This is a genomic window from Brevibacillus daliensis (assembly GCF_021245735.1).
GTDB lineage: Bacteria > Bacillota > Bacilli > Brevibacillales > Brevibacillaceae > Brevibacillus_B > Brevibacillus_B daliensis.
Genome location: NZ_JAJISB010000006.1, coordinates 230686 through 286637 on the forward strand (window position 1 = coordinate 230686; position 55952 = coordinate 286637).

45 protein-coding genes (1 of these 45 running past the window's edge) are annotated in these 55952 nt (G+C 41.0%); 36 read left to right on the forward strand and 9 right to left on the reverse strand.

Annotated features, from left to right (window positions below; genetic code table 11):
• From recA to LM917_RS08825, 7 genes are all read left to right on the forward strand, one after another.
• Nucleotides 1–628, forward strand: the 3' portion of a protein-coding gene (gene recA, locus LM917_RS08795) for a recombinase RecA (RefSeq protein ID WP_232697124.1). 431 nt of this gene lie to the left of the window's left edge; 628 of the gene's 1059 nt are visible here — the last part of the coding sequence; its start codon lies off the left edge, out of view; its stop codon occupies nucleotides 626–628.
• Between the two features lie 66 nt (nucleotides 629–694).
• Nucleotides 695–1351, forward strand: a complete 657-nt coding sequence (locus LM917_RS08800) for a regulatory protein RecX (protein ID WP_255668029.1) — start codon at nucleotides 695–697, stop codon at nucleotides 1349–1351.
• Between the two features lie 321 nt (nucleotides 1352–1672).
• Entirely contained in the window at nucleotides 1673–3223 is a 1551-nt protein-coding gene (rny, locus tag LM917_RS08805; RefSeq protein ID WP_232697125.1) for a ribonuclease Y, read from the forward strand.
• A 286-nt stretch (nucleotides 3224–3509) separates the two neighbouring features.
• Nucleotides 3510–4304: a TIGR00282 family metallophosphoesterase gene (locus tag LM917_RS08810; RefSeq protein ID WP_232697126.1), complete on the forward strand. Its 795-nt coding sequence runs from the start codon at nucleotides 3510–3512 to the stop codon at nucleotides 4302–4304.
• Between the two features lie 115 nt (nucleotides 4305–4419).
• Nucleotides 4420–4680 (forward strand): stage V sporulation protein SpoVS, encoded by a 261-nt coding sequence (gene spoVS / locus LM917_RS08815; protein WP_232697127.1) that lies wholly within the window; start codon nucleotides 4420–4422, stop codon nucleotides 4678–4680.
• 492 nt (nucleotides 4681–5172) lie between these two features.
• Nucleotides 5173–6921: a 2-oxoacid:acceptor oxidoreductase subunit alpha gene (locus LM917_RS08820; RefSeq protein ID WP_232697128.1), complete on the forward strand. Its 1749-nt coding sequence runs from the start codon at nucleotides 5173–5175 to the stop codon at nucleotides 6919–6921.
• Nucleotide 6922: 1 nt separating this feature from the next.
• A complete protein-coding gene (locus LM917_RS08825) occupies nucleotides 6923–7789 on the forward strand; it encodes a 2-oxoacid:ferredoxin oxidoreductase subunit beta (RefSeq protein ID WP_232697129.1) in 867 nt (288 codons plus the stop codon).
• Nucleotides 7790–7908: 119 nt separating this feature from the next.
• Here the strand turns inward: LM917_RS08825 and LM917_RS08830 are convergent, their stop codons facing one another.
• Nucleotides 7909–8964, reverse strand: a complete 1056-nt coding sequence (locus tag LM917_RS08830; RefSeq protein WP_232697130.1) for a YkvI family membrane protein — start codon at nucleotides 8962–8964, stop codon at nucleotides 7909–7911.
• 51 nt (nucleotides 8965–9015) lie between these two features.
• Here LM917_RS08830 and LM917_RS08835 point away from each other — a divergent pair, with 51 nt between their 5' ends.
• From LM917_RS08835 to LM917_RS08850, 4 genes are all read left to right on the forward strand, one after another.
• The gene (locus tag LM917_RS08835) at nucleotides 9016–9768 is read left to right on the forward strand and encodes an MBL fold metallo-hydrolase (RefSeq protein WP_232697131.1); all 753 of its coding nucleotides are present in this window, start codon (nucleotides 9016–9018) and stop codon (nucleotides 9766–9768) included.
• 3 nt (nucleotides 9769–9771) lie between these two features.
• A complete protein-coding gene (mnmM, locus tag LM917_RS08840) occupies nucleotides 9772–10326 on the forward strand; it encodes a tRNA 5-(aminomethyl)-2-thiouridylate-methyltransferase MnmM (RefSeq protein ID WP_232697132.1) in 555 nt (184 codons plus the stop codon).
• 52 nt (nucleotides 10327–10378) lie between these two features.
• Nucleotides 10379–11500, forward strand: coding sequence for a YheC/YheD family endospore coat-associated protein (locus LM917_RS08845; protein WP_232697133.1), 1122 nt, complete (start codon nucleotides 10379–10381; stop codon nucleotides 11498–11500).
• Between the two features lie 145 nt (nucleotides 11501–11645).
• Nucleotides 11646–14825 carry an Ig-like domain-containing protein gene (locus LM917_RS08850; RefSeq protein WP_232697134.1) on the forward strand — a complete coding sequence of 1060 codons (3180 nt, stop codon included), beginning with the start codon at nucleotides 11646–11648 and terminating at the stop codon, nucleotides 14823–14825.
• Between the two features lie 104 nt (nucleotides 14826–14929).
• Here the strand turns inward: LM917_RS08850 and cbpB are convergent, their stop codons facing one another.
• From cbpB to LM917_RS08865, 3 genes are all read right to left on the reverse strand, one after another.
• Nucleotides 14930–15373, reverse strand: coding sequence for a cyclic-di-AMP-binding protein CbpB (gene cbpB / locus LM917_RS08855; protein ID WP_232697135.1), 444 nt, complete (start codon nucleotides 15371–15373; stop codon nucleotides 14930–14932).
• 243 nt (nucleotides 15374–15616) lie between these two features.
• A complete protein-coding gene (locus LM917_RS08860; RefSeq protein ID WP_232697136.1) occupies nucleotides 15617–16468 on the reverse strand; it encodes a lipoate--protein ligase family protein in 852 nt (283 codons plus the stop codon).
• A gap of 301 nt (nucleotides 16469–16769) precedes the next feature.
• Nucleotides 16770–18020, reverse strand: a complete 1251-nt coding sequence (locus LM917_RS08865; RefSeq protein ID WP_232697137.1) for an S-layer homology domain-containing protein — start codon at nucleotides 18018–18020, stop codon at nucleotides 16770–16772.
• 365 nt (nucleotides 18021–18385) lie between these two features.
• Between LM917_RS08865 and LM917_RS08870 the strand changes: the two genes are divergently transcribed.
• From LM917_RS08870 to LM917_RS08905, 8 genes are all read left to right on the forward strand, one after another.
• Nucleotides 18386–20488, forward strand: a complete 2103-nt coding sequence (locus LM917_RS08870; protein ID WP_232697138.1) for an AMP-binding protein — start codon at nucleotides 18386–18388, stop codon at nucleotides 20486–20488.
• A gap of 50 nt (nucleotides 20489–20538) precedes the next feature.
• On the forward strand, nucleotides 20539–21744 hold the full coding sequence (gene lplT / locus LM917_RS08875) for a lysophospholipid transporter LplT (RefSeq protein WP_232697139.1): 1206 nt from the start codon (nucleotides 20539–20541) through the stop codon (nucleotides 21742–21744).
• A 237-nt stretch (nucleotides 21745–21981) separates the two neighbouring features.
• Nucleotides 21982–24786 (forward strand): sigma-54-dependent transcriptional regulator, encoded by a 2805-nt coding sequence (locus LM917_RS08880; RefSeq protein ID WP_232697140.1) that lies wholly within the window; start codon nucleotides 21982–21984, stop codon nucleotides 24784–24786.
• Between the two features lie 174 nt (nucleotides 24787–24960).
• Nucleotides 24961–25263: a PTS sugar transporter subunit IIB gene (locus tag LM917_RS08885; protein WP_232697141.1), complete on the forward strand. Its 303-nt coding sequence runs from the start codon at nucleotides 24961–24963 to the stop codon at nucleotides 25261–25263.
• A 15-nt stretch (nucleotides 25264–25278) separates the two neighbouring features.
• On the forward strand, nucleotides 25279–26625 hold the full coding sequence (gene celB, locus LM917_RS08890; protein ID WP_232697142.1) for a PTS cellobiose transporter subunit IIC: 1347 nt from the start codon (nucleotides 25279–25281) through the stop codon (nucleotides 26623–26625).
• Nucleotides 26626–26701: 76 nt separating this feature from the next.
• Nucleotides 26702–27433, forward strand: coding sequence for a chitin disaccharide deacetylase (gene chbG / locus LM917_RS08895; protein WP_232697179.1), 732 nt, complete (start codon nucleotides 26702–26704; stop codon nucleotides 27431–27433).
• 29 nt (nucleotides 27434–27462) lie between these two features.
• On the forward strand, nucleotides 27463–27798 hold the full coding sequence (locus tag LM917_RS08900) for a PTS sugar transporter subunit IIA (protein WP_232697143.1): 336 nt from the start codon (nucleotides 27463–27465) through the stop codon (nucleotides 27796–27798).
• Entirely contained in the window at nucleotides 27785–29131 is a 1347-nt protein-coding gene (locus tag LM917_RS08905) for a 6-phospho-beta-glucosidase (protein ID WP_232697144.1), read from the forward strand. Before LM917_RS08900 ends, LM917_RS08905 begins: the two co-directional genes overlap by 14 nt.
• A gap of 119 nt (nucleotides 29132–29250) precedes the next feature.
• Here LM917_RS08905 and LM917_RS08910 read toward each other — a convergent pair whose 3' ends face one another.
• Nucleotides 29251–31362 carry a sigma-54 interaction domain-containing protein gene (locus tag LM917_RS08910; protein WP_232697145.1) on the reverse strand — a complete coding sequence of 704 codons (2112 nt, stop codon included), beginning with the start codon at nucleotides 31360–31362 and terminating at the stop codon, nucleotides 29251–29253.
• A 241-nt stretch (nucleotides 31363–31603) separates the two neighbouring features.
• Here LM917_RS08910 and LM917_RS08915 point away from each other — a divergent pair, with 241 nt between their 5' ends.
• Nucleotides 31604–32746 carry a M20 peptidase aminoacylase family protein gene (locus tag LM917_RS08915; RefSeq protein ID WP_232697146.1) on the forward strand — a complete coding sequence of 381 codons (1143 nt, stop codon included), beginning with the start codon at nucleotides 31604–31606 and terminating at the stop codon, nucleotides 32744–32746.
• A 26-nt stretch (nucleotides 32747–32772) separates the two neighbouring features.
• Nucleotides 32773–34203 (forward strand): YfcC family protein, encoded by a 1431-nt coding sequence (locus tag LM917_RS08920; protein ID WP_232697147.1) that lies wholly within the window; start codon nucleotides 32773–32775, stop codon nucleotides 34201–34203.
• A gap of 404 nt (nucleotides 34204–34607) precedes the next feature.
• Here LM917_RS08920 and LM917_RS08925 read toward each other — a convergent pair whose 3' ends face one another.
• From LM917_RS08925 to LM917_RS08935, 3 genes are read right to left on the reverse strand one after another with little or no spacing between them, the layout of a single operon-like run.
• Complete coding sequence (locus tag LM917_RS08925) at nucleotides 34608–34922, reverse strand: DMT family transporter (protein ID WP_232697148.1); 315 nt, start codon at nucleotides 34920–34922, stop codon at nucleotides 34608–34610.
• Entirely contained in the window at nucleotides 34922–35272 is a 351-nt protein-coding gene (locus LM917_RS08930) for a DMT family transporter (RefSeq protein ID WP_232697149.1), read from the reverse strand. The genes LM917_RS08925 and LM917_RS08930 overlap by 1 nt, the downstream gene beginning before the upstream one ends.
• Before the next feature lie 39 nt (nucleotides 35273–35311).
• Entirely contained in the window at nucleotides 35312–35890 is a 579-nt protein-coding gene (locus LM917_RS08935; protein WP_232697150.1) for a TetR/AcrR family transcriptional regulator, read from the reverse strand.
• A gap of 99 nt (nucleotides 35891–35989) precedes the next feature.
• On the opposite strand from LM917_RS08935, the gene LM917_RS08940 reads away from it, so the two are divergent.
• The 9 genes from LM917_RS08940 to LM917_RS08980 all read left to right on the forward strand — a co-directional run bounded on the left by LM917_RS08940 (nucleotide 35990) and on the right by LM917_RS08980 (nucleotide 46331).
• Nucleotides 35990–37273, forward strand: a complete 1284-nt coding sequence (locus tag LM917_RS08940; RefSeq protein WP_232697151.1) for an NAD(P)/FAD-dependent oxidoreductase — start codon at nucleotides 35990–35992, stop codon at nucleotides 37271–37273.
• Between the two features lie 162 nt (nucleotides 37274–37435).
• Nucleotides 37436–39052: an ATP-binding protein gene (locus LM917_RS08945; protein ID WP_232697152.1), complete on the forward strand. Its 1617-nt coding sequence runs from the start codon at nucleotides 37436–37438 to the stop codon at nucleotides 39050–39052.
• Nucleotides 39036–39734 carry a response regulator gene (locus tag LM917_RS08950; RefSeq protein ID WP_232697153.1) on the forward strand — a complete coding sequence of 233 codons (699 nt, stop codon included), beginning with the start codon at nucleotides 39036–39038 and terminating at the stop codon, nucleotides 39732–39734. Before LM917_RS08945 ends, LM917_RS08950 begins: the two co-directional genes overlap by 17 nt.
• Before the next feature lie 226 nt (nucleotides 39735–39960).
• On the forward strand, nucleotides 39961–40950 hold the full coding sequence (locus LM917_RS08955) for a tripartite tricarboxylate transporter substrate binding protein (RefSeq protein WP_232697180.1): 990 nt from the start codon (nucleotides 39961–39963) through the stop codon (nucleotides 40948–40950).
• A gap of 170 nt (nucleotides 40951–41120) precedes the next feature.
• A complete protein-coding gene (locus LM917_RS08960; protein ID WP_232697154.1) occupies nucleotides 41121–41591 on the forward strand; it encodes a tripartite tricarboxylate transporter TctB family protein in 471 nt (156 codons plus the stop codon).
• A gap of 19 nt (nucleotides 41592–41610) precedes the next feature.
• Nucleotides 41611–43137: a tripartite tricarboxylate transporter permease gene (locus LM917_RS08965; protein ID WP_232697155.1), complete on the forward strand. Its 1527-nt coding sequence runs from the start codon at nucleotides 41611–41613 to the stop codon at nucleotides 43135–43137.
• Nucleotides 43138–43432: 295 nt separating this feature from the next.
• On the forward strand, nucleotides 43433–44299 hold the full coding sequence (locus LM917_RS08970) for an AraC family transcriptional regulator (protein ID WP_232697156.1): 867 nt from the start codon (nucleotides 43433–43435) through the stop codon (nucleotides 44297–44299).
• A 165-nt stretch (nucleotides 44300–44464) separates the two neighbouring features.
• Nucleotides 44465–45604, forward strand: coding sequence for a trans-sulfuration enzyme family protein (locus LM917_RS08975; RefSeq protein ID WP_232697157.1), 1140 nt, complete (start codon nucleotides 44465–44467; stop codon nucleotides 45602–45604).
• A gap of 19 nt (nucleotides 45605–45623) precedes the next feature.
• The gene (locus LM917_RS08980) at nucleotides 45624–46331 is read left to right on the forward strand and encodes a helix-turn-helix transcriptional regulator (RefSeq protein WP_232697158.1); all 708 of its coding nucleotides are present in this window, start codon (nucleotides 45624–45626) and stop codon (nucleotides 46329–46331) included.
• A 110-nt stretch (nucleotides 46332–46441) separates the two neighbouring features.
• On the opposite strand, the gene LM917_RS08985 is transcribed toward LM917_RS08980, so the two are convergent.
• Nucleotides 46442–47155, reverse strand: coding sequence for a hypothetical protein (locus LM917_RS08985; RefSeq protein WP_232697159.1), 714 nt, complete (start codon nucleotides 47153–47155; stop codon nucleotides 46442–46444).
• A gap of 182 nt (nucleotides 47156–47337) precedes the next feature.
• On the opposite strand from LM917_RS08985, the gene miaB reads away from it, so the two are divergent.
• The 6 genes from miaB to mutL form a co-directional block, all read left to right on the forward strand.
• Nucleotides 47338–48852 (forward strand): tRNA (N6-isopentenyl adenosine(37)-C2)-methylthiotransferase MiaB, encoded by a 1515-nt coding sequence (miaB, locus tag LM917_RS08990; protein ID WP_232697160.1) that lies wholly within the window; start codon nucleotides 47338–47340, stop codon nucleotides 48850–48852.
• Between the two features lie 5 nt (nucleotides 48853–48857).
• Nucleotides 48858–49310 (forward strand): YlbF/YmcA family competence regulator, encoded by a 453-nt coding sequence (locus LM917_RS08995; protein WP_232697161.1) that lies wholly within the window; start codon nucleotides 48858–48860, stop codon nucleotides 49308–49310.
• A 109-nt stretch (nucleotides 49311–49419) separates the two neighbouring features.
• Nucleotides 49420–49983: an outer spore coat protein CotE gene (cotE, locus tag LM917_RS09000; protein WP_232697162.1), complete on the forward strand. Its 564-nt coding sequence runs from the start codon at nucleotides 49420–49422 to the stop codon at nucleotides 49981–49983.
• A 132-nt stretch (nucleotides 49984–50115) separates the two neighbouring features.
• Nucleotides 50116–51432 (forward strand): putative amidoligase domain-containing protein, encoded by a 1317-nt coding sequence (locus tag LM917_RS09005; RefSeq protein WP_232697163.1) that lies wholly within the window; start codon nucleotides 50116–50118, stop codon nucleotides 51430–51432.
• 36 nt (nucleotides 51433–51468) lie between these two features.
• Entirely contained in the window at nucleotides 51469–54144 is a 2676-nt protein-coding gene (mutS, locus tag LM917_RS09010; protein WP_232697164.1) for a DNA mismatch repair protein MutS, read from the forward strand.
• 45 nt (nucleotides 54145–54189) lie between these two features.
• On the forward strand, nucleotides 54190–55952 hold a 1763-nt coding region (mutL, locus tag LM917_RS09015), incomplete at its 3' end, for a DNA mismatch repair endonuclease MutL (RefSeq protein ID WP_232697165.1).

Here is a 55952-nt window from a genome sequence, read left to right on the forward strand (position 1 = left end):
TGCTGCCTTGGTGCCAAAAGCAGAGATTGAAGGCGACATGGGTGATTCTCACGTAGGTTTGCAGGCACGTTTGATGTCTCAAGCTTTGCGTAAGCTGTCCGGCGCAATCAATAAGTCTAAGACGATTACAATCTTTATTAACCAACTTCGTGAAAAAGTGGGAGTAATGTTTGGTAACCCTGAAACGACACCAGGTGGTCGTGCACTGAAATTCTACGCTAGTGTTCGACTTGATGTTCGTAAAGCAGAAAGTATCAAGCAAGGTAATGATATTGTAGGTACAAAAACCAAGATTAAAGTAGTAAAAAATAAAGTAGCTCCTCCGTTTAAAACGGCAGAGGTTGATATTATGTACGGAGAAGGTATCTCCAAGGAAGGTAGCGTCCTTGATATTGGGGCTGAATTGGACATTGTAGCGAAGAGTGGTGCCTGGTATGCATTCAATGAAGAGCGTCTGGGGCAAGGCCGTGAGAATGCGAAGATGTTCCTCAAGGAAAATACTGCAGTTGCTACCCAAATCGAAGGGAAGATTCGTGAGTACTACAGCTTGAACCCTAATTCTGTCCCTGTGGGTGAGGAAGAGCATGATCCAGAACAGGACGAAGAACCAACCTTCGATCTTGAATAATATCGAAAGAGAACATAAGCCCGTCGCCTACTCGACGGGCTTATGTTTAATTGTAGAGGAGGGCCCATGATTACAGGGGGAATCATCACGGCAGTAAAGAAAGATCCCAAAAAGAAATTCTATTATCGAATCGATATAAATGAAGAATATGCTTTTGATGTACATGAAGATATCTTTATTAAATATCAGCTAACCAAAGGAAAAGAAATTGATAACAATTTTTATGTAGAGGTTTTGCAAGCGGAAGAAGAGAATAAAGCATATCTTTCGGCGATTCGATATTTGGGATACCGACCCAGAACCGCCTATCAACTGGAACAATACTTAATAGATAAGGAATTTTCTCCTGGACTGGCAGAAAAGGTAACGGAGCGTTGCACGAAGCAAGGATACATCAATGACCAGCAATTCGCGGAGAAGTGGATAGAAGAACGATTGCGTTTAAAACCAAGGGGCAGTTATATGCTCCGTATGGAGTTAAAGCAAAAAGGTATCTCATCACATATTATTGACCGAGCGCTTGGAGAGGTAGAATTTGAAGAAGAGGTAGAAGCAGCACGAACTTTGCTTCGAGCTAAGATAGCTAAATTACGAGGGGAATTTGACCCGAAGATTGAGCAAAAAACACTCCAATTCCTCATTCGAAAGGGCTTCTCACATTCAATCGTTCAAAAGCTTCGTAATGAATGGCGATCTGGTCAGCTCCCGGGTGAGATAGATTAAGGGATACATTCAAATGACAAATTGAGAAGCGAATTGGCAAATCCTTGACAAGGCTTGTTTGCAAATAATAAAATAGGTTTATGTTTACTTGATGTACCTTAACTTTTTTACTTATTTTGTAAATCCATAACTGAAACATCCATGAGCCTATCATGTATGTGTCGACCGAACTGAATCGGTCTTGTTTTTTAGGCTATGGATGCCAATTGTTTCCTATTTGTCTAATTTCAATTCGGAAATGGACAAGCGGGACTCATCAGAAAAGAATGAAGTGCATGAACGCATAAGTCAATAATCAAAGGAGGTGTAAGAGAAAAACGTATGGATCTATCAAACCCGCTATTGTGGGTCCTGCTAATGGGAGCAGCACTTGCAATAGGTTTTGGGCTCGGATACTTCTCACGTAAATCCATTGCAGAAGCAAAAATTTCAAGCGCTGAAGAAGCGGCAAAACAGATCGTAGAAGAAGCAAAACGCGATGCTGAGGCAGTTAAAAAGGAAACAATCCTGGAAGCCAAAGATGAAGTGTTTAAGCTACGTACCGACGCTGATCATGAGATCAAGGAGCGTCGAAACGAAATTCAACGTCAGGAAAGACGTATTCTTCAAAAGGAAGAATCGCTTGACCGCAAGCTAGAACAATTGGAACGTAAAGAAGGGGACTTAAGCGACCGAGAAAAATCTATTGCTGAGTTGCAAGCCAAGGTTGAGCAATTATATAAAGATCAAGTTGCTGAACTAGAACGTATTTCGGGACTTACACAAGAAGAAGCTAAAACCATTATTTTAACCAATGTAGAAAATGAAGTTCGTCATGATATGGCAATGATGATTAAAGATATCGAGACTCATGCCAAGGAAGACGCTGATAAAAAAGCAAGAGAAATTATTACAACAGCGATTCAACGTTGCGCTGCAGACCATGTAGCTGAGACGACGGTATCTGTAGTTACCCTTCCAAATGATGAAATGAAGGGACGAATTATTGGTCGTGAAGGTCGCAATATACGCGCGCTAGAAACTCTAACTGGTATAGATCTTATTATTGATGATACTCCTGAAGCGGTTATTCTTTCTGGCTTTGACCCTATCCGTCGTGAAATCGCAAAAAATGCCCTTGATAAATTGGTGGCAGACGGACGTATCCATCCTGCACGTATTGAAGAGATGGTTGAGAAATCTCGCCGTGAAGTGGACGAACGTATTCGTGAATATGGGGAACAAGCTACGTTTGAAACAGATGTTCATGGGTTACACCCTGATTTAATAAAGATTTTGGGACGCTTACGCTATCGTACTAGCTACGGACAAAACGTTCTAAAACACTCAATGGAAGTAGCTCACCTAACCGGTCTTATGGCTGCCGAATTAAAGGAAGACATAAAACTGGCGAAGAGAGCAGGTTTATTGCATGATATCGGTAAAGCAATTGACCATGAAGTTGAAGGTTCTCACGTGGAAATCGGTGTAGAATTAGCGAAGAAATATAACGAGCACCCAATTGTTATCAACAGTATTGCTTCTCACCACGGTGATACCGAGCCAACATCAGTTATTGCAATGTTGGTAGCTGCCGCAGATGCTTTGTCTGCTGCACGTCCAGGTGCACGTCGTGAAACGTTAGAAACCTATATTAAACGTCTGGAGAAACTAGAAGAGATTTCTGAATCCTTCGATGGAGTAGAAAGATCTTTTGCGATTCAGGCAGGTCGTGAAGTTCGCGTCATGGTACAACCAGAAAAAATTGATGATGCAGAAGCGACTAGACTGGCTCGTGAAATTACGAAACGAATTGAGAATGAGCTGGATTATCCAGGTCATATCCGTGTAACAGTTATTCGTGAAACCAGAGCAGTTGAATATGCAAAATAAAAATAAAGTGGCAAAAGCCACTTTATTTTTTTGACTGTATCGAAAAGCAGTATCAGAAAAATAAACTTCACCGAGTTACATCCTGATACAGAAGAACAACATCCGCTAAAAGAGCACCACCTTCTTCGAATGAACTTCAAATAGAAGTTTTTCCTACAAAAAAAAAGGAAAATATAAAGGTGTACGTGCAAGTAAGTAGACTTACTGGAATAAAAACCAGAATGGGAAATTCCATTTACGATAGGTAGAAAATAGAACGGATTGAATCGTTATTGAGGTGACAAAAATGAAATTGTTATTTATTGGGGATATATGTGGGTCACCAGGACGAGATATGGTGAAAGAATATCTACCCAGATTAAAACGTAAGTATGGACCAGACATTATTATTGCAAATGGTGAGAATGCAGCACATGGAAGAGGAATTACCCGAAAGATAACTAACGAGTTATTTCAAGCAGGGGTACATGCTTTTACGATGGGAAATCATACTTGGGATAACCGTGAGATTTTTGACTTTATCGATGAAGAAGCAAGAATGGTTCGCCCAGCTAATTTCCCAGAAGGTACACCAGGGAGAGGACTCACCTATATTTCTACTCCAGCAGGGGAGGTGGCTATTATTAACTTGCAGGGTAGAACCTTTCTTCCACCTTTATTGTGCCCGTTTGAAATGGCTGATCAGCTGGTAGAGACAGCCCGTAAGCGGACAAAGTATATCTTTGTAGATATTCATGCGGAAGCTACTTCTGAAAAACAGGCATTGGGTTGGTATCTGGACGGGAAAATCAGTGCGATTGTAGGAACACATACGCATGTACAGACAGGTGATGAGCGGATTTTACCAAATGGTACTGGGTATCTTACTGACGTGGGTATGTGTGGTCCATCTGACGGAATTCTGGGTATGGATAGATCAGCGGTCATTATGAAGTTCATGACTCAACTGCCAGTTAGATTTGAAGTGGCCGAGGGACCGACACAATTAAATGCGGTTCTCTTCACACTTGATAAAATAACTGGTAAAACTAGTAAAATAGAGCGGATACGAATTGACGCAGCTTGTCCTTTTATGGAATAATGATTATAGCTCCGAATTTTGCGAATATTAATCGCATAATAAAGGAATTTTTAGGGGTTATGAGAATATCATTCTAGAGATAAGAGTTATTTCTATCTGATGGGAGGTACAAAGGATGGACGTATTAAAAGTTTCAGCAAAGTCTAACCCCAACTCTGTTGCTGGTGCACTCGCAGGCGTGCTTCGAGAACGTGGTGCTGCCGAGATACAAGCTATCGGAGCGGGGGCGCTTAATCAGGCAGTGAAAGCTGTAGCGATCGCACGTGGGTTCGTAGCTCCGAGTGGTGTTGATTTAATTTGCATCCCAGCCTTTACTGACATCGTAATTGATGGAGAAGAACGTACTGCAATTAAGCTAATTGTTGAACCCAGATGATAGAGATACAAAAAGCGGATCGATCGAGAGTGAGCCTGTTTGTTCCTAATTAAGGAATAAACAGGTTTTTATTGTGTTTTTTTTTTTGGTTAGAGAAGATGTGTAACCACGCTTTATCTTTTACCGTCATTTTAGTAAGAAAAATGAAGAAAAGTCGTGATTTTCCTTCATGATTTCGCCTGATTTGGGCAAAGTGTAAAAGTGTAAAGAAATTGTAGAAAAATTGTTGCATCATAATGGGAACATGTTACAATAGCATCGTAAGAACATTAATATACCAAGTACATTTATTTACTCTAATGCAAAAATAATTTGAGTAAAAGTACTTGCATTTTTACAGGGCTAAGACTACAATGGTCTTGCTTGTACACAAACTATTCACAATTCATCTGATTTTTCGTAAGAATTTTAGGATATAATTCCAAATTTTTATCAAATTTGAGATGATTATGTGCAGATTTTTTCTCACAGTCGCTGAAGGGGTGGAATTTCATGATTAGTCAACTTTCTTGGAAAGTTGGAGGACAACAAGGGGAAGGTATTGAGAGTACGGGTGAAATTTTCTCGATTGCCATGAACCGCATGGGTTACTATCTGTACGGTTACCGTCACTTCTCATCTCGTATCAAAGGTGGACATACAAATAACAAGATTCGCGTAAGCACAAAACCAGTTCAAGCTATTTCTGATGAATTGGATATCTTGGTAGCGTTTGACCAAGAGACAATCGACGTTAATGCTCCTGAGCTTCGTGAAGGCGGTGTTGTGATTGCCGATGCGAAATTTAACCCAACCTTGCCAGAAGGATTGAAACCGGTTCGTTTGCTCTCGGTGCCATTGACTGAAATTGCTGAAGAATTAGGAACATCTTTGATGAAAAACATGGTCTCGATCGGAGCGACAAGCGCCATCCTGGGTATTTCGGTAGAAGGCTATCGTAATATCGTAGAAGACATGTTCCTGCGCAAAGGTGAAAAAGTAGTAGAGAAAAACATGGAAGCGATTACTCGCGGAGCAGAGTACGTAAATGAGCAAATCGGCGGACAACTTCCTGATTTCCAATTGGAACCAGCAGATGGAAAAAAACGCCTGTTTATGATTGGTAATGATGCGATCGCACTAGGCTGTTTATCTGCAGGTGTTCGTTTTATGCCTGCTTACCCAATCACACCAGCTTCTGAAATTATGGAATATTTGATCAAAAAGCTTCCTAAATTCAACGGAACTGTTATTCAAACTGAGGATGAGATTGCTGCTATTACGATGGCAATTGGAGGAAGCTACGGTGGTGCTCGTACCATGACTGCTTCTGCTGGTCCTGGTCTCTCCTTGATGATGGAAGCAATTGGTCTAGCTGGTATTACGGAGACACCAGTAGTTATCGTTGATACGCAACGTGGTGGCCCATCTACCGGTATGCCTACGAAACAGGAACAATCTGATGTGAACGCTATGATTAATGGTACACACGGTGAAATTCCTAAAGTAGTTATGGCTCCAACTTCTGTAGAAGATTGTTTCTACGATGCAGTAGAAGCATTTAATATAGCTGAAGAGTATCAAGTACCAGTTATTTTTATCACTGACTTGGCACTTTCCCTAGGTAAACAAACAGTAGATCCACTTGATCACAGTAAAATTGAGATTCGTAGAGGTAAATTGTTAGCAGGACAAGAATTGCCTGAGAAAGAAAATAACGAAATGTTTAACCGCTATGAAGTAACGGAAGATGGGGTTTCTCCTCGTGTTATTCCTGGACAAAAATATGGTTTGCACCATGTTACAGGTGTAGAGCACGATCAAAGCGGTCGTCCATCCGAAAGCCCTACAAACCGTATTGCTCAAATGGATAAGCGTATGCGCAAGCTTAATAACCTTGTCAACACTTTCCCAGAACCAGTTCGTATGAGTGCTGGCAGTGAAGAATCAGATGTATTAATGGTAACAATCAACTCTGTTGGTGGTACTGTTCAAGAAGCGAAAGAACGTCTGGAAAAAGACGGTCTAAAAGTAAATCACGCTCAAATTCGCTTGCTTCACCCATTCCCAACTGAAGCGATCAAACAATATGTTGATAAAGCGAAAAAAGTAGTTGTTGTTGAAAATAACGCAACTGGTCAAATTACTAACCTGATCAAATTGAATCTAGGTTGTGCAGATAAGCTGCATAGCGTATTGAAATATGACGGAAATCCGTTCTTACCTAACGAAATTTACACACAAGTTAAGGGGCTGAATTAAGATGGCGACATTCAAAGAATTTCGCAATAATATAAAGCCAAACTGGTGTCCGGGCTGCGGTGACTTCTCCGTGCAAGCAGCTATTCAACGTGCTGCAGCTAACGTGGGGTTGGAACCTGAGAATCTGGCAGTAGTTTCTGGTATTGGTTGTTCCGGACGTATCTCCGGTTATATCAATTGCTATGGTTTACATGGTATCCATGGTCGTTCACTACCAATCGCTCAAGGTCTGAAAATGGCTAATCGTGAATTAACAGTTATCGCTTCTGGCGGAGACGGGGATGGTTTTGCAATCGGTATGGGTCATACTGTTCATGCAATCCGTCGTAACATGGACATTACGTACATCGTAATGGATAACCAAATCTATGGTCTGACAAAAGGTCAAACATCTCCTCGCTCTGCTGCAGGATTCGTTACTAAGTCTACACCTGCTGGTTCTATCGAAAATGCTATTTCTCCAATTGAATTGGCACTTTCTGCTGGAGCAACATTCGTAGCGCAGTCAGTATCTAGTGACTTGAAGGGCTTGACTGATATCATTGAAAAAGGTATGAAACACAAAGGTTTCTCCCTGATCAACGTATTTAGCCCATGTGTTACTTTTAACAAAGTTAATACGTACGACTGGTTCAAACAAAGCATCGTACCTGTTGAATCTATCGAAGGCTACGATCCACATGATAAAATCAAAGCAATGTCCTATTCCATGGCTAACAAAGGCTTGTTGACAGGTGTTGTTTATCAAAATACGGAACAACAACGTTATGAAGACCTGGTTAGTGGCTTTAAAGAAGAATCTCTTGTTAAACAAGACATCCATATTGATGAAGAAACATTTAACAAATTGCAGGCTGAATTCGCTTAATTCTACTTGCTTGATTAAATACAGAAATGTTTTTTTGCAAAAGTAAGACAATATAAAACAGAGGTTATTATGTTCAAAATAATGAGCATAATTCCTCTGTTTTTCTTTTAATATGATTTTTATTTCGAACTCCGATACCAATAAGAGATTTGTCGGTAAAATAACATCATTAAAAAGAAGACGACAACTTGACCAAATAGCGGGTACAATACAGTTAAAAGGGAAGAAAAACCAACGAAGCTGATACCGTAGCAGATGATGAGAAGTACAAACAAGATTTGGGAACGAAGAAGAGAAAAATAGGATTGGATTTGTTCAATGAGGCCAAACAGATTAGCAACGAGTGAAGAAAAAACTTCGCCATATACCAGAATGGCAAAAAAGAAGGCGATCCATTTGCCTAACCCAGATAAAATATATATGTTTGGAGTATCTACGAATTGTACATACGGCATGTTCGTTAGCAAGGAAGAGTAGCCGAGAAAGAGAAGAAGTCCAATTCCTATTCCACCAAATAGGCCACCCATCCATAATGGGGTGTTTGAATTACTTTCCCTCCCAATCGGTACGAGAACAGCTTGTGCTAATGCTACATTTAGGGCTACATAGTAGAAAGGTGAACTAAACCAGCCGTGTCTTCCCAGTTCATAAGGTAGACTTGATGCTGAAATAACGCTTTCCCATGGTTTTGTGTAAAAGAAAACCAATAAGGTAAAACCAATGAGAATCGGGACAAATAAACTGTTAACCGCATGGATGGCCCCCATACCCCGCGCAGCCACCACAAATACGAGAATCATGCTTATCCAGATTCCCAATTGTGAGGGAAGGTTGAAGGAATCAGCAAATAGGGAACCGGTGAAAGCTAGCATCACTGACGTAGTTCCGATCAACACCAATAAAAGAATAGCGTTAAAAAGTGAACCTATTGTATTTCCAAAGAGATAGAAACTGATTTCTTGGAAGGATTGTGCCTGGATACGCCTCGCAATTACCATTACCTGTGTTCCTGCCCAGACAAATAACCCGCAGGCAATGATAATACCGAGTAAACCGTGATAGCCATATTTGACGAAGAACTCAATGAGCTCACGACCAGAGGCAAATCCTGCTCCAACCACAGTACCGATATAGGTAAAAGTGATTTGTATCGTTATTTTCAAAGAATTAGACATCTTGTACCTCCTGTCCACTATACTTACATTTATGAAAAGGAGTTAGAAAACATGCGTATAACTGTATTGGGCTTTCAATCCCCGTATCCCGGACCAGGAGGAGCAACACCTGGATACTTAATTCAAACAGAGAATACAAACATTTTATTGGATTGCGGCAGTGGAGTTCTTGCTCAGCTTGGAAAGTATTTGCCTATTCATCAATTAGATGCTGTTTTTCTTTCCCATTATCATCAAGATCATATAGCTGATGTTGGAGTGCTTCAATTTGGGATTAATGTCCATCAGCGAGTTGAGAAACTACGAGTGGATCATCCCCTTCCTATCTATGGGCCACCTCATCCGACAAAACATGCTGAGGAAATGACGTATAAGGAAGCTACTACTTTTCACCCAATATCTAGTGAGGAAGATGTAGTGATAGGAGATGTGACTATTTCAGTCCTTAAAACAGATCATCCAATTCTATGTTACGCCATGAAAATCGTCCACAATCAAACAACTCTGCTATATAGTGCTGATACTGGTCAGCTAACAAATTGGTCAGGATTTTGCGAAGCGCCTGATTTATTTATTTGTGAGGGGACGTTCTTAGACGGTTATGAACCTGAAACGCCAATTGGCCATTTATCTGTTCGTCAGGCTGCCAATCTGGCGGTTGAACTACAGGCAAAATCATTACTTGTCACACATTTATATCATACGTACGAATCTGAAGATGTTCTATTACAAGCATCTGCGTTTACAGGTGACTGCCACGCTGCCAAGATAGGATTACAGATTCACTTATCGGAAGGAGAATGACAATTGTTTCCCAACGTCTTAGAAGTAGTTCGCAGATTTATTAAGGAGAGAGTAAAGGTAGGAGAGACTGTCGTTGATGCAACGATGGGGAATGGCAATGATACGCTGTTTTTGGCTACCCACGTAGGAGATCAAGGAAAGGTATATGCCTATGATGTACAAGCTGAGGCATTGGAAAAAACAAGGCAACGACTAGAGAGAGAAGGCTTAGTAGATCGCGTAGAATTACTGTTAGCCTCTCATGAAAAAATGAATGAAATACAGGAAGAAATTGCTGCCATCATGTTTAATTTGGGGTATTTACCTGGTGGTAACAAGGATATTACTACATTGGCGAATAGCACGATTCGTGCCATTGAGGCGGGCCTCTCAAAGTTACGTATAGGTGGGATCATGACCATTATTATTTATTGGGGGCATGAGGCAGGAGTAACTGAAAAAAATGCCGTGGAAAAGTACTGCGAAAATTTATCTCAGTCCGAATACCTTGTCCTATGTTATCAGTATATGAATCAGCAGAATCAGGCTCCATTTATTATTGCAATTGAGAAAAGATAATCGATAAGAAATAGGCACTCCAAGCATCCCTTTCAGACATAAGGTATAACGTATGAGATATACGACTACCTTTCAGGAAGGGATGCTTGTGCGATATATAGGAATTATGCTAGATCGAAATATCATCAACAGAAATACGAAAGGTAAAAAAACATACGAACGTCTTCAATATTATGCGAAAGCAGCGAAAGAACTGCAGGTTACTCCAGTCTTTTTTCATCCGACAGATGCTAACTTGAAATTGAAAAAGTGTAAGGGTTATCTTTGGAAACATAACAAATTAATATCGACGACTGTTCCACTTCCCGCTATTATTCATAATCGTGTTTTGTCTGGTAATAAGCTAATGAAAAAAAAGCTGAAAGAACTAAGCAAAATATCGAACGTATATAATGGAGTAGTGACAAGAGATAAGTGGAAGGTGCATCAGGTACTTTGTAAGGAGTCAGCTCTAAAGCCGTATCTTCCGAAAACAGCTTTGTATTCCAAAGCGAATCTGACAACGTTCTTGGAACGATACAATGTCATTTATGTAAAACCAACGATTGGATCAATCGGAAAAGGAGTACTTCGCATTGAGAAAACTGGTGAGGAGTATCGTCTGTTTGCATCCAGGTTACAGCGTACTCTAAAAGCAGATCAGTTATTCATGTATGTTAAGAATTGGGTGGAATCAAAATCCTCGCGATTCATTATCCAACAGGGCATACCCTTAAGTGAATATAATGGAAGGACGTTCGATATTCGTGTTTCCATTCAGAAAAACAATATGCAAAATTGGACGATATCCGGCATGGTTGCAAAAGTAGCACACAGGAAAAATAAATTAAGTAATTTAGCCCAAGGCGGCAATGCGGTAAAGATCGACACCGTACTAACAAAGATTTTTCCTAAACAGCAATTATTAGCCCACCTTGTAGCACTAGCCCATGTTAGCTTGTCCATAGCAAAGGCTTTGGAGAACTTCCAGCCTTCTTTAGCTGATCTTGGGTTAGATTTGGGAATTGATCCAAATGGACATCCGTACTTTATTGAGGCGAACGTTCGAGATCAACGTTATTCATTTTTTAAGGCACGAGAAGCAGAAATGTTTTATCAAACGTATGCCAGTCCTATTCAATATGGGGTAAATATGTTACAAAATGAAATGCAGACTAAGTCTGCAAAGGACTAATGGAAACAAGGGTGATTACAAATAGTAATCGCCTTTGTTATTTTGTGTAAGAGTAGAATAAGCATTTTGATTTTGGCTGGGACAAGTTACAGAGCATTGGGACTTGAAATATACTACAACAATACCTTGAAGAGGAGGGAATCTGGTGGCTTTTTTTGCTAGGTATTCAACTACAGCAAATGGAGCAATTACTTTTACAGGGAATACACTTATACGAAGTAAACAGGTAAACGCCAATGCCCCGGGTACTCAACAGACAATAGGTACATTTATCAAGTTGAATACCTCGCTTGAGGAAAATGCGTCTTCCCAAGAAATAACGAATAATTATATTCTCCATTCAACCTCTGCATTTCTCGGGATGCCTGAACAGAGTTTCATTTTGTATGCGGAATTAATCTGGGCAGGAAGATATCAGCCAGATACTGAGAATGTTAGTGAATGGAATAATCCTATCACTTTTATTACGAGCAAGGGAACATATTCAATTGCACCCGATACAGCCACTGTAAATACGATATCGACACGTCCATACTATGTCCGTTCAGCCAATGTTACTGCTCACGTACATGAAGCAGGAGTGGGCCGATATACATTTTGCTATGTTTCTGCTACGCAACGAGATCAAGAGAACACCCTTAGACATGCTGGATGGAGTCTCGCAGTCGTATATCAGAATATTGCCTTGCCGCTACGAAATTTGACCGTGTTCATCAGAGGTGGGCTTGTAGATCATGGTATAACAAGTCAATCAGCAGTGATAAGTGGGTTCGTTACACCAATTAAAGGGGCTGTTCGGGGAAGATTGCATGTGAGTGCACTGAAGGGTGACCCTACCATCACATGTGATCAGCTATTAATTGGTCCCACCGCCAACAAATTGCGGGCTGTGTCTGGGACGAATAAATCCATTCTCGATAAGACAGGGAAAGTTTGTAATATTACTTCCTCATCAGGGAGTATGGGAAGTGTTATGAGGCACGATTGGGATATCAAGAATATCGATATATCAAGCAAGCTGATTAATTCGCAGTCAACAGCATATATTCGTGGAACAATTAATGGTGATGCCTATATGATTAATGCACTTGCTCTTCAGATTGATATGAATGATTCCAATTTTTCAGAGGTAACAACTTCATCAGCAACGAGCTCATTCGTGGATGATCGTCATACAGAGAGTGGTAGTACGAGATATGATGTGATTGGATATCCCTTAAGGTTTAATTTGTCATCCCAACTAGTAATGGTTACTACATTGGAAAATACCTCAGTAAGTGGGCTCGTTCCTGTCTACGATACAGATCTAAACTCCCTCTTTTTCACAATTCTTGAGTCGCCAGCTACTGGAACGGCTGTTATTGATGCAACTGGTACATTTGTTTATACTCCTTATCCTAATGTAAACGGTACAGATCGTTTCATAGTGGGAATTGAAGATGATAGTGGAGGATTTTCCAGTTTTTCGGTTACAGTAAAAGTAGTACCTGTCTCAGATGCACCCTTTACCAGATACTTGGCGCTGACAACATTGGAAGACAAAGGAGTAAAGGGGCAAGTTAACGTCATTGAATCTGACCGTTCCAATCATATCTTCTCGTTACAAACACCGCCAGTAAGCGGAACTGCTAGTGTATGGAAAGATGGGACATTTATCTACACACCACATCATCATTACTATGGCCCAGATTCATTCGAGGTATTGGTTGAGGATGGGATAGGAGGAACAGAGGTTACTACTGTTATCATTACAGTCTTTCCAACCAGTGATCCTCCTCATAGAGATAGTAAGTATTTTATAACGCCAGAAGATGAAGCAGTGAGTGGAACAATACAAACGTGTGATTCTGATAGAGAAGAACTGCAATATTATCTGAATCTTGGACCTGTAAATGGTCAAGTCATTGTTAATAGGAATGGTTCTTTTACTTACACACCAGCCAATCGGTTTGGAGGTGTAGATATGTTTTCTGTTCTACTACGTGATAAGAATGGAGCAATATCAATTACCAGAGTTTATATTACAGTCGGGAAAATAATCAACCCTCCAGTTATAACGGATCAATCATTTATTACGGCAGAAGACTCCACAATCGAGGGGAGAATTAGTGTAATTGATCGTGATAACGGTGTAGTAAGATTCAGTTTATTGGAGGCACCTCGGAAAGGAACTGTTTTTGTGAATGTGGATGGAACGTTTACCTATAGTCCTGTTCCTGATTTTTCAGGAGTAGATAGCTTTCTGGTTTCTGTTGATGATGGTAACGGCGAAACAGCACAAGCGACTATTAGCATTCAAGTAACCGCTGTTATCGATGAATCGATTCAGAGCGATTTGATTTTGAATACACAGAAAAATATAGCTGTAACGGGGCAGCTTACAGCAGTGCATGGTGATACTGATCCAGTCATTTTTACTCTGGTTATTTCACCTGCATCTGGATCAGTCAGTTTACAGGAAAGTGGGAGCTTTCTTTATGTTCCAAACCTAGACTTTACTGGTGAAGACAGCTTCACAGTACAAGCGACAGATCCGGACGGAGGGACGGAGACTTCTGTAGTTATGATAACCGTCGTTCCGATAATCGATGTACCTTTTGAAGTAGGACGTACGTATACAACAGAAAATGAGAACAAAACGACTGACAGCATAGATATCTCGTCTAAGAATGAACGTGAGTCACCTTGTAGTGACAGTCGTGAAGGAGCGGATTCAGAAGGTTCAGCGATTACCTTTTGTGACCCTTTAGCACATAGTCAGCTACAAGAAGAAATAAGGAATCGTACAAAAATGTTCGCGAGTTTGACTCTCTACGCACGTGCAGGTAAACCTCTTCATGGACACGTGCCAGCCAATGATCCAGACGGTAGAGCATTACAATTTACCCTTGTTATGGCTCCGATGAAGGGAATTGTACGTCTCAATCAAGATGGCCAGTTTATGTATACTCCATCAATCAATGTGTCAGGAACAGATACATTTACCATACAGGTAACGGATTCGAGAGGAGAAGTTAGTCTAGTAAATATTACGTTCTTGATAATGACAACAGATCGGTTCATTACTTTTAAACGAATCCGTGTTTGTGCCAGAGCATGTGAATGGGTAAGTGGAAGACTGGATAAGAGATTTAACAATATCCAATTCCTCTCATGGGAGGTATGGAAAAACCCAAAATCTGGTCAGGTGAAAGTGACCCCATATGGAAAATGGAAATACATCAATAAGAAGCAAGGAATAAAAAAAGACAAATTTGTATTTCGTGGTGTAAGTTCATTGGGAGAAGAGATTTTCGTTAGGGTAGCTGTCAAAATCAAAGGATAATGAATAAATTACCTATTTTCACACAAAGCTTGTGTCACATGAATCAGCAAAAAAGCTTCGCCGGAAGTTTTTCTCCGGCGAAGCTTTCTTCATAACGTATTTATTTACTTGTTTTCTGTACGGAAGTGATGATAAACCAAAGCTAACACAGTTTTGCGAGTTAAGATCCCTAAGAAGACTCCTTGATCATCCTCAATGCAGATAAAGGGATGATTAATAGTAAGTTCTAGTGCACGTATAAACGTGTCGTCAGGACGCAGATGAGGGATTTTGGTATCCATTACCTCTTCCACACGATGTTCACTCAGTTTTTCATACTCTATCCGTTCCAATCCGAAAATGGATTCTAGAATCATCGTTTTACTGATTAACCCCATCACTTTGTATGATGAGTCAAGAACGGGAATAGAGGAGTAACGGGTTTTTACCAGAACAAGCAGGGCATGCTCTAATGAATTTCCTAACTGAACATGAGCAACTTTTGAGCCGGGAATAACTAGATCTTTAACAGACTGTTCCAAAATATCTTTTGCTTGAGGATTAATCAATGCAAGATCCTCCTTACCTTTCGTCAAGAATTAATGAATTCTCTCCTTAATTATATCATATGACGGATAATTGACGTTTCAGAAGATACGCCTTATCAAGAAAATTCTTATGCTTATCTAGGTTGGTAGGCTTGCAGCTCGAACATCTGTTGCAGAAAAAAATAAGCCCATAGAATGACAGGGCTTATCAGGTGAAAAGATGTCCTTTTATTTCTATGCTTCTGCTATCATACGTTATGACAACTATTTCTGCAATATCCATGTAGGCAAGTTAATTTCTTCTGCTGTATAAGAAAACAAGCCTAGTCTGCCTGTTAAATGCTGAATGGCAGTTGCTTTTTGCTCCTTTGATAAAAAGAGAGGACCTTTTGTTGCCCTCCATTGCGTAATGAATGCCTCAAATAGTCGGTCTTTTACTTCTTCGACCGAAATGGGACGACCAAGATGCTCCGAAATGCTACCGATGGTTTCTTTACGAACGGCAGGGACGGGACGACTTGCTTTTTCCATCTCGTACAAGCCTGCCTGCTGGTAAAACTCTTCCATCAGTTTACCTCGTTCCAAACCACTGCCCTCCACATTAATACATAGCTGGAGGATGGAGCCATGACGAGTTCGACGCTGAGCCATACCCCCAATTTTTTTGCCATCAAAAGCAAAATCATAATCCCCGACACAGTAGGAATCTAGCACTTCGCCTACTTCAATTTGACCGTAATCTTGAAGTCCTACTTGCAACATCGTAGCAACAAGCTTATACAATTCCTCAATCGTTAGCTGACAGCTTGGAAAAAGAATTGCCATATTTAACACACCTGCATCCAGAGGTACACAGGCCCCGCCAGACGAACGTAGTAACGCAGAATATCCTTGCTTACTATAAGTGCGTAAAGTTTCTTCCAGATGCGGCAGTTTTGCATCACGTCTGCCAAGATAGAATGCTTTATCATAAACCCATAGGTGGATAATTGGTGTTGCGTCAGGTTGTCCCATCGCGGTAGCGAGTGCCTCGTCCATAGCAATGGGCTCAACGGGTGTACCTCGATAAACGCCTGAATCAATCCAAGTGAATGTAGTTGAATCTAATTGAGTCACCAGAAATATACTCCTTCCCCATAAAACCGTCCGTTACATGCACATGTGTAAATCACAATATGCTCTATTATACAACTCTGGGAAGCGTTCCTGCTATCGAAGCTGTGTATTCAGAATATATGGTTTATTTCTATACATACTTTTCGACAGTGAGACGAAAGTATTATAAATGAACGTAACGTCAATGTTCAGATTTATTCAAAAAAAGGAAAGCGAACATATTAGCATGTATAATATGTGCTTCCCTTTTAATAAATGGCTCTATTTATTTATGGGTCTTTGACATGTACGAATACATTATTTAATTTTTTGTTTTAAATGAGAAATTGTCGAACCAGATTGTTTTAGTAGGAATTTGTTTCACTGCATTTTTGTTTAGGTAGAGACCTAATCTGGCTCCATCTAAATTTTGGTTCTGTGCATCATAGATATGCTTTCCGTTTACATATACGGTATAAGAGTCACCTTTTACTTTAATGGTAAGGGTGTTAGACTTGTTCATTTTTACAGAAACGCTGGCAATTTTATCAGTATCATCTTCATCAGCATCTTCCATTTCATGAATTTGTACACCGTTTTCTGTTAAGTAGACGATTTTAGCATCGTCGTCTTTCATATCAAAAAACAAGCCAGCAAATCCTTTTGAATTCTCAGGTGTAATGGTTACGGACATTTCATATTCATCATATTTTTTGTCCTCTGCCCAGTTTAATGGTAAGAGGTAATGAACTAAATCATCATCGTTGCTGTACGCTGTTACACGATTTTTATACGTAGCCCAGCTTCCGGTACCTTTGTCATTTTTCCACTTTTTCAATTGGTCATCAGAGAAGTCATCTTTGATTTCAATTTTTTTCTCGGGCTCTGGTTTTGGTTCTGGCTTTGGTTTAGTTGGATCAACAGGGAATACTACTTTTTGTTCATCCAGCTTAGCGCGGTACAATAATGAGGCTGCTTCTGCACGAGTGATAGCATTTTGCGGACGGAAGGTATCGTCATTGAAGCCTTTAATTAGTTCCGTTTCCAAAGCGATCGCGATAAAAGATCGCAGGTTGTTAGAAATTTTGTGTTCGTCATCGAACTTATTTAACAACTTCAAATTTGGTGTTTTGGATTGGTCATATCCCAACAGACGTACCATTGCGACAGCAATATCTTCACGAACAGCACTCTGGTCAGGTTTGTAATAGTAACTGGAGCCAGATTTATAACCAGTTAGGTAAGGTTTCGCATATTCTACATAGGTGAAAGCCCAGTGATTACGTGTAACATCTCGGAACGTTTGATCGATGTCCCATTTATCACCCATTTTTACCCCTGATGCGGCAATCATGATTTTAGCGAATTCAGCACGGCTAACTTTTTCATCGGGACGGAATGAACCATCACGATACCCATCTATAATCCCTTTTTTGGCCATTTCAGTTATGGCTTCATATGCCCAGTGATTTTTTGGGACATCCCAGAAGGATGGGGTATTTGCCAGTGCCATTGCTGGAACCAAGGCAAACACCATGACAAACGCTAACAGTAAAGAAGTAATTCGTTTCATTTTGTCCTCCTTTTTTCTTACCTGTGGAATTTCATTCACCAAGAAGACGCAGTAGAGGTAGGGGATGTTGCGAATTTTTCTAAAAAATCTAAAAATGGTTAGATGGCACCAAGTCTTCTATCACAAGGGCTGAATCATACATAGATAAAAAGGCTTGTTCCAACCAATGAAGACGAATTACTCTGAGAAAAATGAAATAGATGGGAACTAGGTATTTTTTCTCTCCTATATTTTCCAGATAGGCTGAGGTAATATAAAACTGAAGAAACAAGAAATACTTAATTCGAAATAAATTCAATGTAATTTAATGTTTTTGTATTATTGAACTATGGGTAAAGATGTGAGAAAGGTGGAATCGTTATAATATGATAACGAGTGTAATAAAAGGTATTACGAATACTGTATACCAAGTTGAAATAGAGGGTCTGGAAAGGCTTGATTTCTCCAAACCAGTTATATTGGCACCCAATCATGTATCATTGCTTGATGCTGTGTTACTTGCATCCAATTTGCCAAAAGAAGTTTGTTTTGTCGTGAATACAGATGTCGCCAAAAAATATGCAAGCCTGATGTCCCAACGAAAAATCATCACAATCGATCCGTTCAATTCGTATTCTATCCGCAAAATATTGCGAGAAGTCCGTAATGGAGTCCCACTTGTCCTATTTCCAGAAGGGCGGGTTACCACTACTGGTGGTCTCATGAAGGTATACAGTGGTTTAGGGTATATTGCTTATCGAACAGGTGCCAGTATCTATCCGATATCATTGGTAGGACCAGAACGTTCACCTTTCTCTTATTTAAAGGGTAAGTGGAAAAAACGGTTGTTTCCCAAAGTGAAAATTCGGATTGGGGAATCTTATCAGATCGAAGACGATCGTACGATTTCCAGAAGACAGTTAAAAGAACAAGCTAGCCACACTGTCTATCGAAAGATGAAAGACGAGCTTTTTATAACCAAACATAGAAAACATGTACAGCTTTTTGATGAGATGCTTGAGGCTGGGAAAAAGAACGGTTTTTCTATGACGATCTGTGAAGAGCTGACTCAGTCGCTTACTTACAAAAAAATGGCGTTGACAGCATATGCGCTGGGTGAATCCATTCGAGATGTACTACCAAATGAACAGAGAATAGGAACATTGCTGCCTACCTCAATGGGGCACATGGTCACGCTGTTTGCTATGTTTTATGCAGGTAAAACTCCGGCGTTACTTAATTTTAGCATGGGGACAAAGACGATAATGGAGACCTGTGAGACAGCCGGAGTGAAGGTGGTACTAACCTCTAAGGTATTTATTGAAAAGGGAAATCTGCATGCAATGATTAGTGAGCTGAGTAAGCATGTACAGTTTATCTATCTTGAAGATATAAAAGAGAGAATCACCACAGGCACGAAAGCAAAAGCATTCTTTCATTACCTGACCAAGCAGCAGGCATATAAAAATGACCAGACTGAAAATGAAATCATCCTGTTCACCTCTGGCAGTGAGAGCAAGCCGAAGGGTGTTGTACTGACACATAGTAATATTTTTAATAATATCCAGCAGGTTTTAACGATGATCGATATTACCTCGCAGGATAAACTGCTAAATGCATTGCCGATGTTTCATAGTTTTGGGATGACGGTTGGCACGATATTACCTGTGATCTCAGGAATTCCTGTTTTTTGTTATCCATCACCACTACATTACAAGGTGATTCCTGAAATCGCATACGACAGAGATTGTACGATTCTTTTTGGGACATCCACTTTTTTAGCAGGGTATGCTCGGGTTGCTAAACCTTATGATTTTTATAAAATGCGTTATGTTATTGCAGGTGCGGAAAAATTAAAGGATGACGTCAGACAACTGTGGATGGATAAGTTCGGGATAAGAGTATTGGAGGGCTACGGTACTACCGAAGCATCGCCTATCCTTGCGCTTAACACACCTCTCATGAATAAAAAAGGAAGCGTTGGGCAGCTACTTCCGGGGATAGCCTATCAACTAGAAGAAATGGAAGGAATAGCTGAAGGCGGAAATCTGTTAGTAGACGGACCTAATATCATGAAAGGATATTTGTTTCATGATCAAGGGTTTCAACCGAGAACGGGTTACTACGATTGTGGGGATATTGTCACGATTGACAAGGAAGGATATGTTTCGATTGTTGCCCGAAAAAAACGATTTGCCAAAATTGCCGGGGAGATGGTCTCTCTCAATCTGGTTGAACAGCTGGCATCCGAATTCATTCAGGATAGTGGAGTAGCAACTGTAACGGCAAGTGATAAACGCAAAGGAGAAAAGGTTGTCTTGTATACGCAAGCACCTATTGTCTTACGCGATTTGAAAGAGTATATCGTTGCGAAGGGTTTTTCGCCCCTTCTTGTACCCTCTAAGATTGAACAGATTAAACAGCTACCGTTACTTGGAAGTGGGAAGGTTGATTATGTAACGTTAAAAGAGTTGGCTACTGAAGAGTAGGAATATCTTTATCAATAAAGATAAGAAAAAGGGAAAAGGAGGAATATGAGATGAATGCCAGAGCCTTGCGTTATTTATATATTACTCAATTTTTATCGGCTTTCGCTGATAACATGGCGTTGTTCGTGATTGCTAATCTATTGCAGAGAAACGGTTTTTCACCTGCAGCACTGGCACTAGTCTCCATGGCTTTCTTTGTGCCGTTTATCATTTTAGCACCAATAGTTGGACCATTTGCTGATAAGTATCCAAAGACGATCATTCTCCTGATTGGTAATCTAATAAAAATTGTTGGTATGGTGATGTTGATCCTGGTAGATCACCAAAATATTTTTGCATTAATGCTTAGCTATTTTACTGTGGGTATTGGCGCAGTAGTTTACTCACCTGCAAAATATGGAATTTTACCTGAATTAACTACAAATGAAAATGAGTTATTTGAAGCAAATGCGAGGATCGAGGCATTTACGATCATGGCAATATTAGTAGGAGTGGGTGCAGGTGGGGCAATCGCTGCTGTTACATCCGCTTTGTTTTCCTCAACAATATGCCTGATTCTATTTGCGGCATCAGTGGGTATGACCTTTTTTATTCCTATTCTGCCTGGTAACCGCTACATTCGTTATGGGGAGGAAGTGAGAGAATTTCAATCACATGTAAGCACCTTGTTTCGTAACCCTGTTACTTCTTTTGCATTGATCGGCACAGGAGCATTTTGGATGAGCTCTGCTGTTTTGCGTATCGCTGTTTTAGCCTGGATTCCTCTTGCACTAGGCTTTATGGAATCGGATTTTCGCGTTACATTAATACTGGCAACTACATCAATCGGAATCATCGCTGGTGCTTATCTGGCACCGAAGCTAATTCCTTTACGTACGTTCACGAAAGCAATCATGTATGGGTTCCTGATGATGATCTGTATCTTTATCTTTCCAATGATCCATAACACGATCATTGCGATCGTACTGTTACTAGCTGTAGGCTTTATGGGTGGGGTGTTTATTGTTCCAATGAATACGATGATTCAGGAGCAAGGGCGCAAAATGATTGGAGCGGGGAAAACGATTGCCGTTCAAAATCTGGTAGAGAATGCCCTGATGCTTGTAGGAACAACCATCTACTATGTTGTGGTGTATACAGGTATTTCCATTTCGAATGCAATTATGATTCAAGGTGGAGTTCTATTCCTTTTCTTATTATATTTACTGACAAAAGTGAGAGCGACTCAGCGGGCTCGAACGAAGAATATTTGGTAGAGAGATTTTAATAAAACATACGTATACCAAGGAAAAAGCGTGCGAAAAGAGAATGATTCAAGCACGCTTTTTCATTGAATATACTAAATTTCATTTATTTTACATATCATTCATATTAATATGGATGTAGAACTGGAATTCGGAAAGGTCTATTGTTTTCATGTTAAGGCCCTTTAGCTTTTTTTACATTTCAAAAATTGAAAGTAGAATCCTACCTTCACTATGACAGGTGATAAGATGAAAAGAATTGATTTTGTCTATCAGAAGATACGGGAGTTATCTCAGGCAGGTCAAACAGGTATTACGGCACAGGATTTGGCAGAGCTTTTGTGTTTGAATAGAGCCAACGTAAGCCATGATTTAAATAAATTGTGGAAAGAAGGCAAGGTGACCAAAAGCACTCACAGACCTGTACTTTTTTCTGCTATTGAAACTGCGACGCCCCTCTCTTTACAGCGGGCTACTTCAGAGCCCTCCCTTTCTGCGAAAAAAGATTCTTCTACTATTTCTAATGACGAGAACGTGAGTTGGAATTTTCAAAAATATAGACAGGAACCAGGGATTTCTTTAATGGAACAGCTGGCTAAAGATTGTCAAAGCTTACGTGGAATGATCGAGCAGGCAAAGGCAGCCCTTCTTTATCCGCCAAATGGCATGCACACGCTGTTGTTTGGTGAAACCGGGGTTGGAAAAACCATGTTTGCAGGAGTCATGCATGAATATGCAGTAGATAAAGGAATATTGTCAGAGGAAGCTCCTTTTATTACATTTAATTGCGCTGATTATGCAAATAATCCACAGCTATTAGTAAGTCAACTTTTTGGAGTAACAAAAGGCGCCTATACAGGAGCAGATCGTGATCGGGAAGGATTAATAGAAGTGGCTCAGGGTGGCATTCTATTTTTGGACGAGGTGCATCGTCTCCCATCCGAGGGTCAGGAAATGTTGTTCACTTTTATTGATAAAGGTTTCTATCGACGAATGGGTGAGACCAATTTCACTCGGCAAGGACAGGTTAGATTAATCGCTGCTACTACAGAAAATCCTGATTCTGCTCTATTAGCTACGTTTACGAGACGGATTCCGATGATTATACAGCTCCCTTCATTAAAAGAGCGAGGGCTGGAAGAACGATTACAACTAGTCGTCCAGTTTTTCCATGAAGAGTCGTACCGACTGGGTAAAGACATCCATATATCAAGCAATACCGTTCGAGCATTACTTTTATACCAGTGTCCTAACAACATTGGTCAGCTTAAGGCAGATATCCGATTATCCTGTGCGAAAGCATATGTTGACTATATTTCTCTTCGTAAAACAGAAATACAAATCACAACGTCCGATTTACCTATGCATGTAAAGGAAGGTTTACTTCACGTTCAGCAAAATAGAAAAATGATAGAAAAGTTGCTAGGGGATCGCAAATATTATACGTTTCACCCTGATCAAGAACCATATATGTTAGAGGATTCTTCTGCTATTGATGTGAGTATTTATGAACGTATGGAACAAATGTCTGAAGAGCTGAGGGCAAATGGGATAACAGATAATGAAGCATATAACATTCTGGACTCAGAGATAGATAAATATTTTACCAGTTACTTAAAAAAGGTACGTCAAGGGATTAATCAGGAAGATATGCTGAGAATCCTCCATCCAGAGATTGTTCATGTTGTAGAGGATATCGTCAGCTATGCGGAAACCAGATTAAACAGAAAACTGACAAGAAATGTGTTGTTAGGTATGTCCTTACACATTCAAACGTTGATAGATCGGGTGAAAAAGGGGAAGAAAATCTCCAATCCTCAATTAAACCAAATAAGTATGCAGCACAAGCGAGAATTCCTCGTGGCTCTTGAATGTGTGAGCAAAATTGAAGAGGCATTTGACCTGGAAATCCAGTTAGATGAAGCCGGCTTCCTGACCATGTTCTTTGTCCATGATGATGTGCTGGTGGAAGAAAAGAAAAATTATGTTGGTATCATTGTGATGATGCATGGCAATACGAGTGCGTCTTCAATGGTGGATGTTATAAACCGGTTATTAAATACCTCCCATGCCCTGGCTCTCGATATGCCGTTAGAAAAACAGCCACAAGAGATTTTAACGGAAGCTATGGAATTGGCTAAAAAAATGAATCGCGATGATGGCTTGTTACTATTGGTGGACATGGGATCACTTCTTACATTTGGAGATATGATTAGCAAAGAGCTAGGTATGGAGGTCAAGGTAATTCCGTTGGTAAGTACGACGCATGTACTAGAAGCAACGCGTAAAGCGATTTCTGGAGCATCACTTGATTCCATCTATCAGAGTGTGCTCGCTGTTTCCAGCCACGAATTCATGGAACAGTCGACTGGCAAAGAGCGAAAGAAACTCCCGAAGCAAGTAATTGTCACTGCCTGTCTCACTGGTGAGGGAAGCGCTCTCGTTATCAAAAATCTATTAAAGCACTATTTGCGTTTTCAAAATGATAAGCTACAAATTATTCCGATTACTTGTTTGGATCAAGATGGAGCCAGAAGAGAGTTAGAGGAGTTAAAAAAGGAACGGTACATTCTTTGTACGGTAAGCAACTTTCGCATAGACCCACAGGTACAGCATTATAATATTGAGCAGGTGCTAAGTCTTCAGGCGATCCATGAAATTCAACAACTCATTGATAATGAAGAAATCTATCAGGTCATGGGAGAAACGTTAGAGATGCAGTTAAAACATCTACCAGGTGAAAGAGTACTGGGAGATATAAGAGGTATCATCTCGGAAATGGAAAAAGAAATAAAACAGAGTTTTACTTCAGATGAACTGGTTGGCATTACGTTGCACATGTGTTGTATGTTAGATCGATTAAAAGGCGGAGAATCAGTTACGGAGTTTAGAGGAAAAGAGGAATATATCTTACGTTATCGCGATATCTTCCTGACTATTCAAAACGTTTTACGGCCATTGGAGATGACGTACGGGGTTCGGATAGAGGAGAATGAAATTTGTTATCTTGTAAGATTCTTCGCAATGCAAGAGGCAGGTAAAACACTCTATTAGCCTAAAAATCGAAACACTATTCGTTAGTGTTTCTTTTTTTTCGTTTTATAAAACACTACATATATTTTTGGGGTAATAATGGGTGTTCATGAGGATCAATAGTGTTTTGGCACGGCACTTGCTTCATATTAAGCAGTGTAAAACAGAAATTAAAGAGAGGAGGTTTGTATCCAGATGAATATTTTACTTTGTTGTGCAGCTGGTATGTCTACGAGTCTGTTGGTTACTAAGATGGAACAAGCAGCCAAGGACCGGGGGCTAGCTGTAACCATCTGGGCAGTGTCCTTAGACGAAATGAAGGACAACTGGGAAAAAGCTGATGTCGTGTTAGTAGGTCCACAAGTTCGATACAAATTGGCAGATTTACAGAAGGAGGGGAGAGGGCGAAGTATTCCGGTAGAGCTGATTAACACGGTTGATTATGGAATGCTTAATGGGCCTAAGGTATTGGAAGCTGCACTAAACATGAAGAAATAGATGGGAGTGAAACGGATGGATAAGCTCATCCAGTATTTTGAAAGAGCGCTTATGCCGTTTGCTAGCAGATTAGCGGCTCAAAAGCATCTGCAAGCAATTCGTGATGGTATCGTATTAACATCTCCACTAATTATTATTGGCTCATTCTTCTTGATTATCGCAAGTCTTCCAATCCCAAATTATCCCGAATTCATGGCGAGTATTTTTGGAGATCAATGGAGAAACAAACTGATATACCCAGTTTTTGTTACATTTGATATTATGGGACTTGTAGCAAGTATTGGAATCGCTTACAGACTTGCTGAGAAATACAAGGTGGATGCTTTATCTGCCGCTTCCGTATCTCTGGTTTCATTCTTGCTTGTAACTCCTTTGAACACTATGTTTACTCCTGAAGGTGCAACTGCCGCGGTTGAAGTAGGTGGCGTTATTCCAATGGCGCTAATGGGAAGTAGAGGATTGTTTGTTGCGATGGTTTTTGCCATTATTTCCGTTGAAATCTTCCGTTATATTATTCAGAAGGATATTGTCATTAAAATGCCTGAAGGAGTACCTCCTGCTGTATCAAAATCATTTGTCGCATTATTTCCAGCCTTTGTCGTAGTTGTAGTGGTTTGGCTCATTCGATTGGTCATGGAGAACACAAGTTTTGAAAGCGTACACAACATTATCTCCACGTTACTTGGTGTTCCGTTAACGATGCTAGGAAGTAGCTTGATTGGTTCAATTATTGCGGTATTATTAATTCACTTACTATGGTCTTGCGGTCTACATGGAGCCAATCTTGTAGGTGCAGTAATGAGTCCGATTTGGCTCATGCTCATGGACCAAAACCGTGTTGCTTTCCAAGCAGATCCAAATGGACAGCTTCCCAACGTTGTAACCGCACAATTCTTTGACCTCTGGATTTATATTGGAGGTTCCGGAACGACCTTAGCCTTGGTTGTAGCTATGTTTTTCTGGGCAAAGAGTGCACAGTTAAAGAGTCTAGGTAGACTTTCGATTGGCCCAGGTGTATTTAATATTAACGAACCGGTTATCTTCGGTATGCCGATCGTTATGAATCCAATTCTTATTATTCCATTTATTCTTACTCCTATCGTGTTGGTTATTGTCACTTACTTCGCGATGGAAACAGGATTAGTAGCTAGACCAAGCGGTGTATCTGTACCATGGACCACACCAATGCTATTTAGTGGATATCTGGCGACAGGTGGTAAAATTTCTGGTCTCGTCTTACAGGCTGTCAACTTCCTGATTGCCTTCCTGATCTACTATCCATTCTTCCGTCTATGGGATAATCAAAAGTTGAAAGAAGAACGTGCTGCAGAAAATACTCAAACTCCTCCAGTAAGCGTATAAACTATTGTGAGGCGCTGCCGTCCACCTGGTTCGGCAGCTACTCAATTTTTCATAAGGGGGAATTATTACGAAACTGATCGTGAACGCAGACGATTTTGGTTATTCAGCAGGCGTGAACTTAGGAATTATCGCTGCTCATCAGGAAGGAATTGTTACCTCTACTACGATGATGATGAATATGCCAGGTGTTCAACATGCTTTCAAGCTGGCAAGGGAAAATCCAGAGCTTGGTGTAGGAATTCATCTCGTACTCACATGTAATAAACCGCTTAGTAACGATGTTTTTTCTCTTGTAAATGAGGAAGGAAATTTTCACTCCTTACAGGAAATTCATCAGCATGCAAATATGGAAGATGTGAAGCGAGAGTTTACGAAACAAGTAGAAGCATTTTTGGAGTCTGGACAAAAGCCTACGCATATTGACAGTCATCATCATGTACATGCAAATGAAAATATCCTGCCAGTTGTTATTGAACTGGCTGAGCAGTATCAATTGCCAATTCGGCATTTTCGCACGCTTCAAAATGAGCATGTGAATCTGGGGGAGATTATAACAACGGACGCATGCAATGCAGATTTTTATGGGAATGACCTGTCCGTTGAGACGATAGAGAAGATTATCGATAGTTACGATGTGGATATATTGGAAATCATGACGCATCCTGCTTATATCGATCAATCTCTGTATCAGGGAAGTAGATATTCTCTGCAAAGAATGAAAGAACTTGATATTTTGACAGACCCAAGAGTGAAAGAGATGTTGATGGCACGTAATATTCAGCTGATTACGTTTAAACACCTTGGATGATTGTAGACATTGGATAGGAGGCTGACCAGATGGAAGTAGCAGATGTAGCATTTCACATCATATTGCATGGGGGCAATGCCAGAAGCTTTGCTATGGAAGCAATTTCAGCAGCAAAACAAGGTGAGCTAGAACAAGCACGTTCGCTAATTGAGGAAGCGGTTTTGGAACTAAGAAAAGCACATCAGATTCAGACGAATTTAATACAAGAAGAAGCACAAGGAAATAAGACGGAGCTTACTTTGTTAATGATTCATGCACAAGATCATTTGATGAATGCCATGACGGTTAAGGATTTAGCGATTGAATTCATCGATATGTATGAAATGATGAAAGTCAGAGGAGGAGTCAAGGTTGAGCGGACTTAAAATTGTTACCATTGGCGGCGGATCAAGTTATACTCCCGAGCTGGTAGAAGGTTTTATTAAGCGATACGATCAGCTCCCGATCAGCGAATTATGGCTGGTCGATATTCCAGAAGGCGAAGAAAAGCTAAACATTGTCGGAACATTAGCGAAACGAATGGTCGAAAATGCTGGTGTACCGATGAAGATTCATTTGACACTAGACCGAAGAGAAGCGTTAAAGGATGCAGATTTTGTAACTACACAGCTACGTGTGGGCATGCTAAAAGCAAGAGGCTTGGATGAAAGTATTCCCTTAAAACACGGATGTATCGGACAGGAAACAAATGGAGCGGGGGGATTATTTAAAGCACTACGTACCATTCCTGTTATCCTAGATATTTGCAAGGATATGGAAGAACTCTGCCCGGATGCCTGGTTAATTAATTTTGCGAATCCGGCCGGGATGGTAACGGAGGCGGTAATTCGCCATAGTAATATTAAACGTGTAGTTGGATTATGTAATGTTCCAGTTGGTATGCAAAAAGCGGCAGCCAAGATGCTGGGTGTTGATGACTCTAAGCGGGTTCACATCGATTTTGCTGGTTTAAACCATATGGTATTTGGGCTACAAGTGTATTTGGATGGAGAAGTGGTTACAGATAAAATTATAGAGATCCTGACCAGTGACGAAGAGAGCGGCCCTAGTGACCGTAATATTGTTAATATGGGTTGGGAAAAAGACTTTATCAAAGCATTAGGCATTTTGCCGTGTCCGTACCATCAGTATTATTATCAGACGGAAAAAATGCTGAATCACGAGCTGGAAGCAGCTTCGAAGGAAGGCACACGGGCACAGGTAGTTCAGAAGGTTGAGGCAGAACTGTTTGAATTGTATAAAGACCCTGAACTGGCGATTAAACCACCTCAACTGGAGAAACGTGGGGGTGCGTACTATAGTGATGCAGCGTGTAATCTAATCTATTCCATTTATAACGATGTACGGGATATTCAGCCTGTAAATGTTCGTAATAATGGAGCCATTACTGGCATACCGCACGACTCTGCGGTCGAAGTAAACTGCGTCATCACTAAAGATGGACCATTACCAATTACGGTTGGTGAACTACCTGTTGCGGTCAACGGATTGGTTCAACAGATTAAGTCATTTGAGCGGGTTACCATCGAAGCGGCTGTAAGTGGTGATTACCATAAAGCGCTCCTTGCCATGACGATTAATCCGCTGATTCCATCTGATGAGAAGGCAAAAGTAATTCTGGACGAAATGATGGAAGCACATAAAGCGTATCTTCCTCAGTTTTTTAAGGAAGGCCATCAGGTTGGGGCAAGTTATTAAATAAATAGAGATAAAAGTGATTCAAAAAATAAAATAACCCCCCTTATATCAGTAGCGTAAGGAGAGTTTCCACAGTCTGAAACAGGGAGTGACAAGTCGCTCCCTGTTTTCATTGGTAATTAAACTTCACGCTCCCGCAATTGCAATACCTCATAAACCTTTAACCCGAGCGGAGTCATCCTCGTACCTTGTTTTTTTACCCCAACCGATAAACATCCCAACCTCTGTAGCAACGATAGTCTACTGCGAAGCTGTGCTTCCGTTAAAGGATAGCGGAGCATTCTCAAAAGAGTGGCACGTCCTATTGTTTCAGTTCGCTTATAGCAAATCGCTAACTGATATAAAATCTCCTGATATTCTGATAGGGAACCGTGACCAGTAAGGAACGAGATAATCTCTATTGGTTCAGAGTCATCCTTTGTTTGTATAGATTCGTTCTGCCCATTGCTATTTTGCCCCAGCTTTTTCTGAGTAAGTCCAGGTAGATGGCGTACCTCCACTAGTTGATTGTCCGCAATTACCACAAGATATTGTAACAAGTTTTCTAGCTCACGAATGTTGCCAGGCCAATTATACCCTTGCAACAGTTCTTTCGCTTCTTTGGAGAAGGCGAGTTTCTTTTTATTTTTTTTGAGAAAATTCTGAATCAGTGTAAACAAATCCTCACGCCGTTCTCGAAGTGGTGGTATGTGCAATGGCAACACGTTTAGACGGTAGTAGAGGTCCTCACGAAACGTACCATTTTTCATCATATCCATCAGATTGCGGTTCGTAGCAGCAATTACTCGCACATTGACGGGAATCATCCGGTTTGCACCTATCCGCATCACTTGTCGCTCCTGCAAGACTCGTAACAAGGAAGCCTGAATGCCTAGTGGTGCATCCCCAATCTCATCCAGAAAAATCGTACCATTATGGGCTAGTTCAAACAGACCCATCTTTCCACCTTTGCGTGCTCCGGTAAACGCCCCTTCTTCATAGCCGAAAAGCTCGCTTTCCGCTAGACTTTCTGTCAAACCTGCGAAGTTAACAGGGACAAAAGGACAGTCCCGACGTGTGGAATGCTGATGGATGGCTTGCGCAAACACTTCTTTTCCTGTTCCATTTTCCCCTGTAATCAATATGGTGTAGTCGCTTTCGGCAAGCTTAAGGGCAACCTGTTTGTTGCTCTTGGTGGATTGGCTTTCACCGATAATATGTTCAAAAGAATATTTAGTACTAAGCCCTAGACCAATGCTCTTTTTACGGATTTCCTGTTCGGTTCTCTGCATTTTGGTTACATCTTGAAAGGTAATAACGGCTCCAAGAAGCTGATCATCCAGGAAAGTTGGAACGATGGTAACGAGCAAGTACTGATCTCTGATCTGTAAAAGGTGGTCAGTCATCTCCGTTTGGGAGAGTAAGACCTGATTCACGCGAAACTCGGGCAATACGTCTTGTACATGCCTGCCAATGCTTGCGGTAGCAGAGAGATTCATAATTTTTTCCGCTTCTTCATTTAAGACAGTAATCAAACCCTCAGCATCCGTCCCGATAATCCCTTCATGAACCGCATTCAGAATGGCTTCCAGTTTTTTATTCAATTGACGTTCTTGATTGGCGGAGTGAGTCAATTTTCGCCCGAGTCGCACGAAGTCACTAATAAATTCAGCGGTGAACAGGTTGGCTTTCTCGACGGGCAGATGTAATATCCTAGCAATATCCAGGATTGTAGTTAGGTCAATGCGCAGGTGACCGATTTCAATTATATTTGTAATGTGTTCTGGAACAAGCTCTCGTAATCCGTGACAAACAGCAATATCAATATCGTCCGCTTCTGGTATTGGTGTATCTGTTCCAGGAGCATAGGGGATGAACTGCAAATGATCAAAACCGAGATGACGCAGAAGTTCAGTGGAATCTTCCGCAATTACCTGGTTGTTAGAAACGAGTAGGCATCTTGTGCCTGGTGCCAGGTCCATCAGTTGATCCAGTTTGGTTAAATCCACGGTTCTTCTTGCGATCACCAAAGGTATTTTCCGCGCGCATGATGGTATCAAGCTAAGTAGCTCCTGGACTGGAATAATAATTAAGTCAGCACGTTCACAGACATGAAGTGGAAGATCAGAGGTACCATAGTACCCTTCAATTTCCACTTGTTGATCGAAAAAGATACGAAGATTTTCTTCAAAAAGGTCACATATTTTTTCTGTATGAGTTACAAGAACAATCCGAGGAATTCTTTTTGTCATGGTTACCTCCTAGGTCCTATATTAGAAATGTGTATGATTCTTATCATTTTAGGCTAATAATCAGTTAATTTCAATAATTAAAACAACCTAAATAATAACCAATAAATTTTGTATACTATAGGATCAGTGTGCAAGAAAGAAGGAGGGACTGCGTTTCTTCCGTAATTAGAGTAATTGGCATGAAAATTGCATTAATTCAATTACAATAATTTTTTTAACATGTAAAGAGAGGAATGATTTCATGAGTAAAACAAAACTGTCTACGTTTTTGACAGAGCGACAAGATGAGATTATCTCTACCTACAACCAATTGCATCAACTAGCAGAACCTAGCTGGCAGGAAGAAAAGACATCGCAATTTTTGGTCGATGCTCTACAAAAGGCTGGAATTATGGTGAAGCGCTTTGATGGCCACTACGGTTTTATTGCAGAAATACCTGGTGAGCAGGAAGAAGTCGTGGGACTACGTGCGGACATGGATGCATTGGTCCAGGAAGTGGATGGTGTCGTGAAACCGAACCACTCTTGCGGTCATGATGCCCACTCTACGCTGGTTCTTTATAGCGCACTGGCGATTGCAAGCATGGGAATCACACCCAAAAAGACGATTCGCTTTCTCTTTCAACCAGCGGAAGAAAAGCTAGGTGGAGCGATGAAGATGATTGAGGATGGGGCACTTAAGAGCGTCACTCAATTAATGGGCGTCCACCTGCGTCCAGAGATGGAAGTTCCTTTTGGTAAAGCAGCACCAGCTATTTTCCATGGAGCTACTACCTTTTTGAAAGGAACGATCAAGGGATTGCAAGCTCACGCGGCGAGACCTGCTTATGGTAAAAACGTTATTGAAGCAGCAACCGTTCTGGTACAGGCCCTTCAAAACATCCGACTGACGGCCAATTCCGGTTTTTCGGTCAAAATGACGCAATTACAAGCGGGAGGAGAGACGTCGAATGTAATCCCGGATCGAGCTACCTTTACGCTGGATGTGCGGGCACAAACTAACGAGGGAATGGATGAACTTCGAGAAAAAACTGACCATGCCATCAAGTATTCTGGGGAGTTGATGGGTGTGGACATAGTTGCGGAATGGGGCGGTTTTGTACCTGCTGCTGTTCCTAATGAGAGTATGATTAAGCTGGCTGAACAAGCGATTACCGATGTGTTGGGAGCTGAAAATCTGACTGAGCCGTGCGTGACGCCTGGGGGAGAAGATTTTCACTTCTATCCACTGAAATGTCCGACAGTTCAGTCTACGATGGTTGGTCTTGGCTGCGGTCTGAAACCGGTCTTGCATCATCCTAACATGTCTTTTGACACAACTGCGCTGGTTTATGGTGCACAAATCTTGGCTACTGCTGCATGGGAAGCGGCACATTCAACTTAGAGGGTTAAGGAAAAGGGGTTATGATCATGGATTCTACGAACAATGCGATACCAACAGGCAAACCGAAACGCCGCCTTAGGCAGATTGATGCTTATGTACTTTTGTTTTGCATTCTGCTGATTTGTGCTGCGGCTACCTACCTGGTACCAACAGGGGAGTTTGAACGGGTAAAAAAAGGAGAGATTACAGTCGTTGTGCCAGGCAGCTATCATGCGGTTCCGGCCAATCCGACCGGTTTTATGGACTTTTTTACCGCCATTCAGATGGGGATGATCAAAGGGGCTCCGATTATTTTCCTGGTGCTTTTTACAGGTGGTGCGCTTGCGGTATTGGATAAAACGGGAGCACTACGGGCAGCGATTTTGACGCTCGTTAGGAAGTTAGGTAATCGGGAAACATTACTGATTATTCTGGTTTGTGCCGTGTTCTCTTTCCTGGGTACACTTGGGGTTATTGTCAACTCAGTTATTGCCTTTATACCACTTGGAATCATGATTGCAAGAGCAATGAAACTGGATGCAATCTTTGGGGTATCGCTTATCTATCTGGGGGTGTACGCCGGATTTAACACCTCCATCGCCTTTCCGGGAACAATTGGACTATCGCAACAGATAGCGGAGCTACCACTGTTCTCAGGTATCGGCTTTCGGACGATTATCTATATCAGCTTTGTTATCGTAACGATCTGGTATATTGCCCGTTACGCCAAAAAGTTAAGAAAAGATCCCAACAACAGTATTCTGGGTGCTACCGCGTTTCCGTCTGAAAATGACAAGACGGATAACGAAATAGACGCCAATATGGAATTTACTCTGCAGCACAAACTGATTTTGGCTTTTACCGGACTTGTTCTGATATCGTTTATTGCTCTTACGCTTATTCTCAAATGGGATGTAAATGAAATGGCTGGTATATTTATCTTTATCGCTATCGGTGTCGGTCTCATTAGTCGGATGGAGGTAAACGATATTGCCAAAACATTTATCCAAGGCTGCCAAAAGCTGGTCTATGGTGCACTTATCGTCGGTATGGCCCGTGCGGTAACCGTTATCCTGGAAGATGGGAAATTCCTAGATACGATTGTAAACTGGTTGGCGATTTTACTTGAACCATTATCGCCTGTGGCAGGGGCTATCGGGATGTTCCTGGGAAGCGCAGGGCTTCATTTCCTGATTTCCTCCGGTTCCGGTGAAGCGGTCATGCTGATGCCAATCCTGGCTCCGCTTTCCGACCTAATGGGGATTACCCGTCAAGTTGCGGTAGAAGCGCTGATGCTTGGAGAAGGTGTCGTGAACTGTATCAACCCAACTTCCGGGGTACTGATGAGTATTTTGGCGATCAGCGCCATCCCGTATGGCAAATGGATTCGCTTTATGATGCCGCTTATAGGGATATGGGTTGCGATCTCTATGGTCTTCCTGGTAATCGGGGTTATGATTAACTGGGGACCTTATTAATAGAAATAACGGATAGGCCTGTGACTGTCAGGTCTATCCGCTTTTTAATGTGAAAATTGAAAAACTTCTAATTCATCCTGATGATGAATTTTGTACAAATTTAGCTAAAAAAAGAAACTGTGACAGAATTGAAGTTCATTGCCATTCAAGAAGAATAGATGCACATAGGTTTTATTCTCGACAAGGATTTACTGAATCCCCAAAGTACTTTATGAAGAGGATAAACGAATCTATATAAGAATCGTAATCAAACAAACGGGTGCTTTCGTATAATTAGAATCCAGAAAAGGAGAATAGGGGGTCTTAATTGCGGAAGAATAAATCAAATTGCTCTGGACAAGTATTCCAGAGCGAATGTATTTTTAATAGCACTATAATGTAAGACTTATTTCGATAGACATACACTACGAGATCATTTTTAACCCAATAGCAGCCGTAACAATCATTAAGATAAACAGAATACGACGCCATTCTTTCGGCTCGTTATAGACGAACATCCCCAGAAGAGCACTACCCATTGTACCAATTCCTGTCCAGACAGCGTAAGCCGTACCCATAGATAATGTATTCATGGCTAGATACAAAAGATTAAAACTGAATACGAATCCAAGAACTAATACAGCGATTGATGATGGAGCAGGCTTCGTTGCCACTTTTTTTAATCCAAGAACACCAACTACTTCAAAACCGCCGGCAAATACCAGATAGATCCAGCCCATTAATGACTCATTCCTTTCGCATCAGATGTGTCTTCCTCTTTTGTAATCAGCTTCAATCCGATTACTCCAGTTAATAACAAGGCGACCAGAGCAATCTTGGCAACAACAACTGGTTCACCAAATAGGAGAATTTCAGTAAGTACAGTTCCCGCAGTACCTATCCCTGTAAATACAGCGTATACCGTACCGATCGGCAATTTTTTTGTGGCTTGAATCAAAACATAAAAGCTTATCATTATGGCAATTAAGGTACCTGCCCACTCGTACCATGTTACTGAGTGTTTAATACCAGAAACCCAGTATATTTCTAACAACCCGGCTATAAGCACATAAAGCCAGTTTTTATTCATTCTATTCTCCTCCGTTTCTCTCCCTTGTACATAGTTGAACTAAAGTATTGCAAGGCCTTTCGCATATATTTTCCAAGATGCCTTCCAGCGTTTTTCAAATCGATCTACCCCACCGAATAATAATTCAGCGAATAACCCATCGACTAAACAGAAGAACGCAATAGCTGCTTCTGAAGGATCATCTATCTGTATTTCTCCTGTTTTCTTTGCCTCTGTAAAAATGGGAATCAGTAGTGCTTCCCATTCGTCATAATAGTTGTTCGTGCTTTTGCTTATTTCCTCCATCATGGATGAAGGCGGAAAAAAGGCCATCCGTAGCCAGAACCTGAATAAATCGCTCTGTTCATATTTTTTCTGAAATGAATGCAATAAAGTTGGTAAAAGCACATCCAAGGAATTTTCCTTTTGTTCCTCTAGAAAGGCTCGAATAAACTGAGTCTCAATTTGATAGACGTCGTGGATCAAAAGAAACAGCAAATCATCCTTTGATTTAAAGTGAGCATAAATGGATGGCTTTTTGATACCAACCTCATTAGCAATTTGAGCGAGTGAGGTTGCTTCATAGCCATGTTCAGCAAAACAGCGTAAGGCAGCCTCCTTAATTCGTTGTGCAGTCATCAATTATCACTCCCTAACTAACGATCGTTAGGAAGATAATCTCACATTTTTTTTCTCTTGTCAAATTGATTATATACGAGGTGTATTTTTGTAGGGAGTATGACTTTATTTTCACCTGCTTCGGAAATACTACCTATACTAATTGTGATCAAGGCAGGTGCTACAATGAATCTGAAAACAGGTTCTCTACTTTGGATGGATAGTTATCCGGATGCTCCTACTTATCCTTGTTTGGAGAATGATATAGCTTGCGATGTTCTGGTTATTGGTGGGGGAGAAGCAGGGGCGTTAACTGCCTATCAGTTAATTAAGTGTGGTCTTGATGTCGTACTTGTGGATAAAAGATCTATTGCTCATGGGACTTCGAGTGCAAGTACAGGGTTGTTACAATTTGCGAATGATAAATCACTGGGTTCTTTTGTACATTCTATTGGTGAGGAGAATGGATGTAGATTTTATCAGTTATGCAGAGAGGCTTTGGAACACCTAAGTGACATTACGAATTCCTTACCTCTTTCTGTTGATTTTCAGAGACGACCATGTCTTTATTTTGCGTCTTGTCCTGAAGACGTGATTACCGTGCAAACTGAGTATGAACTGTATAAAAAAATGGGTTTCCCCGTAACTTATTTTACTGAGGGTCAGATTGCTGAAAGATTCCCATTCAAAAAATTGGCGGGTCTATACTCGGAGGGAGATGCAGAGGTTAATCCTTACAAGTTGGCTCATGGGCTTATTCAATATGGTCAGCAAAGAGGAATGCGTGTATTTGAGAAAACAGAAATAAAAAGACACCGAATGGAAGAGGGCAAGCTACTCTTTCTATCGTCAAATGGATCACATATTCGATGTAAATATGCTGTTTATGCTACTGGTTATGAAACACAGGAATATAAAAGTAATTCTAATGCATTTCTAGGCAGCACTTATGCTTTAGCAACACAGCCATATGAAGATTTTTCTTCATGGACAGATCGCTGTTTAATTTGGGAAACGGCACGCCCTTATCTTTATATACGAACAACCGCGGATAATCGAGTAATAGCAGGAGGCTTAGATATAGCGACTGCAAAAGAACAGGACCGGGATAAGAGATTGTTACATAAAACAGAATTGTTAATAGAGAAACTGCAAGAATTGTTTCCAACATTGCCTGAAATGAAAGCAGAATATGCATGGGCGGGGACAATAGGCGGGACACATGATGGATTACCGTTGTTTGGTCCACAGGAAGGATATCCAAATTCATATTTTATTTTAGGGTATGGAGGAAATGGAACAGTCTGTAGTACAGTTGGGAGTCTTATTTTGAAGGATCTAATAACAAAGGGACATCACCCGGATGCGGAGATGTTTTCCTTTATTCGACAACATCATTCATAATTGAAAGGAGCCTGTGCGAACAGGCTCTTTTTCCGTTCATCCCAAGAGGATTCTGAATCCTTTTAAATTTTTCAAAGTGTGATTTTCACTACTATTGTCAAAAAGCTTGTCTATTCTGTGACTATAGTCTGTATAATAAAAATAGGAGGGAGTAGTACAGGAATGAAAGCTTGGTCTGTTTCATTACAAACAAAAATGGTTTTGCTGATTACATTGGTTATTGCTTGTATTGTTGGGAATTTAGCACTATTATTTTCTACAATCATAACCCACTCCGTAGAGGAACAAATCGGCAAACGAGCGCTTAGCGTAGCAAAAACTGTGGCGAATATGGAAACGGTAATATCCGCGTTTGAACTACCAAATCCGTCAAGCGTGCTGCAACCATTAGCAGAGGGTATTCGCTTAAATACGGAAGCCGAATATATAGTTATTGGAAATAGAGAAGGGATTCGCTATACTCACCCGATTGAGAGCCGAATTGGGCACAACATGGTTGGGGGAGATAATCAACAGGCGCTCTTGTACGGCCAATCATATGTGTCTAGGGCAGTGGGGTCGTTGGGTCCTGCTGTTAGAGGAAAAGTCCCGATAAGAGATAATCGCGGTTCCATTATCGGGATTGTATCAGTAGGATTTTTAACCGAAGATATTCAAGAAATTTCTGAATCATACCGAGACAGAGTATTCCTATTTGTAACGATCGCTATTATTACAGGGATTTTAGGGGCATTATTGTTAAGTCGTCATTTTAAAAAGGCGATCTTTGGACTAGAACCTGAAGAAATTGCCGCGGTTTTAGTAGAAAGAAATGCCGTTCTTCAGTCCGTTAATGAAGGGATTATCGTAATAAATAAACAAGGAAAAGTGACACTGGTGAATCAAGCGGCTATCACTATTTTAGATTTACCAGATGAAACGGAAATGATGGGGCAAAATATTACCAACATTTTGCCAGGGAGTAAGATGTTAGAGGTTTTGGAAACAGGGGAGCAGCATCTTGATCGACCAGCGATCATGGCAGGTAAAGAGATTTTGGTAAGCCGTATACCCATAAAAGCGAAGAACAAGGTAATTGGAGTTGTCTGTAGTTTTCGCTCGCAATCAAAAATGAATCAGGTGGTAGAGGAGCTGACACAGGCGAAGCGATATTCAGAGGCTCTACGTGCGCAAACTCATGAGTTTCACAATTTGCTCTATACCATTTCGGGACTTTTACAATTAGGTTCCGTTCAGGAGGCAGTGGATTTAGTTACACAGGAGACATCCTCACATCAAGAGCTTACCTTGTTTCTGGCAAAAGCAGTACCTGATCCATTGATTGGAGCCTTGTTAATAGGGCTTACCAATAGAGCGAGAGAATTGAAAATCCAGTTTAAAATAGATAGTCACAGTAAGCTTCGAGCTGTACCAGCTCATATCAATAGACAAGAAATGGTTTCAGTAATTGGAAACATCATTCAAAATGCCTTTGAAGCGGTACTGGAATCTGATGAAAAAAAGGTTAGCTGCTACCTGTCTGATGTCGGCAATGAGTTGTTATTTGAGGTAGAAGACTCTGGTCCAGGTATCAGGGATGATCTGATTGATAAAATTTTCGAAAGTGGATTCTCAACGAAATCTCCATACCAGCTTGATGAAAAAAGAGGAATAGGACTTGCCAAGGTAAAGCAGATTGTTACAGACTACGGAGGTTACATTATTGTAGGGAAAAGTGAATGGGGAGGAGCATTATTCATCGTAGCTCTTCCAAAAAAAGGAGGTGAATCCCTTGATTGAAGTACTAATCGTGGAAGATGATATTCGTATCGTTGATATTAATCGCAGACTCGTTGAGAAAGTCGCGGGATTTCGAGTTGTAGCCACTGCTACGAACGGTGCAGAAGCAAAGGAAATGTTAGAATTGGCTGCTCCTCAACTGGTTCTATTAGATGTTTTTTTGCCTGATATGCTGGGAATTGATCTAATCCCTTATATTCGAGAACATCATCCGCAAACTGATATCATTATGATAACGGCAGCAAAAGAAATCGAGCTTGTCCAAAAAAGCTTGCGTGGCGGTGTTTTTGATTACTTAATGAAGCCTTTGGTATTTGAGCGTTTTCAAGAGAGACTAGAAAATTATCGAAACCATCTTACGTTTATTACAGAAACGAGATTAGTAGATCAACAAGAGGTTGACCTTTTAATTACTCGACATAAACAGCCCCATAAAGCAAAAGAGAGTCAAATGACAAAAGGAATTGACGCCTTAACGCTGGAAAAGGTATGGCAAGTGGTGGGTCAATCCAAGGATGAAGGGCGTACATCTGAAGAAGTGGGTAAATGTATTGGTGCTAGTAGAACCACTGCCAGGCGATATCTGGAGTATTTAACCGAGCAGGGGAGAGTCTCAGCAGATTTGGTTTACGGAACGGTAGGCAGACCGGAGCGTCGTTACGTGGTAAAAGGAATAAAGTAAACGGAAATACCCTTACCTGGCTTATAAATAAAAGCCAGGTTTTTTTGTGAACAAAATGAACAGAATAATCTAAAAAAACGAAATGAATCTTACTTACACAAACTATTTTTTGTCACATTATTGTAATATTCTTAATTTAACACTGAAAGCGTTTCCAGAGTAGATAAAGGGGGATATTATTTTGAAACTGAAAAAGAGTTTGGTAATAACAGGTTTTGCGGCTATTATGGCACTTAGTCTAAGCGCCTGTGGAGGAGGAAATGGTGCTACAGGAAGTGGAACTGCTGCACCAGCAGGAAGCTCATATCCTGACAAGCCAATTGTAATGGTAGCACCGTCTGGAGCTGGTGGAGGCTGGGATAAAACAGCTCGTTCCGTCAGTAAAGTATTAGCAGAAACAAAACTTGTAGAAAAAGCAATGACAGTTGAAAACAAACCAGGTGGCGGCGGAGCGGTATTCCTAGCTGAGTATGCGAGTAAAGATAAAGGAAATGCATACAAACTGTTTGTAAGCTCTCCACCTATCCTAATTAATAACGACAAAAAAGAAGGTAACAGCCCGTTTGGATATCGCGATGTTACTCCACTTGCGCAATTGACAAAAGACTTTGGTGCAATCGTGGTTAAGGCAGATTCACCTTACAAAGATATAAATGAACTAATGGCAGCTATTAAACAAGATCCTTCAAAAATCACAGTAGCTGGTGGTTCTGCACCTGGTTCCATGGACCATTTGGTAGCAGTACTTCCTGCAGCTAAAGCAGGTATTGATCCAAAAACAGTAAAATACGTATCGTATGATGGTGGCGGCGAAGCGATAGCTGCACTATTGGGCGGTAATGCTGACGTAATTGGAACGGATGCATCCAGCGTAGGCGAATATTTGAAAGCTGGTCAAATCAGAATTCTAGGTATTGCTTCTCCAGAACGTTTGGGTGGGGTCTTGAAAGATATCCCTACTATAAAAGAACAAGGTATTGATGCAGAATTCCCTATCTGGCGTGGAGTTTTTGGTCCAGCTGATATGCCAGAAGATGCAAAAAAATACTGGAATGAAAAATTGAAAGCCTTGTCCGAAAATGAATCTTGGAAGAAAGAACTGCAAGCTAACGGATGGAAAAGCGAATATAAAGATGCTGACGGCTTCCAAGCCTTCTTAGATGAACAAGATAAAGTTGTAGTGGAGTTGTTAACCTCATTGGGAATGGCCAAATAAGAGAGGGGGGCTTTCCCCCTTTTCTTACTGTATCAGAGAGTGTAAACTTCAAAGGTTCACTTCCTGATACGCATGAAAAACATCCTCTAAGGAAGAACCAGCTTCTTCGATAGGACTTCGGTAGAAGTTTTTCTTATTTGGTTTGATATCTCAGGAAACGGAGGCGAATTATGAATAAAACCTTTGATCGTTATGGAAGTATCATTTTTGCAATCATAGGCGTATTTTTTATCGTAGAAAGTACGAAAATTTCGACAAGTGCCTATGGAAGCCAGGTAGGGCCAAATATTTTCCCAATGGGACTCGGGATTCTTTTGGTTTTATTAAGCTTACGCCTGTTTTATGAAACGCTCCGCTATACAGAAGCACCCAAAAAAGAAACTGGCACTTATCAAACTTATCAAACAAAACGTTTTGTCTTGATATTACTTTGTACAATCCTGTATGCCATTTTATTAGAATCTCTGGGATATGTAATTAGTACCTTCTTATTCTTACTTGCTTGTTTCAATTTGATTGAAAAAGGGAAATGGTGGCCACCAGTTATCGTAGCCGCTGCGTTCTCTGGTGGTGTCTATTTTGTCTATGTTGATCTGCTACAAGGGACGCTACCTGGTTTTCCTACATGGTTAGGCTTTTAAGAAAGGAGGATGATACGACATGGAAACATTAACTTATTTAGCAAGTGGTTTTGGAGTAGCACTACAGTGGCATAATCTGCTTTATGCATTGGTTGGAGTAATCATTGGTACAGCGGTCGGAGTATTACCAGGGATCGGTCCGATGAGTGGTGTGGCTTTGCTTATTCCTGTCACTTCTTCATTAACCTCTGGCCTTGGCCCTGAAGAGGCTGCAGCAAGTGCAATTATCTTATTGGCTGGTGTATATTATGGAGCAATGTATGGTGGGTCCACAACCTCAATTTTGCTTAATACACCAGGGGAATCATCCTCAGTAGTAACGACTTTAGACGGTTATCAAATGGCGAAACAAGGAAGAGCTGGTTCTGCTTTATCTATTGCGGCGATTGGTTCGTTCGTGGCTGGTATCGTTTCACTGATTGGACTAGTTTTTCTGGCGAAACCGTTATCTGATGTTGCCTTAAAATTTGGTCCTGCTGAATATTTTTCACTGATGGTCTTGGGCTTGTGTGCAGTAAGTGGTCTTGGTGGTAAATCAATGACGAAGGCACTCATCATGACAGTATTTGGACTACTATTGGCTACAATTGGTATGGACAACGTTTCAGGGGTGACCCGCTTTACGTATGAAATACCTGACTTATACCAAGGATTGGAGTTCCTGACAATAGCAGTAGGTTTATTCGCGCTAGGTGAGGTATTTAAAACCATTTGGGAAGGCGAATCCGATGCCAAATCTGATATTAAAGTAGGAAGAGTTCTCCCTACTAAACAAGATTTGAAACAGAGTGCGGCTCCCATTGCACGTGGTTCATTACTAGGCTTTTTTATCGGAGTATTACCAGGTGCTGGAGCTACCATTGCTTCTTTCTTCTCTTACATTTTGGAGGAAAAGTGGAGCAAGCATCCTGAAAAATTCGGTACGGGTGCAATTGAAGGCGTTGCAGGTCCTGAATCTGCGAACAATGCGGCTTCTGGTGGCGCAATGATTCCTTTGTTAACACTTGGTATTCCCGGTTCTGGTACAACAGCAATCCTGATGGGTGCATTATTGATGTACAATGTTCAACCGGGTCCACTATTGTTTAATGATCACCCTGAAATAGCTTGGGGTTTAATCGCTAGTATGTTTATCGGTAACGTAATGCTGTTGGTTTTGAACATGCCTTTAGTAAAAGTTTTTGCGAAAATTATTGAAACTCCTGTTCGCTACCTGCTTCCTTCCATTATTGGAATCTCGGTCTTCGGTGTCTATGCCGTTCAGGTAAGCCAGTTTGACTTATACTTATTGATTGCTTGTGGATTGGCTGGATATTTCTTGTCGAAGAATGATTTTCCGCTTGCACCACTTGTTCTTGGATTGGTACTTGGACCAATGATTGAAAACAACATGCGTCGTGCTTTAACCACTTCCAACGGGGATTATATGATCTTCTTGGAAAAACCGATTTCTCTTGCATTCCTGATCATTGCTGTTTTGTGGATCACGATTCCGTTAATTTTGAAAATGCGTGGCAAAAAAGTAATTGTAAGCGAGGAAGCATAATCAATTATTTTGGGCCACAAAAAATGAATCAACCATCCGTCTAGGCGGGTGGTTTTTTGTTTGATTAAGAAAAGCAAATTGTGTTGTAACTATAACAAAGCATTTTTAAAATCGACTAAACAGGAGAAAGTCATCAGCTATTGAATAAATGATGATGGCCATTACGTCCCTGCAAGAATTAGAACGTTATTGGGCTGTTACTAAATCATTACAACAATACTGTCAGGAGAAAGCTTTTATTGACCAGTAAAAAAGTTCAGTCAACATTAAGATAAATTCAAGGAGTGAGAGACATATGGGTTGGGTTGAATCGTTGCAAAAGGCAATTGACTACATGGAAAATAACTTATTGGATGAAATAAGCATTGAGAGTATAGCAAAGGAAGCGAATGTATCAGTTTTTCATTTTCAACGGATATTTATGGTATTAACTGATATCACTGTGGGAGATTATATTCGCAGAAGACGTCTTACCCTTGCTGCCCAAGAGCTAAGTCATTCCAATTGCAAAGTGATTGATCTTGCCTATAAATATGGCTATGAGACTCCCGAGGCTTTTACAAAGGCTTTTCGCCGTCAACACGGTATTACACCAAGCGAGGTGCGGAAATTTCAGGGAAAGCTGACATCTTATAACCGCCTGATGATCCAGGTGAATTTGAAAGGGGCAGAACCAATGAATTATCGAATTGTTGAAAGAGACGCATTTCAAGTAATAGGACTTAAAAGAGAGTATTCCACAGCAAACGGGGAGAATCATATAGGCATTCCGCAGTTCTGGAATGAAATAAATGCCAAGGGAACTGATCAGGAGCTATTCTCTTTGAATAACGGACAAATTAAAGGTGTACTGGGTGTTTGTGTCGATACGTCTTCGACAGGTTCTGAAACGATCATTGATTACTGGATCGCTACAGAGCATGTTGGTGAAGAGATTCCATCTACTTTTGAAAAAATGGAAATACCTGCCGCCAAATGGGCCGTTTTTGAAGTAATTGGTGCTATGCCTGATGCGATGCCAAAAGCATGGAAAAAAATCTTTTCAGAATGGTTCCCTTCTTCCCATTATAAACCTGCAAATTCGCCCCAGTTAGAGGTATATTCGGATGAGGACCCATTTAAACATGACCTATACTCAGAAATTTGGATTCCAGTAAAATAAGTAAAAACAGCTCACTCGACAATACTATTGTCAGTGAGCTGTTTTTTTGCTGAATCGGGTTCTCCATGATTACACTTTTTTTCTTGTATCAAAATTTTTATCATGATAAATTATTATTATCTCTATAATTATTTATTGTTACATGCTTCTAGGAGGGCAACTTGTATGAAATTCGGTTCGCAGCTTATTCATGGATATAGCAGTTTTTGCCCTAATACGGGGGCGTCTTCAACCCCAATTTTTCAAGCCTCTACGTATCATCAGCCTGACATCGATTGTAAAGGGAAATATGGATACAGCCGAATGGAAAACCCGACTAGGGAAGCATTGGAGGAAGCCATTGCTAACATGGAGGGCGGAAGCAATGGTTTTGCTTTCGCATCGGGAATGGCGGCGATTACCGCAGTTTTTATGCTGTTCGAACAAGGGGATCATCTTGTCATTTGTGAGGATGTATATGGGGGAACGTTTCAGCTAGCGACGAGGATTATGCCTAAATTTGGGATAGAAGCTACATTCGTTGACGCTACTGATCTTGATGCCATGGAAAAAGCAATTCGTCCTAATACAAAGGCGATTTATTTAGAAACGCCGTCTAATCCAACTTTACGCATTACGGATGTAAGAAAGGCTAGTACTCTTGCCAAAAAATACGACTTGCTTACGATCATTGATAATACTTTTATGACACCATATTACCAGCGCCCCTTTGAATTAGGCGCAGATATCATTATCCATAGTGCAACCAAGTTTATTAATGGACATAGTGATGTTGTTGCAGGACTTGTAGTTACCAAAACCAAGGAACTTGGAGAACAAGTGGGGTTTATACAAATTAATTGTGGTTCAGTCCTTGGTATTCAGGATTGCTGGTTAACACTTCGAGGGTTAAAAACCTTGAAAGCTCGCATGGATCATAGTGTAAAAAGCGCTGGGATTATTGCCGAGTGGTTATCAGAGAGACCTGAAGTAAAAAAGGTCTACTATCCAGGCTTAGAAACACATGAGGGATATGAGATTCATCAAGAACAAGCTTCATCTAGTGGTGCTGTACTCTCGTTTGATGTAGGAAGTAAAGAACAAGTGAAAAAGCTGTTTGATGCAGTCAAAATCGGGATTGTTGCTATTAGCCTGGGGGGAGTGGAATCGATTTATTCCTACCCAGCCCAAATGTCTCATGCCTCCATGACAAAAGAAGAACGTGATAAATTGGGCATTACAGAAGGGCTTATACGTCTTTCCGTTGGACTCGAGGATACTGAAGATATTTTGGATAATCTGGAGCAGGCATTTGCCCAATTTTAGTAGAAAGGGCGATTAATAGATGAATAGAGTTGAATCTTTTATCCCACTGGTCTCTTTCTTGGCAGGTGTACTAGGCAAGAATACAGAAGTTGTCTTACACGATTTGCGTACCCCTGACAACTCGATCGTCGCAATTGAAAACGGTCATGTGAGCGGAAGGAAGACTGGTGGACCGTTGACCGATCTTGTTTTGAAGGTAATACAAGATGGGTCGTATAAAGAAAAAGATTATCTTGTAAACTATATTTCTTATGTAAAAGGTAATAGGAGATGCCGGTCGTCCAGTTTTTTCATCAAGGATGAGGTGGGCGAAATTGTAGGCTTGCTCTGTATTAATATGGATGTATCAGCTTGGGAGCAAAGTAGGGAGCTTATTACCCAAATGATTTTTGGCTTTCAAGAAGAACAGGGTATTACTGAGAATCAGAAGGACCAGGAGAGTAACTCTAACAAAATATCTACACAATATTCTCAGCAGCATAATCAGGGAGTATTTGAGAACCTGCAAGAAACGGTTGAGGATGTACTCATTTCCATGATTGATAAAGTATTAGTTGAGTTCGACATTACACCAGAACGAATGAGCGTTGAGGAAAAGATGGAGGTCGTGCGCAGACTGCACGATCAAGGCTTATTCCTCTTAAAAGGTGGCGTGAACGAGCTATCGAAAAAGATGAAAGTGTCAGAAGCTACTGTATATCGCTACTTGAGCAAAGTGAAGGAATAGTTGGAGCTTATTAAATCATAATAAGCCAGTGTGTTCCGGTATTCAATCGGGGTCGCACTGGCTTATTTACCTGTATAAGATTATTCGATCAGATAGTAACAATTAATACCTCACAAGACCTCAAGTAATACACTATTCTTATATTCTTCCCAATCCCGCCCAATTTTTAATTGATCACCTTCTACTATGATGTCTATTTGTCCATGATGTGTACCTTCCTTCCTTTCATTTCCATCGTAAGGAACTAGCTCCACTGTTATTTGATAATCAACCCAGAACAAGTTCTTTTTAGGGTCATCTTGTTTAATTCGATCTATGGTAATGTCCTTAACTTTAATCTGATAGGAGGAATTTGCAGCTTGTGTGGCAATAAACGAATCCCGATTTCTCTGAAATAAAGACCAGCTTTTTTCTGTCAGAAATGGTTTCACATTATTATGAATTTTTTCAATATAAGCCATAAGCTTCTCGTTTGTATCAATTGTTGTTTGTTCGATTTCATACTGTGCTTTTTTGTAGGCGAGGAGATGCTTTTTTACCTGAGTTGTTGTGAAGGGGTTCATTGATTCATTAAATTGTGATGCCCATGCCAACAAAATAACGATTATGGCAATGAATATGTAATTGATTGGTTTTGATTTTTCTTCACGAAATACATACATCCCTATTATTAAATAAAAGAGTAGAAGGGCGCCCATCACGATAATGAGGAGAAACTGGGCAGATTTTTGTTCGGTTAGAGCTAGTACCACGGTAAGCAAGAGGAAGAGGGAAAAGATCACGTATTTCCAGCTAACGTATCTGTTGCCTTGTAAAAAATTCATAAAATCCTTCCTTTCTGCCAATGAGTATTACATGTATAGTGCGGAAATAAAAGGAAATCACTTCTATTATACTACTTCTATAAAGCTGAAGCACATTATTTTCTTTTAAAAGAAGAGAATGATTGTGCTATAATGATGTGATGTAAATAGAGTTATTAGTTTGGTAACGGGGTGAATGAATCATGACAGCGAAGCAAGAAGCGACACCGGACTTAAAATCCGTGAAGTCCGCAGATAAGAAAGAAAAAGATTACGGGAAGTATTTTCAAGCACCAAGTTTAAAAGATGCGAAAAAACGTGGGAAAGAAGAAATCTCCGTTCATTATGATTTTGCCATTCCTGAAGAGATGAAGGAAATCGGAAAGGGTCACCATTACCTGATCCGAACATTCGGTTGTCAAATGAACGAACACGATACGGAAACAATGGCTGGGATTCTTGAAGCTATGGGTTATACGGCTACAGAAGATGAGCTGGAAGCAAGTGTCGTTTTATTTAATACCTGTGCGATCCGCGAAGGTGCGGAAGACAAGGTATTTGGTGAGCTTGGTCATATGAAGCGGATCAAACGTAACAATCCGAACCTTATTCTTGGGTTGTGTGGCTGTATGTCACAAGAGGAAAAGGTCGTTAGCCGCGTACTAAAAACCTATGATCAGGTTGATATGATCTTTGGTACCCATAACATTCACAGACTTCCTGTATTACTTCGTGATGCAATGTTTAGCAAGGAGATCGTCGTGGAAGTATGGTCCAAAGAGGGCGACATCATTGAAAATATGCCAAAAACCAGAACAGGCGATACGAAAGCCTGGGTTAACATCATGTATGGTTGCGACAAATTCTGTACGTATTGTATCGTTCCTTACACACGAGGAAAAGAACGCAGTCGTTTACCTGAGGATGTAATAGCGGAAGTGCGTGAATTGGCTCGTCAAGGCTTTAAAGAAGTAATGCTACTTGGCCAAAACGTAAACGCTTATGGAAAAGATATCGAGGGTCGCAAATATGGCCTGGGTGATTTAATGGATGAGCTTAGAAAGATTGATATTCCGCGCATTCGTTTTACAACAAGCCACCCACGCGATTTTGATGATCATTTAATAGAAGTGCTGGCGAAGAGAGGTAATCTGGTTGAGCAGATTCATCTGCCTGTTCAATCCGGTAGCTCAGAAGTCCTAAAGAAAATGGCACGCAAATATACACGGGAGCATTACATGGAATTGGTGCGTAAAATTAAAGCAGCAATACCAGATGTGTCCCTTACAACGGATATCATTGTCGGTTTCCCTGGTGAAACAGAAGAACAATTCTTGGAAACCCTATCTCTGTTTAAAGAAGTAGAGTATGATTCCGCTTATACATTTATGTATTCCCCTCGTGAAGGAACTCCGGCAGCAGTGATGGCTGACAGTGTACCAGAGGAAGTGAAGAAATCTCGTTTACACCGTTTGATGGAAGTACAGAACGAAATTTCCTTGAAAAAACATCAGGAAATGCTAGGTCAAACGTATGAACTTCTAGTTGAAAGCGAAAGTCGCAAAAATTCAGAAGTGTTAATAGGTCGCACCCGAACTGGTAAACTTGTACATGTAAAAGCAGATAATTCTTTAATTGGAAAGCTTGTCCATGTTACAATTACAGATGCAAAAACGTTTACTCTCTACGGAGAACTAGTGACTAAAGTTGAGGTGTAATAGAGATGGGAGAAACACCGGTATATACAGATAATGAAATCTTAGAAAAAGCTCGTGAAGTTGCTAAAATGATTTCCCTAACTAAGGAAGTTGATTTTTATAAACGGGCAGAAGCGCAGATAAAAATGAATGATAATGTTCAGAATCTGATTGCAAGCCTAAAGGCAAAGCAGAAGCAGTTGGTTATGTTTGAAAGCATGAACAAGACTGATCTGGTGGTGAAGGTTCAGAAAGAATTTGATGAACTACAAGATCAGCTTGATTCCATTCCAATCGTTTCTGAATTTAAGCAATCCCAATCTGATGTAAACGATTTGTTGCAGTTAGTTACAAACGTAATCACCACTACCGTCTCCGAACGTATTATTTTAGATACAGGTGGAACCCCACTTTCTGGGGAGACAGGAAGCCCTAAAGTAGCTTCAGCGCATAATGATGAAACAGGCTGTGGGTGCTAACCAAGTAGCCTAACCAATAATTCTTGAAATAGCGGATCTTCAATCTTGCACCCTAGACAAATGACCTGCATACAAATGTACAGAAACGTTGTATGGAGGAGGTTACAAAATGTCTGGTACAGATAAAGATCTGCAATGCCGAGAACTGATAGCCAAAGCTGTATGCGGTAGAGGACATAGATTCTCGCAAGCGACACATACAATCGTACCTGCTCATACGCCATCGACCATTCTGGGATGCTGGATTATTAATAATAATTTTTCAGCAGAAAAAGTAGGAGAGTCGATCGTTGTCAGCGGTAAGTATGATGTCAATCTGTGGTATTCCTATGAAGGTAATACCCAGACAGAGGTTAGCAAAGAAACGGTCCGTTATTCTGTAGATGTTCCCCTGTCATATTTTGATAGCAACTGCAGAGGAGATTTAGAGATTCTTTGCCAGTGCATCGAGCAGCCTAAGTGCTGCAGAGCAGAAATCGAAGGAAGTTCTGTTCGTGTTAGAGTGGAGCAGGAGTATAGCGTAGAGGTTGTTGGCGAAACCAAAGTCTGCGTCGTTGTTTGCAATAGCTGCGACGATGATTATGACAAAGATGATTTCTCCGATGATTTTAGCGACTCCTCAGATGAATTCGAGCACTTTGATTCATCTAGCCTGCTAAATGATCTGGATTAATCAGCTAGATGTGTTAGAAGATGCCATCGGGTAGAAAGTTCCGATGGCTTTTTTCTGTTTGTGCGCAGGTAGCGTGCACCTCTTTCACTCTTTTTACATAGCGTGTAACAAGCGGGCAAAGGAGGTAGGCTTATGTCTATCGTCATGGTGAGTGAAGGGGCAGGGGAAAAGAGTAATACCTGGTATCATGAAGAGGCAAAAAAGCTTCTTTCACAAAAAAATAAGATGTATGCAATCCTGCGTTTACACGGCATTCCAGTTCATAATGAGGAGCAAACGGCTTCTTTTTCTAAGTATGAAATATGCCTGTTTCAGCATCACGTATTACGTATTAATAAAACCAAAGACAAGACTATCTGGATACATCAATCCGCTCGCACAATGGAGTCGACTACCAGAGACGAAGTAAGCAATACCATTGATGAATCAGAACGAAAAAAGATGGTTTCCTATGCGATTCGCGCCTTATATTCATTGGGATTAGAGTATGGAACGATTTATATAGGCGTCCACTCTAAAAATCGGATGTATGTCATGGATTGCCTGGCAGATTTGCCCGAGGATGATCAATTGCATGCAAGTTTAGATTCAGCCAGAGTGAAATTGGAACAACAGATAATGTTAGATAAAATTGCTGCTCCAACTGTTATGTTGGGGGCTGACCCTGAATTTGCTCTGCAAGATGAAGAGGGTAACATGGCGATTGCTTCTCATTATCTGATGAAAGTAGGCAGAGTCGGATATGACGGAGCAAGACTACGAAACGATCCACTCTCCAATCAGCATCCATTAGTGGAGGTACGACCAGATCCATCTATTTACCCGGAGGAAGTGTTTCTTAATATATATAAAGCTCTTCGTTTAGCCCAACGAAAAATGAGTCATTTGAAGTGGTTAGCAGGCGGGATGCCTTTTGATGGATATCCCATCGGGGGTCATGTGCATTTTAGCGGCACTCCCTTACATTTTGGTCTATTGCATAAGCTGGATACTTACTTATGTCTACCATTAGCATTGCTAGAAGACGAGAGATGTATAAAAAGACGCCCACGTTATGGGTTTTTGGGAGATTTTCGTGAGCAGGATTACGGTGGCTTTGAGTATCGGACTCTGCCTAGCTGGCTGATCTCTCCACGAATCGCTAAGGGAGTTCTTTCCCTGGCAAAAATTATTGCAGAAAGCCAATACCTGTTGAAAAAGGAAGCAACGAGAGATATTACTGTACAGCTTGCTTTTTATCGGGGAGAAAAAGAGAAGCTACGCATGATTGTGCGTGAGCTGTATCAGGAAATTATAAAATTACCGATGTATAAAAAGTATCGTCAGTTCATTACACCATTTTTTCACAGCGTGTTCACAGAAGGTGAATGGCAGGCCAATTCGGATATAAAAGAGATGTGGAAGCTTCCACCATCTTCACCTCAACAGGATGGAGGAAGCGTGTTATAATGGAAAATATGATTACGGGATTTAGGAGTAGAATAAATGGCAAATTACACCCCCATGATACAACAATATTTAGAGATTAAGCGTCAATATACCGATGCTTTTTTGTTTTTTCGTCTTGGAGATTTTTATGAGCTTTTCTTTGAAGATGCTGTGCTGGCATCCAGAGAATTGGAAATAACCTTAACGGGTAGAGAAGGCGGAGGAGAGGAACGAATCCCTATGTGTGGGGTTCCCCATCATTCTGCTGAAAACTATATCTCTCAATTGTTACAAAAAGGCTTTAAAGTAGCGATTTGTGAACAAGTGGAAGATCCTAAAGTGGCAAAGGGAGTTGTCAAGCGAGAAGTAACTCGGATGATTACACCTGGAACCATGATTGAAGGAAAATGGTTACATGATAAAGAGAACAATTATTTAGTAGCGATTACTGCAGTTGCAGGCAAAGCAGCCATTGCTGCATGTGATTTAAGCACAGGTGAAATGTATGTAACTGCACTCTCTACTATGTATCGTGCAATGGAAGAGGCGATGCAATATCGTCCAAGTGAGTTATTGCTTTGTGACATTGCCACCGATGAGTTGAAGGGAAAAGGGCTCCCTCCCCATATGCCAGTAACCAGTCTTGCTCACAATGAAGTAAATCATTTGGCTGTAGATGAACAATATCAGGAGCAAGCTGGCTCATTAGAGGAGGCATCTCGATTAGCAATCAATGCCTTGCTCCAATATGTTGGGCAGACTCAGAAGAGAGCGCTCTCCCATATGCGCACGTTGAATTGCTATGTGGCTGATGAGTTTTTACAGATGGACCCATTCTCCCGACGCAATCTGGAATTAACGGAAACCATTCGTGATAAATCGAAAAAAGGTTCATTGCTTTGGTTACTGGACAAAACGGAAACAGCAATGGGTGGACGCCTGTTGCGACGATGGATTGAACGACCATTAATGAACAGACAGGAAATCGAGCGACGTTATGATGCGGTGCAGGCTCTCCAAGCGGATATGCTCCTACGTTCGGATGTGCGTGTGGCATTGGATCATGTGTATGATTTGGAGCGATTGGCTGGTCGTATTTCATACGGGAATGCGAATGCAAGAGATCTGGTACAATTACGTCATTCTTTAGAAGCGATCCCTAAGCTTAGAAAAATGCTACTTGCCACAGAGGAAGCAGCGCTAATAGAAGTGGCGGAAGAAATGGATGATTGTCAGGAGGTCGCTCAGTTTCTGACAGAAACCCTCGTAGAAGAGCCACCGCTCTCCGTTAGAGAAGGTGGTTTGATAAAAGAGGGCTATGATGAATATCTGGACAAGCTACGACTGGCAAGCAGAGAAGGAAAAATCTGGATTGCTCAATTGGAACAGGCTGAACGGCAGATAACAGGAATACGTTCGTTAAAAGTAGGCTTTAATAAGGTTTTTGGGTACTATATCGAAGTTTCCAAAGCGAACCTGGCTCATCTTCCCGAGGGAAGGTATGAGCGGAAACAGACGCTGACTAATGCAGAACGATATGTAACGCCAGAATTGAAGGAAAAAGAGGCACTTATCCTTGAAGCGGAAGAAAAGCTGGTTGAGCTGGAGTATCAGTTGTTTACCAACATTCGTCTGGAAGTAGCCAATCATATTCCACGGATTCAGGAATTAGCAGAGCGAGTAGCTCGAATTGATGCACTGCAATCCTTTGCGACTGTAGGAGAAGAGCGTAGATTCGTACGTCCTACGATTACAGATGAAGGTGACATGCGCATTCTTGATGGTCGCCATGCTGTGGTTGAAGCTGTACTAGACCAGGAAAAATACGTAGCGAACGATATTTATATGAATCAGGAAGAACGCAATATCTTGCTGATTACAGGACCCAATATGGCGGGGAAAAGTACTTACATGCGCCAGATGGCTTTAATTGCCGTTATTGCACAAATCGGTTGCTTTGTACCAGCTAGAGAGGCTCATATCAGTCTGATTGATCAAATTTTTACCCGCATCGGTGCTGCCGATGATTTAGTTGGGGGATTCAGTACCTTCATGGTGGAGATGTTAGAAACCCGCAACGCACTGGTAAAAGCGACTCCGCGCAGTCTGATTCTATTAGATGAAATTGGTCGGGGAACCTCAACCTATGATGGAATGGCGTTAGCCCAGGCTGTTATTGAATATATACAAGAGCATATTGGTGCAAAAACTTTGTTTTCAACCCATTATCATGAGCTGACTGATCTGGATAAGAAACTCAAGGGCGTCATTAATGTACACGCTCGTTGTGAAGAACGAGATGGTAAGCTCCTTTTCCTTCACAAGATCGAAGAAGGGAAAGCGGATAAAAGCTATGGTATTCATGTAGCTGAATTGGCTGAAATGCCAATTGAAGTGATAAGCCGTGCGCGTGAGATTTTGTCAGGGTTGGAGGGCAAGGAACGTGAGCCACAGCCTGAACAGCTTTCTCTTGAAATCTTGTGGGGACAGGAAGAAGGTAGTCCTGTATTACAAAAAGATCGGAAAGATGCCGCACCAGTTCGTGAAGAAAACGCAAGCAAAGAGGTAGAACCAGTTCATGAAGAAACCCGAATAGTTGAGTCTATTCAAGTGCATTCAGACGAAATGGATGTCATCTTAGAACTGAAAGATCTGGATTTAAATCAAATGACGCCTCTACAAGCGTTGATTCAGCTCTCTGAATGGAACTCTCGCTTGCGTAAGAAAAAGTAACGAAGCCACTGAAAAGAAATAGTACGCACAAAAGGAGGAGTAACCATGGGATATATTCAGATACTTGATCACCACCTAAGCAACATGATTGCTGCCGGGGAAGTAGTTGAGCGGCCTGCCTCCGTTGTGAAGGAATTAGTGGAAAATGCGATTGATGCTGAAGCTAAAAAGATTGAAGTTCATATTGAAGATGGCGGACTAGCAACCATTCGTATCGTGGACGATGGGATCGGAATGGACAGAGAGGACTCGGTTCAAGCATTTGAACGACATGCCACCAGCAAGATCAAAAAAGCAAGAGACTTGTTCCATATCAGGTCTCTTGGTTTTCGAGGAGAAGCTTTGCCTTCGATTGCTTCTGTCTCCCGATTAGAACTATTGAGTTCACAGGATAGTGGTCAAGTTGGTACGAGGGTCTTCATGGATGGTGGTCAGGTCAAAAGTACTGAGGATCATGCAAGGGTAAAAGGAACAGAAATCATCGTACGCGACCTTTTTTTCAATACGCCAGCACGCTTGAAGTACATGCGTTCCATTTCTACGGAAGTGGGCCATATCTCCGATTATGTGAACAGACTGGCACTTACCTATCCGAACATTTCCTTCACCCTTTCCCATAACGGGAAAACTTTGTTATCAACATCGGGTGATGGAAAGCTGCTGCACGTTATGGCAGCGATTTACGGTGTACAAGTAGCCAAAATGCTGTTGCCATTTGAGGGAGAGAATTTAGATTTTCGTTGGCATGGACTTTTGTCAAAAACGGAGATTACCAGGGCAAATCGTTCCTATATTACTACACTGGTAAATGGTCGATATGTGCGTAATTATGCGCTCTCTCAGGCTGTTATGCGTGGATATCATACTCTACTACCAATAGGCCGATTTCCTATAGCAGTTTTACATCTAGAGATGGACCCGATTTTAGTAGATGTGAACGTGCATCCAGCCAAGCTAGAGGTTAGATTTAGTAAAGAAAAAGAACTGGCCGGAACGATTGAAAACGCTGTGAAACAGACTCTTCAACAAGGGTTAGGCATTTTTCAACCGATGAAGGTTGCGTCTTCAAAACCGAAAATACTGATGCAAAAACCTTATCAGCCCCAATTTGACTTGGGAGGACGTTCGGAGAGAACTTTATTTTCTAGTGATAGCGAGGGCGATGTTGGACTTACAGCATTTGATAAACCAGGTCTATCACACACGCCATCTACCTCTGTTATTCGTGAAACGATAGAAAACATAGATGAAAAGAGCCCAGAATTGATAAAAGAAGGGCAAACATATGAGTCAACACAAACGATGACGCAATGGAAGCCTTCAACAGATAATGAGCGTGTTTTTTTTGCTAGGGAAACACCTGGTGAAAAAGAAGGTAGAGTACTGAGTGATGATAGAGAAGATGAATTTGGAACAAATAAAATGACTGAGGAACTAGATTCCAATGTTCAGTCATCTGATGTTTTGTCTGAGGTTTCCAGTTCAAATTGGGATGATACGGAGATAAACGTTGGCGCAGTTGAGGGTCAGCAAGACAACAAGGAACTGCCACATCAAGTAATCGATTCGACACTACATGATGAAAGTCAACCGGAGCTAACTGAAGACCAACAGCAAGGTGTACCGATGTTTTATCCAATCGGTCAGGTTCATGGAACATACATTATTGCTCAGAATGATACTGGTATGTATTTGATAGATCAACACGCAGCGCAGGAACGGATTTTTTACGAATACTTCATGCGTAAACTAGAAGAAGCCGATATATCTAGCCAAATGCTGCTTTTCCCTCATACCGTGGAGTGTAC

Coding starts and splice junctions, on each gene's coding strand:
- LM917_RS08925 (WP_232697148.1), bottom strand. CDS start 34,922: ATGGGCTGGATCTATCTGGTATTTGCCGGCGGTTTTGAAGTAGTTGGT.
- LM917_RS08825 (WP_232697129.1), top strand. CDS start 6,923: ATGGCGACATTCAAAGAATTTCGCAATAATATAAAGCCAAACTGGTGT.
- LM917_RS08845 (WP_232697133.1), top strand. CDS start 10,379: ATGAGATATACGACTACCTTTCAGGAAGGGATGCTTGTGCGATATATA.
- LM917_RS08930 (WP_232697149.1), bottom strand. CDS start 35,272: ATGAATAAAAACTGGCTTTATGTGCTTATAGCCGGGTTGTTAGAAATA.
- lplT (WP_232697139.1), top strand. CDS start 20,539: ATGAATGCCAGAGCCTTGCGTTATTTATATATTACTCAATTTTTATCG.
- rny (WP_232697125.1), top strand. CDS start 1,673: ATGGATCTATCAAACCCGCTATTGTGGGTCCTGCTAATGGGAGCAGCA.
- LM917_RS08955 (WP_232697180.1), top strand. CDS start 39,961: ATGGCACTTAGTCTAAGCGCCTGTGGAGGAGGAAATGGTGCTACAGGA.
- LM917_RS08810 (WP_232697126.1), top strand. CDS start 3,510: ATGAAATTGTTATTTATTGGGGATATATGTGGGTCACCAGGACGAGAT.
- LM917_RS08900 (WP_232697143.1), top strand. CDS start 27,463: ATGGAAGTAGCAGATGTAGCATTTCACATCATATTGCATGGGGGCAAT.
- LM917_RS08865 (WP_232697137.1), bottom strand. CDS start 18,020: ATGAAACGAATTACTTCTTTACTGTTAGCGTTTGTCATGGTGTTTGCC.
- LM917_RS08965 (WP_232697155.1), top strand. CDS start 41,611: ATGGAAACATTAACTTATTTAGCAAGTGGTTTTGGAGTAGCACTACAG.
- LM917_RS08835 (WP_232697131.1), top strand. CDS start 9,016: ATGCGTATAACTGTATTGGGCTTTCAATCCCCGTATCCCGGACCAGGA.
- LM917_RS08975 (WP_232697157.1), top strand. CDS start 44,465: ATGAAATTCGGTTCGCAGCTTATTCATGGATATAGCAGTTTTTGCCCT.
- LM917_RS08820 (WP_232697128.1), top strand. CDS start 5,173: ATGATTAGTCAACTTTCTTGGAAAGTTGGAGGACAACAAGGGGAAGGT.
- LM917_RS08880 (WP_232697140.1), top strand. CDS start 21,982: ATGAAAAGAATTGATTTTGTCTATCAGAAGATACGGGAGTTATCTCAG.
- LM917_RS09005 (WP_232697163.1), top strand. CDS start 50,116: ATGTCTATCGTCATGGTGAGTGAAGGGGCAGGGGAAAAGAGTAATACC.
- LM917_RS08910 (WP_232697145.1), bottom strand. CDS start 31,362: ATGACAAAAAGAATTCCTCGGATTGTTCTTGTAACTCATACAGAAAAA.
- mutS (WP_232697164.1), top strand. CDS start 51,469: ATGGCAAATTACACCCCCATGATACAACAATATTTAGAGATTAAGCGT.
- LM917_RS08870 (WP_232697138.1), top strand. CDS start 18,386: ATGATAACGAGTGTAATAAAAGGTATTACGAATACTGTATACCAAGTT.
- LM917_RS08960 (WP_232697154.1), top strand. CDS start 41,121: ATGAATAAAACCTTTGATCGTTATGGAAGTATCATTTTTGCAATCATA.
- LM917_RS08970 (WP_232697156.1), top strand. CDS start 43,433: ATGGGTTGGGTTGAATCGTTGCAAAAGGCAATTGACTACATGGAAAAT.
- LM917_RS08985 (WP_232697159.1), bottom strand. CDS start 47,155: ATGAATTTTTTACAAGGCAACAGATACGTTAGCTGGAAATACGTGATC.
- LM917_RS08830 (WP_232697130.1), bottom strand. CDS start 8,964: ATGTCTAATTCTTTGAAAATAACGATACAAATCACTTTTACCTATATC.
- LM917_RS08995 (WP_232697161.1), top strand. CDS start 48,858: ATGGGAGAAACACCGGTATATACAGATAATGAAATCTTAGAAAAAGCT.
- miaB (WP_232697160.1), top strand. CDS start 47,338: ATGACAGCGAAGCAAGAAGCGACACCGGACTTAAAATCCGTGAAGTCC.
- LM917_RS08915 (WP_232697146.1), top strand. CDS start 31,604: ATGAGTAAAACAAAACTGTCTACGTTTTTGACAGAGCGACAAGATGAG.
- cotE (WP_232697162.1), top strand. CDS start 49,420: ATGTCTGGTACAGATAAAGATCTGCAATGCCGAGAACTGATAGCCAAA.
- LM917_RS08885 (WP_232697141.1), top strand. CDS start 24,961: ATGAATATTTTACTTTGTTGTGCAGCTGGTATGTCTACGAGTCTGTTG.
- LM917_RS08920 (WP_232697147.1), top strand. CDS start 32,773: ATGGATTCTACGAACAATGCGATACCAACAGGCAAACCGAAACGCCGC.
- LM917_RS08980 (WP_232697158.1), top strand. CDS start 45,624: ATGAATAGAGTTGAATCTTTTATCCCACTGGTCTCTTTCTTGGCAGGT.
- spoVS (WP_232697127.1), top strand. CDS start 4,420: ATGGACGTATTAAAAGTTTCAGCAAAGTCTAACCCCAACTCTGTTGCT.
- LM917_RS08940 (WP_232697151.1), top strand. CDS start 35,990: ATGACTTTATTTTCACCTGCTTCGGAAATACTACCTATACTAATTGTG.
- LM917_RS08945 (WP_232697152.1), top strand. CDS start 37,436: ATGAAAGCTTGGTCTGTTTCATTACAAACAAAAATGGTTTTGCTGATT.
- LM917_RS08800 (WP_255668029.1), top strand. CDS start 695: ATGATTACAGGGGGAATCATCACGGCAGTAAAGAAAGATCCCAAAAAG.
- LM917_RS08935 (WP_232697150.1), bottom strand. CDS start 35,890: ATGACTGCACAACGAATTAAGGAGGCTGCCTTACGCTGTTTTGCTGAA.
- celB (WP_232697142.1), top strand. CDS start 25,279: ATGGATAAGCTCATCCAGTATTTTGAAAGAGCGCTTATGCCGTTTGCT.